Genomic DNA, 42693 nt, shown 5'->3' on the forward strand with positions numbered 1-42693 from the left:
TACCGGGGCTCCGCTTCTTACGTCCCGAGTCACCGCAGATCAGCGCGTACTTGTCAGCGCCTCCGAAGCCGTAACTTCACGGCCTTGGGCTTTGGCCCAGAGGTTGGCGAAGGCCTGCGAGCGGATCAGGTGCATCCAGTCCGGACGGTACAGCTCCCGGTTGTAGTTCGACTCCCCCATCGTGGAGACGAACTTCGAGTACATCGCCTTCACATACTCCAGCATCGCCTCGTCCCCGCCGGCGATCGCGGTGTCGCGAGCATCCTTGAGCGCGATCCGGAACTTCTCCAGCAGGCTCTCCGTCGCGCCCGAGGTGAACGACTCGTGGATCTCGGGAGGTTCACACAGGGCGTACTTCGGACCCGAGAGCCGCAGCAGCAGGCGCAGGGTCGGCTCGGTCACCCACAAGGGGCCGGGCTCGTCACGGTCGCCGATCGGGTTGGGCAGATACGCACCATGCTCCCATGCCGGCGGAGTGATCAGGTGGACCCCGGCCCGGCGCCGGTCATGCCCGCCGCCGGTGGAGTGCTCAAGCTGGCCGAGCGGCAGGTGTGTCTTGAGGGCGGAAAGGTAGGCGCCGTTGATGTCCAGGGCCGTCACCTCGTGCCAGCCTGCGGGCAGTTCGGGGCGGGTCCACCTGGGGCGGGCCTCCCAGATCTGGTCGGCACCGCGCGCGGACTGCTTGCGCAGGATGTCCGGGATCCAGGGGTGGGCAACGATGGCGTAACGGCCGCCCTTGCGGCAGTCGTCCAGCAGGGCCATCGCATCCGGGATCGCCCGCTTGACCAGGGCCGCGGTCGCCGCCTCCACATCACCCTCATGCGCCTCGAGCGCCTCGGCCACAGCCACCGCGATCGCGTCGGACGACGGGTCGGTGGTGGACGCAGCCCGCACACGCCGGCCGGTGGGCGCGGCCTGTACGGGTTTCGTCGTGCGGCTCTGCGGCCGCCGGGCGGGTGGGGGCTCTGGGGTGGCGCACTGGGCGGGGTCGAGGTGCTGGGGGAAACCGGCGACCTGGTCGCGGGCAAGCTGCCCGCACAGGACACACGGCTCGGGCACGGCCAGGGCCTCGACATCGTCGGCTTCCGGCACCGGGTACGGCTGATCAGCCGTACCCGGCCGCTCCGCAGCCGTCGCAGCACCGCCGCCCGACGTGGCGGGCCCGGCTTGAGGGAGGTCGGTGTGAGCAGCGGTTTCGGCCTGCCGGGCGGCATCAGGGTCGGCGAGCTTGGCCTGAACGCCTTTGAGGAAGTAGGCGTAGCGCTCACGGACCTCACCGGCCGGGTCGCGGCCCGCTTCCCAGCCGCCGACCGTGGAGGGACTCACTCCCAGCGCCCGGGCCACCTGCGCGCGGGAGAGGTCCAGTGCTTCACGCAGGGCGCGGCGCTGCTCGACCGGGGGCAGTTCGGCCTCTTTGCGGGCCGCGGCGAGCAGGGCGTCGATCGCCTCGAACTGCGGTTTCACCGCGCCTCTCCCTTCACGGGCGGCCGCCGCCGTCCGGCGCGGCGCGCGTCGGGCAGTGCCTCGCACGCCCGGGTCGGGCCCGCCAGGAAGTCCAGGACATCCATGCCGTAGTGCACGGCCAGCGCCTCGCAGTCGGCCAAACTCCAGGCGGCGGCCCCAGACTGACGGCGGCTCACCTGCGCCTGTGTCACCCCCAGCGCCTCAGCCAGTCTAGCCTGCGACTCGCCCGAGGCATGCATCAGTGCCGCCACCACCAGCCGCACCCGTTCCGGCAAGGGCATTCCCATGACCTCTACTCTACCAGAGTCATGCTATTAATGCATTATTTATGAGTGATTTGCATAGCTTTCTTGTGGTGGCCCGCGGTCCCGGAGGGCGGGTTACGGCTGGCGGGCGCCGCGGTGCATCGGGTCTCCGCACCCGGGCACACCGCCGCGGCGGTCGCGTCCCGCGAGGTGGTGCAAGCGATCAGGCACTTTGCCCTCCGATACCCGGACCGCGATGATCTCCGCGCCAGTGCGGCACGCGAAGTGCCCCGGTCACGCGCCGGAAAGTGCCCCGCCCGGTCGAAGTCCCCGGCGTGACCTGCGAGTTCCGGTCCGTTGATCGGCTGCACCACCCGGAGGGACGCCATCGCCGCGGCCACGTGTCCGAGAGCGAAGTCCGTCCCCACCGTGATCGCGTGGTGCGGGTCAGGGCACCAGCGGGTTGTCCCGGGTGAGCTCGATGGTGTGCATCTGGCGGCGCAGCTGCGCGGGCAGGGACGGCAGGTGCGTCGACGAGGACTAGCTGCGTCAGGTCGCGGCCGAGGCCCTGGGCGAGGTCTACTTCCGCGACAACGGCCGCCGCGCCCACGGCCTCGAAGTGAAGCTCACCGACGTCCTCGACCTCGAATTCGAGCTGTAGCCAGGCCGGCGCAGGTGGTCGGTGGTGAGGGTGAGGCGGTCACGCCCGGCAGCCGCAGCGCTCGTCAGCACCCGCCGTGGTACGGCCCTGTGCCCTGGCTGTGCAGGCGGGCGCCGGACGATGATGGGGCCCTGGCGCCGCGCGTGACTCTTGACCGTCAGGCGCGCCCGGTAAGGGCACTGAGCAGGGAACGGCATCGGGGAGAGCGGGCAGCAGGGGCGTTGCGGACCATGCCGCTGGCCGGGGAGCTGACCGCGTCGCTGATCAACCGGGTCGCGGCCCGCTACGACTCGACCCGCATGCCGTCACGCCAACGCCCCGTTCGCATGCGCCGCAGCGAGACTGTTGCCGTCCCCGGGCTGCAGGCCAGGGCACAACCGCCTGACGGCCCGGCGGGACGCTGCGGGCGCCGAGCAGACGAGATAGCGGATCTTTGCTGGGATCCAGGTCGCTGGCCGGCTGCTGCCCGGTTAACTTCTGCTCCGCCACGCGTACGCGGGGCCCGCAGTCACTCGCGTCTGCTGCCGGGGAGAGCGTGCCTGTGGCCCGCTTCCGTCTCAACACCAGCGGCGTCCTGCTCCAAGCGCGTCGGGGTCGGGGCAGCCCAGGGAAGTGAACACTCTTGCCGAGATCCTCAACGGCGTGGCTGGAACCGCAGATGTCCGCGGCAGAGGTCTGGGACAGGAAGCATGACGCTGTCCTGCCCCGGCCGAGCACCCTCAGGTAGGAGTGAGCCCGGCCGGAGAACAATGGCGCCGTGGCCGCCGAATGATGATCGGCGGCCAGCCCTTTCGTCAGCGGTTCGCGTCCGACGTGGGCGGCGCCTTCCAGATCCACGTGCAGGTACGCACTGAACCGGAAGTCTCAGAGACAGCGTCCGCCGATCGATCAGATCGACATCCGGAAATCTCGCCGATACCACACCAACGGTGATGCGGTCGCCCCGCGCCCGCGCATTCCCGTGAGTTCACCGATCAGCAGTGTGTGGTCACCGACCGGTATCCGACTGTTCGCGGTGCACCTAAACGCGACCGTCACATCAGCGAGGTACGGCACCGTCGAGTCGGGCCAGTCCGCGAGGCGCACACCGGAGAACCGGTCCACGCCACTGGTGGCGAAGGTCCGGGCCAGATCCCTGTGGTCGCTCCCGAGGATGTTGATGGAGAATTCAGCGGCTTCGGACAAGGCCGGGAAGCAGCTGGACGTATGCGACATCCCTACGAGAACAAGCGGTGGCTCCAGCGAAACCGAGGTCACTGAGCTGGCAGTGAATCCCCAGGGACGCCCCTCCGTGTCCCGCGCCGTGACAATGGTCAACGGCGCGGCGAGCAACGACATGGCCTCGCGGAACTCCTCACCGTCCAGGGCAGGCGGGCTCCCTTCGACCTGTGTGCTCACCATGCGCACCTCCCGCTGAGAGCTATCGGCTGGACGAGGACTGCTGGGCGGCCTCGCGCGCCTGGGCCGCGAAGTCGTTCCGGCGCTCCGAGACCCACTGCTGCGACGCGCGCCGACTCTCCAGAGCGCCCGTGAAGTGCGGGGCCACATAGCGGGCGAGCAGTTCGTAGCTGCGCTTGGTCTGTTCGCGCGTGGCCCAGTCCTGGGTGTTGACCAGCAGGGTGCCGAACCCGCCGCTCTCGTCGAGCATGCGCTGGATCGCTTCGATCGCGTCGTCGACCGAGCCGATGATGGCCGTGCGTGTCTCCACCGCCACCTCGGCCTCGCGCCCCTCCGGCAGCTTCGCCTGGGCTCCGACGGTGTCCCGGACGTACTCCCGGAACCACCGGGCCATCCCGTCCTGGACCTGGCTCAGGGCCTCTTCCCGGGTTTCCGCGACATGTACACAGATGGCGACCCGCCACTTCGACCGGTCGACGGTCTTGCCGTACTTGGCCGCTTCGTCCTCCGCGGCCGCCCACAGCCGGGCCAACGGCGGTTCCTCCATCCCGGGCCGCCCGGCGAAGGTGAGGGAGGTCAGGCCGTACCGGCCCGCCAAGCGCATGCCCCGCTCGGATCCGGCACTGGCCACGGCCATGTCGAAGCACGGCTTGGTGTAGGGCTTCAGGTGCAGGCGGGCTTCTCGCAGCTCGAACCAGTCCGTCTTGACGGTGACCGGTTCGTCGCCGGTCAGCAGCTGCACCAGGGCGTCGAGGGACTCGGCCATCATGCGCCGCTGGTCGCCGGCCGCGATGCCCATCATGTGGGCATCCGCAGGCGACACCCCGGCGCCCATCCCGAACATGGCCCGCCCGCCGCTCTGGTGGTCGAGCTGCACGATGCGGTTGGCGGTGGTGAGCGGGTGGTGGTACGGCAGGCTGACGACACCCGTACCCAGTTTGATCCGGCGGGTCCGCTCGGCCGCGGCGGCCAGAAACAGCTCCGGCGAACTGACGGTGGACCAGCCGCCGGAGTGGTGCTCGCCCACCCAGGCCTCGTCGATGCCGAGCACGTCCAGCCACTCGATCAGGTCCAGGTCCCGCCAGAAGGCGGTCGTGGGGTCCTCGTCGAGCGAGTGGAACGGCGGGATGAACGCGCCGAAGCGGAGGGTCATCGCTGGCTTCCTTCGTCGTCGTGTCGTGAGTGCATGAGGGAGTCGTCGAGCCAGGTGTTCAGCTCGTCCACCAGACGGCGCAGTTGCGGCTGCTGCATGACGGTGTAGTGGTCGCCGGGCAGATCCACGACGTGTGAGTCGTCCGGGAACAGCTCCTGCCAGACGGCAACCACCGCCTCGGTGGCGCCGTCCTGGGCGCGGAAGAAGCGGACCGGGCCCTCGTAGGTCCCCGGCTGGTAGCGGAGCAGGGCCCGGAAATTGCGTGCGAACCGCTCGAAGATGGCGCCCAGGGTCTCGACGTCGATGTCGGCCGACAGCACTGACAGCCGGCGCGCCTCGGCGTGCAGCACGCCCAGCGCCTGGGTGTGTCCGCCGGCCCCGCGGAAGAAGTCTGCTCCGGGCTCCCAGGGCGTGTCATTGAGACCGCCGAGATCGCGGGCGAACCAGGACAGCAGTACGGCGTCGTCGACGTGCTCGTCATCTGTCGGTCCCGGCGGTTCCATCAGGTCGATGACGGCCAGATGTTCCACTGTCCGCCCTGCCCGGGCGAGTTGCTGGGCGATCTCCAGGGCCACAACGCCTCCCATGGACCAGCCGCCCAACCGGTAGGGACCGTCGGGGTCGACCGCCGTGATGGCCTCGGCATAGTGGGCGGCCAGGTCGGCGACGGTGGTCAACTCCGGGCCGTCGGGCACCTGGAGGGCGTAGAACGGCTGCTCTTCTCCGAGGAGCGCGGCGAGTTCGGCGTAACAGAGGACATCGCCGCCCACAGGGTGCACGAAGAACAGCGGGGGCCTGCTCCCCTCGGTCCGGATCGGAACGAGGGCCGTGCGCCGCAGACCTGCCCCCGCGTCCCGGACGGCTTCCGCGAGCAGCGCGATCGTCGGGCGGGCGAACAGGGTGGACAGGGGCATCGAACAGCCCAGACGACTGTGTATGCGCGCCATGAGGCGTACGGCAAGCAACGAGTTACCGCCGAGCGCGAAGAAGTCGGCGTGCACCCCGATGGGAGCGTCGGGGAAGAACTCGCCCCAGATCGCCGCGAGTTCCGACTCGACGTCGTCCCGTGGTGCGACCGCGGCACCGTCGTCGTCCGTATGCGCGCCTGGTACGGGCAGTGCCGTCCGGTCGACCTTGCCGTTGGCAGTGAGCGGCAGCCCGTCCAGAACGAGGATGTGCTGCGGCACCATGTACACGGGCAGCGTCTTGCCCAGCGCCTCCCGCAGCCTCCCCGGCGCGTCGAGCGGGTCGTGTCCCTCGTCCAGCACGGCGTACGCGACGAGTTGCTTGGCCCCCTGCCGCTCCCCCACTGCGGATACCACCGCGGCACGCACCCCGGCGCACTGCAACAGCGCGGCCTCGATCTCGCCGAGCTCGATCCGGTAGCCCTGGACCTTCACCTGGAAGTCCTCACGGCCCAGGAACTCGATGGTCCCGTCCGGCAGATAGCGGCCGAGGTCACCGGTCCGGTAGAGCCGCTCGCCGGTGGAGGGGTGCCGCAGGAACGCGGCGCGGGTCTTGGCCTCGTCGCCCAGGTAGCCGCGCGCGAGGCCGGCCCCGGCGATGTGAAGGTGGCCGGGCACCCACACGGGGCACGGTTGCATGGCGTCGTTGAGCACATGGAACTGCTGGCTGCACATTGGTGTGCCGTACGGGATGCTCGCCCAGGTCGGGTCGACCTCGCCGATGGGGTGGAGGATCGACCAGATCGAGGCCTCGGTCGCACCGCCCAGGCTCCACACGGCCGCGTCCGGCACCAGGGCGCGGATGCGGTCGGGAAGGGTGACGGGAATCCAGTCCCCGCTCATCAACACCGTGCGCAGCGCGAGCGTCCCGCTGTACCCCTCATTGAGGGCGTGCTCGGTGAACATCTCCATCAGTGAGGGGACGCTGTTCCACAGCGTGACCCCGTGATCGGTGACGAGTTGCGCCCAACGCGCGGGCTCCCGGTGGGCCTCGGGCTCTGGCAGCACGATCGCACCGCCGGCGGCCAGGATGCCGAAGACGTCATAGACCGAGAGGTCGAAGTTGAGCGCGGACAGGGCGAGCACCCTGTCCTCCTCAGTGACGCCGAAGCGCTCGTTGATGTCGAGCACTGTGTTCAGGGCACCGGTGTGCTCGATCATCACGCCCTTCGGCGTCCCAGTGGATCCTGAGGTGAAGATGACGTATGCCAGATCGTCCGGACGCGCGGCCGACGGCTCGCAGGGCCTTGCGTCCAGTGCCTCGACCTCGGGCCCATCGACGCTCAATCGCACGGTTTCGTCCGGCCACGCTGCCCGCTCCGCCACCCGGCTCTGGGTCAGGACGAGCGTGATGCCGGCCTTCTCCAGCAGCAGTCTCAGGCGCTCCTGAGGGACAGCCGCGTCGATCGGTACGTAGGCCGCTCCGGACTTCAGCACGCCGATGGTCGAGGCGACCTGTTCCCAGCCCTTCTCCATCACGATGCCGACGAACGAGCCCGGTCCCGCTCCCTGTCCGCGCAGCCAATTGCCCAGCCGATCGGTGTGCGCGTCGAGCTCCCCGTAGGTCAGTGTGCGGTCCGCCGCGATCACGGCGGTGCGTTCCGGGTGGGCGGCGGCCCGCTCGGTGAACGGCTCGTGCAGCAGCCCGGCGGGCAGCGGCGCGGAGGTGGCGTTGACGCCCCGGCGCAGGGCCAGGTCGGTGTCCGGTACCAGGACCGGGGCGGGGCGCTGCCAGGCCTGTTCGTCGTGGCACAGGCCGTGCAGGACGTCCACGTAGGCCGCGAACATCGCGTCGACCATGCCTTCGGGGAAGATCTCCTCGATGACGTCCCAGTTCACGATCAGTGCGCCGGCGTCCTCGACGACCTGGTGGTCCAGCCACACCTGGGGCGTGCGGATGGAGCTGGAGACCTCGCGGCCTCCTTGCCCGAGCGAGGTCAGATGCTGGGCGAGGCCCGTGGCGGCCGCGGAGTCCTCCTTGGCGGCAAAGTTCACCGTGCTCGCGAAGACCACGGGCATGGCGGCCCGGCCGGCGCCACCGCGAACCCGGTGCAGTTCGCGCAGCACCTCGACCCCGCTCACATGGTTGTGCTCCAGGTCGTTCCACAGCTGCTTCTGCACGCGGTCGGCGCGCAACGCGAAGCCGTCCAGAGCCGCGCTGTCGATCTCGAGCAAGGTGGTGGCGCTGAAGTTGCCTACCACGTTGCCGACGTCCGGGTGCAGGGGCAGCCGGTTGAAGAACAGAACATTGAGGGTGAACCGGCTCGACTTGCTCCAGGCCGCCAGGACCTGGGCGTACGCGGTGCACAGGGCCGCCGAGGGCGTGACGCCGACCGCTGCCGCGTACTTCTTGAACCGGGCCCAGTCCTCCGACGCGATCCGGTCCGAGCGGTGGGTGAACACCGGTCGGTCGAGGGAGGCGGGGTCCTTGGCCAGCGGCAGTTCGGGAGCAGGCGGGAGCGACTCGACGCGACCGCGCCAGTACTCGAGCGAGGCGGTGTGCAGGGCGGTGCCCTCGATGGACCGCGCGGTCACTACGTAGTCCCGGTAGGTGAGGGGGACTTCGGGCAGTACGGCAGACCCGTCGCGGTACGCAGTCGCCCATTCACGGAAGAGGAGAGACGTGCTCCACGCGTCGATGATCAGGGCGTCGAGGCCGATGTGCAGGCGGGTACGCCGCTCGTCGACCACAGTGGCCCGGATGTCGAAGAGCGGCCAGCACGTGGTGTCGAAGACCTGGTCCCTGACGTCCTCGTGGATCTCCCGCAGCAGCCGGTTGCGCTCCTCCTCGCCGTACGGGCGCAGGTCGGTGGTGCGTATCTCGTACGGCGGCACGTCGGCGAGCACCCGCTGGTGGCCGTCCTCCGTCATGACCGCGCGCAGCATGTCGTGACGCGCGACCATCGTCCGGAATGCCTCGGTGAGTCGGACCAGATCGACGTCTTCCACGTCGACCTCGATGAAGAAGTAGGTCGAGACGTTGCCGAGCTCGAAGGCGCTCGACCGTCCTACGAGGTAAGCCTGCTGAAGGTCTGTCAGTGGGAACGGCTCATACCGCGAGCTGTCGTCCGGGACGAGCACCGGGAGCCTGACACTCTCCGGGGCCGGCGTACCAGCCGTGTCGAAGCCTTCGGCCTCCTTGATCTCACCGAACAGGCCGAGGATCTCGGTGCCGAGCGTGTGCACACTGCGGCCGTCGAGGAAGATCACGAGGGGCAGGGAGACGCCCAGTCCGGCGGAGAGGGCCTCCTTGACCTCCAGGGCCATGAGCGAGTCCAGGCCGAGGTTCTGCAGCGGCTCATGCACGTCCAGATCGGTTTCGCTGCCGCCGAGAGCCCTGGCCACCGTGCGTGCCAGGAGTTCCCGGACCGCTCCGGGGTCCCGCGGCGACGCGGGCACGGCGGCGGACGCCACGGAGGCGGGTTGTGCCGTGTTCCTTTCCAGGGGGCGTGGTTCCTGCGGCTGGGCCCGCAGCAGCCGGTCGCGCTCCGCCCGCCTGAGGCAGACGCCGTCCGCCTCGGCCAGCAGCCGTCCCCGGTCGTCGTACAGCCGGACTTCGGCGAGCAGCATCGCGGAAGGGTCGGAGGACGGCAGCAGCCTCGCCCAGCAGTACGTCGGGCCGGTGCCGACGGAGCCGTGCAGCAGGAAGCGGTCGATACCCACCAGCATGTAGGTGGCGTCCGCCGGGCTCTCCGGGGGCAGGCAGGCGAACAGCGTCTGGAACAGTGCGTCCGTCAGACCGGGATGCAGCCGGTAGGCGTCGGCCTCCCCGGGCCGCGGCGGCCGCATGCGGGCGAATGCCTCGCCCGCACCGCTGTGGATGTGTTCGACCCACTGTGCCGAGGGGCCGAGATAGAGCTTGCGCCGCCACATGCGGCGGTAGAAGTCGTCGCCGGAGATCTCGGTCGTGAGCCGGCCGCGTACGGCGTCCAAGTCCTCGTCGGCCGGCGCCACGTCCGACGCCGGCCCCATCCTGCCCTGCGCGTGCAGGACCCACCGCGCTGCGTCGTCGTCCTGGGCGCCGGCGGCGAAGTAGCGGTAGGAGACGCGCTGTCCGCCGGCGGCGTCCTGGTCGACCACGAGTTGCACGTCGGTCTGCTCGCCGGGTTCCAGAATCATGCTCTGCAGGACCAGACAGTCCTCGACCAGCAACGGACCCGTGCCGTACAGCTCCCGGCCCGCCTCGAACGCCGCCTCCAGGTAGACACCGATGTTGACCACCGGGAGTCCGTCCATCACACAGTCGCCCAGGCACGGGTGTGCCTCGGCGCCGAGCCGGGAGTGGAACTGCACGGCAGGCAGCGGGGATGGGACGCGCTCGCCGAGCAGCGTCGGTGACAACCCGTCCGCGGGCACCCGCGCCGTCCCGGCCGCGGGCTGGGGACGGGTACTCGGCCGGAACCAGTGGCGGCCACGCTGGAAGGCGTACGTGGGCAGCTCGGTACGGCGTCGGCCGCGCCCGGCGTCGTACTGCTCCCAGTCGACGACGGCACCCAGCGTGTACAGGGCACCCAGGCTGTCCAGCGCGACCCGCCAGTCGTCGTGGCGGGGGCGCAGGGACGGCAGGAACACCGGCCGGCGGTCGTCCTGCTCCGGGTCCGCCGCGCCGGCCGCCTCGGCCGTCAGGAAGCGCTTGGCCATGCCGGTCAGCGTGGGGGCGGGCCCCATCTCCAGGAAGATTCGGTAGCCCTGCCGGTACAGGGTGGTCATGCCCTCGTGGAACCGCACGGCCTGGCGTGCGTGCTCGCGGAGATAGCAGGCCGTGAAGGCCTGCTCCCCCGTCAGGGGCTGTCCGGTGACGTTGGAGATGACCGGGATCCGGGGCGCCCGGAACGTCATCCCGGCCGCCTCCCGTTCGAAGGCGTCGAGCGCCGCCTCCATCAAGGGTGAGTGGAAGGCGCGGGTCACGGTCATCCGCTTCGCGCGCACTCCCTGGCCGGCCAGGGTGGACAGCAGGGCGTCCACTGCGGCCGCGGTGCCCGAGACGACGATGCTCTCGGGTCCGTTGACCGCCGCGATCGACAGTTCGGCCGCGAAGGGCTCCAGCGCCGTGGCCACCTGCTCCTCCGAGGCGAACACCGCGGCCATGGCGCCTTCGCCGGCGAGCTCGTGCATGAGCTGTCCGCGGCGCGTGGCGAGCCGCAGGGCGTCGTCGAGTTCCAGGACGCCGGCAACACAGGCCGCCACCAGTTCGCCGATGCTGTGGCCCAGGACGGCCGAAGGCTCAACGCCCCAGGAACGCCACAGCTCGGCGAGGGCGTACTCGACGGTGAACAGCGCCGGCTGCGTCCAGCACGTGTCGTGGATGAGGTCGGCATCCTCGGGCGCGGGATCGAGTACGGACAGCAGAGGGCGGTCCGTCAGCGGGCGCAGCACCTCGGCGCAGTGGTCGACGACCCGTCGGAAGACGGGTTCCGTCGTGTAGAGGGTGCGGGCCATGCCCGCGTACTGCGCGCCCTGCCCGGTGAAGAGGAAGACGACCTGGGGCCGGGACCCCGCCTGGACGTGCCCGCGGCGGATGCCTGCGGGCTGCTCGCCCGCGGCGGACGCGGCGAGCCGCTGCCCCATCTCCTCGGCGGAGGCGGCGGTCACCGCCAGCCGGTGTGGGAAGTGGGACCGGCCCGTGGCGGCGGTGAAGCAGAGGTCGCCCAGTTCGGCGTCCGTCGCGGCAGCAAGCCGGTCGCTGTACCGACCGGCGAGGGCGGTGAGCGCGGCCGGGCTCTTCGCGGAGAGCGTGAGGAGCTGCGCGGTGCGCTCCGGGACGACCGCTGCCGCCACCGGGACGTCGTCCGCGGGCGCCTCCTCGATGATCAAGTGGGCGTTCGTGCCGCTTGCGCCGAACGAACTCACCCCGGCGATACGGGGGTTCTCTCCGCGGGGCCACGGCACACCGCCAGTGGGGATCTCGACGGAGAGGTCCTCGATGCCGATCTCCGGGTTGACCTCGGACAGATGCAGGTGCGGTGGTATTCGCTCGTGCCGCAGGGACTGCACGACCTTGATGAGCCCGGCTACTCCGGCGGCCGGTTCCAGGTGACCGACGTTGGTCTTGACGGACCCGACCAGCAGCGGGCCCGCCTCGCCCCGGTCGCCGAGCACGGCGTCCAGGGCACGCAGTTCCAGCGGGTCACCGAGCGGAGTCCCGGTGCCGTGCGCCTCCACGTAGCCGATCTGCGCCGGTTCTACGGACGCGGCCCGCATGGCCTGGCGGATCACCGCTTGCTGGGCGGATGAGTTCGGCACGGTGACACCACTGCTGCGCCCGTCCTGGTTGACGGCGGAACCGCGGATGACGGCGAGGATCCGGTCACCCTGGGCACGGGCATCCGAGAGCCGCTTCAGCACGACGACTCCGCAGCCCTCGCTGCGCACGTAGCCGTCGGCGCTCGCGTCGAACGTCTTACACCGGCCATCCGCCGCGAGCATGTGCGCCTTGGACGCCACGACGAACCACTCGGGTGCCAGCAACACGTTGACCCCACCTGCCAGGGCCAGGTCCGTCTCGCCGGATCGCAGGCTCTGGCAGGCCAGGTGCGCCCCGACCAGGGAGGAGGAACAGGCGGTGTCGACGGACAGGCTGGGGCCGCTGAGGCCGAGCCAGTACGACAGCCGACCGGCCGCGAAGGTGGACGCATTGCCGGTAAGGCTGTAGGCCTCCAGGTCCACCGAGTCGACCTGCTGCATCTGCGCCTGCATGTAGTCGTAGGTGGTGATCCCGAAGTAGACGCCGGTGTCCGAGCCCATGAGCCCGGCCGGCGCCTGGCCCGCGTGTTCGAGGGCCTCCCAGCTGACCTCCAGCAGCAGGCGCTGCTGGGGATCGAGAGCGGCGGCCTCGCGGGGGGATATGCCGAAGAACGCCGGGTCGAACCGGTCGACCTGGTCCAGGAACCCTCCGCGTCGGGTGGACATCTTCCCCGGTGCGTCAGGAGCGGGGTCGTAGAACCTCCCGGCGTCCCAGCGGGAGGCGGGGATCTCGCCGATGCCGTCTCCGCCGCCCTCCAGGAACTCCCAGAACGCCTCGGGGCTGTCCGCGCCCCCCGGCATACGGCAGCCCATGCCGACAATGGCGATGGGCTCCGTCCTGGCCTGCTCCACCTCGTCGAGTTCGGCACGCAGCCTGCGGATCTCCCGCACGCTCTGCGCGAGGACGGACTGCCGTTCGAGACCGTGGTCTGTCATCGGGAACCTCCTGCGGTACGGGTCGAGGCGCGGACTTCTTCGGCCAGCAGAGCGAGGAGTTCCTCTTCCGGGAGATCGTCCATGGAGCCCGGTGCGGGCAGGACGGTTCGCGTGGCCGTGGGGGCTCCGGCATCCCGGGCCGCGTTCGGCAGCGGTGGCACCGGATCGGGGTCGGGCGCGACAGCCGGTTCGCCCAGCAGCCGCTCGGCGAGTCCCAGCAGATGGACGGAGAGCGCCCCGACCGAGGGGTGCTCGAACATGACGGGTGCCGGCAGCTTGCGCCCGAACCCGGCTTCGAGCCGTACCCGGACCCGGGCGGCGAGCATCGAGTCCATGCCCATCTGGAAGAAGCCGGCGTCGGGATCGATGCGCTCCGGGGCCATCTCGAGGATGTCGGCCACGGCGTTCCGCACGAACTCCACGACCAGGTTCCGCCGTTCGGTGCCGACCGCCGGGGCCAGGCGGTCGAGCAGCTCCGCCGCCGAGCCGCTCTGCGCCGGCGCGGACTGCGGCCGTGCGGGTTCCTGCGGCCGGAGGGCGGCCCGTTCGGTGACGACGGCGATGCGTCGCTCGCCGGGGTCGCGGAACCAGAACCGTTCGTGCTGCCAGGTGTATCCGGGGAGCGGGACCGGGCGCGCTCCGGTCGGCGCCGGCTGGTCCAGCGACACCGGGATGCCGTGCGTGTGCAGTGCGCCGAGGATTTCCAGCATGCCGTGCGTCTCGGGCTCGTCCCGCCGCATGGCCGGCAGAGCGAGTCCCTCCCGTTCGCTGAACTCGAAGCACTGCTCCACCGCGGACATCAGGACGGGGTGCGGGCTCATCTCGATGAACACGCCGTTGTCCCGGGCGATGAGCGTCTGGACGGCGTCCCAGAACAGCACGGGCTCCCGGAGGTTGCGCATCCAGTAGTCGGCGTCGAAGTCCGAACCGTCGGACCACTCCCCCGTCACCGTCGACAGGATGGGAATGCGGGAGGGGCGGGGTGACAAGTCGGCGAGATCGGCGAGGAGTTCGCTTCGCAGCGGATCCACCTGGGGGCTGTGCGAGGCGACGTCGACCTTCACCGGGCGGCAGAAGACATTGCGCTCGCGCAGGTTCTCCGCCAGGTCGACCAGGGTCTGCGGATCACCCGACAGCACGGTGGAGGTCGGGCTGTTGCTGACGGCCACGGACACCTTGTCCCGGCAGTCCTCGATGAGCCGGTCCGCCTCGTCCAGCGGCAGGGCCACGACCAGCATCGCTCCCTGGCAGCTGATGCGGCGCAGCAGGGCGCTGCGTCGGCAGATGATGCGGGCGGCGTCTTCCAGGGTGAGCGCTCCGGCGATGTGCGCCGCCGCCACCTCGCCCATGCTGTGTCCGACCACGGCGTCCGGTTCGAGGCCGAAGGAGCGACATCGTGCGGCGAGTCCGACGGCGAGGGCGAACAGTGCGGGCTGGATCAGATCGATGCGGTCGAGCTTCGCCGCATCGTCGATCCGCATGACATCGTCGATGATCGAACGGCCGCCGAGCCACGGGCGCATGGCGTCGTCGCACTCGGTCACCGCGGCCCGGAACACCGGGCAGGCTTCCAGCAGCTCCCGGCCCATCCCGGCCCGCTGGGACCCCTGCCCGGGGAGGACGAAGACGACTTTGTCGGCCACAGAGCTCGTGGCACGGCCCGTGACTACTCCGGCGGGCTCCTCTCCGTCCAGCCACCGCGTCAGCCGGTCCGCCGCCTCGATGTGCGAGCCGGCCACGACGGCGAGCCGGTGCTCGTGGCGGGTCCGGCGCACCGTCGCCGTGTGGACGATGTCCGCGAACCGGTGGGACTGTCCCCCGTCCGAGAGCAGGTGGTCGCGGTAGGCCCGCGCCATGGGCGCCAGCGCGTTGTCGGCGGCCGCGGACACCGGCAACAGCCAAGGGCCGTCGACCGCTGAGGGCCGGCCGTCCCCGCCTTCGGCGGCCGCCGGGGCAGGGCCGAGGATCACGTGCGCGTTGGTGCCGCCCGCCCCGAAGGAACTGACCGCCGCGTGGCGCTGCTCGTCGGGAACGTCCCAGGGGCGCAGGGAGGTCGGTATGGACAGCCGGGTCCCGTCGAGTTCGATGTGCGGGTTGACGGTGGAGAGGTGCAGGTGCGGCGCGACGGCACGGTGGTGGATGCTCAGTACCGTCCGGATCATCCCGGCCATGCCGGCACCGGCTTCCAGGTGGCCGATGTTCGTCTTCACCGAGCCGAGCGCGCACGGGACCGCTCCGGCGCCGGGATCGCCGTAGACCGCGCTGAGGGCTTCCACCTCGATCGGGTCGCCGAGCACCGTCCCTGTGCCGTGCGCCTCCAGCAGCGTCACCTGGGAGGGCTCGATGCGGGCGTTGCGCAGTGCCTGCGTGATCACGGCGCGCTGCGACAGTCCGTTGGGTGCGGTCAGCCCGTTGGTCAGACCGTCCTGGTTGACGGCGGATCCGTGGATGACGGCCCAGATCCTATCGCCGTCGGCCTCGGCGTCGGAAAGCCGCTTCAGTACGAGGGCCCCGATGCCCTCGCCACGGGCGTAGCCGTTGGCCTGCGCGTCGAAGGTCTTGCACCGGCCGTCGGGTGCGAGCGGCAGCCCCTTGGCGTGCGCCATGGCCAGGTTGGGCGACAGGATCAGGTTCATGCCGCCGACCACCGCCGCGTCACAGTCCTGGTTGCGCAGGCTCTGGCAGGCGAGGTGCACGGCCACGAGGGAGGAGGAACAGGCGGTGTCGACCGTCAGGCTGGGCCCGCGCAGGTCGAGCAGGTACGAGAGGCGGTTGGAGATGATGCAGTTCGTTCCGCCGACCACGGTGTAGGTGTCGATCGCGTCGGCGTCCTCCAACTGGAGCTGAAGGTAGTCCGAGGCGTTGGCGCCCACGAAGACACCGGTCTGGCTGGCCCGGATCTTCTCCCGGGTCAGCCCGGCGTCCTCCAGCGCTTCCCAGGCCACTTCGAGAAAGTGCCGCTGCTGCGGATCCATACGGGCCGCCTCGCGCGGCGATATGCCGAACAAGTACGGGTCGAAGCGGTCGACGCCGTCGATGAAACCGCCGTACGCCGGAGGGGCGCCGCCGTCGGCCGGCCTGCTGCTCGTCCGGCGAAGGTCCCAGCGGTCCTGCGGGATCTCCCCGATGGTGTCGACGCCTTCCGAGACCACCTTCCAGAAGGCGTCCGGCGACGTCACGCCACCCGGGAACCGGCATCCCATGCCGACGATGGCGATGGCTTCCCGCTTCGCCCGCTCCAGCATGTCGATCTTGCCGCGCAGCTGCCGGACGGCCGCGAGGGCTTTGGCGACCGTGGTGTCCGGGGCGGCTGTGGCCGCGTTCGGAACCGTCCCTGAGTTCGGAACCGTCCCTGATGTGCCGCTCATCAGATGGTCTCCATACGCTCGTTGAGCTCGGCGAGTTCACGTTCGAGGAGTTCTTCGGGGCTCTCGGCCGATGACGGCGCCCCACCGCCGCCCGCTCCGGTCGGTGCGGCCACAGGCGACTGGACGGTTGCGGCGTCGTCGTCGAGCTCCAGTCCCAGCTTTTCGGCCAGGAACGGGACGATGTCGTGAATCGTCGGGTAGTTCCAGATCAGCGTGGCCGACAGCCGGATTTCGAATGCCCCCTCGAGCCGGTTGCGCAGCTCCAGGGACATGAGGGAGTCGATCCCGAGGGACTTCAGCGGACGGTCCAGGTCGACCCTACGTGCGGGGAGTTTCACGACTTGGGCGACGTTCTCCCGCACCGCCGATTCCAGTGCTGTGCGGCGCTCGGGGCCTCTGGGCAGTGCTGCGACGGTGGCGCGCAGGCCGCCGGCCGGGGAGGCGAGCGGACCCTGTCCGTCCGCTGCCGGTGCCCCGGGTCGTGGCGCGGCCAGGACCGGCACGGACTTCAGCCGCACGATCCGCAGCCCGAGGACCTCGACGAGCAGTGTTCCGTCCAGGCCGTACACCAGGACGTCGACCTCACGCTGACCACTGCCGCCTGCGCGAGAGGCGGCGTGCGCCCACACCTCGCCCTGGACCGTCCCGTGGACCGTCACCTGGCTCATGCCTTCGCTCAGGAATCCGCCCGCCGCCCGCCACTCGCTCCCGAGGAGTGGTGCCACGGCCGACTGCAGCGCGGAGTCGAGGAGCGCGGGGGGCACGACGTACCCAGCGCCGTGGAGCTGTGCCGGGGCATCGACGCGGACCCTCGCCAGCGCTTCGGCGTCGGTGCGCGCGATGTGGCTGATGCCCCGGAAGGCGGGGCCGTACTCGAGACCGCAGGCGGCCAGCGCCCGGTAGTAGTCGGGTCCGTCGAGCGCATCGTTCATCCGCTCGACCAGGCGGCTGATGTCGGCCGGTTCCGGGCCCTGGTCGAGGTCGGCCGCCGACAGCGAGGCCTGGGCCACGCAGACGGGACCGTTCTCCTCGGGGACGAAGAAACGTATTCGGGCTTCCCGTTCCCGCGAGCCCTCCAACACCACCTGAACTCGCGCGAGTCCGCTCTCGGGAAGGATCATCGGCTGCTGGAAGAGCACGTCAGACAGCGCGTGCCCGTCGCCCTCCAACACCTGGCGGGCCGCCGCGAGGGCCATCTCCACGAACCCCGCCCCAGGTACCACCGCGGCCCCACCGATCCGGTGGTCTCCCATGGCCGCTGTCTCGGTGCCGAAGTCCATCTGCCAGTAGTGGGTGCCCGGTTGAACGGCAGAGTCGATCCGCTCGCCGAGCAGTCCCCGGCGCGGCCCGAGTTCGGCGGCCGCGCGGGGCACCTGTCCGGATGCCTCGTGCCAGAAGCGCTCTCTCTGCCAGGGGTAGTGCGGCAGCTTCCGCCGGCGCCGAGCGGGAGTCAGCGCCCGGTCGACGCGCGTCGCGGCACCCAGCACATGCAGCCGTCCGAGAGACGCGAGCAGCGTGTCCCGCTCATTCTCGTTCCGGCGCAGCGAGGGGAGCACCGTTGCCCCGCCGCCGATCTCCGCGGCGACCTGCTCCACTGCGGGGAGCAGAATGGGGTGCGGGCTCATCTCGACGAAGGCGTGCACCCCTTCCTGTACGAGACGGGCGACCTGGTCACCGAAGAGCACGGGTTCGCGCAGGTTGTCGACCCAATAGCTCTCGGTCATCCGCATGCCGTCCGTGACGGCACCGGTGACGGTCGAATAGACCGGTACGGTCCCCGGGCTGGGGGCCAGCCCCTCCAGAGCCGCCAGGAGATCCGGTCGCAGCGGGTCCATCTGTGGGCTGTGCGAGGCGACGTCTACCTTGACCCAGCGGCAGAACACCTCTCTGCCCTCAAGTTGCCCGGCGATCTCGGTCAGGACCTCCCGGTCACCGGAGAGCACCGTGGAGCGTGGGCTGTTGTTGACGGCGACGGAGACTGCGCTCTCCCGGCCGACGAGGATCTCCCGCGCCTCCTCCATAGTGAGCTCGACGGCGAGCATCGCGCCCTGCCCGCTGGTACGGCGCAGCAGGCGGCTGCGCAGGCAGATGATCCGCGCCGCATCCTCGATACTCAGCACTCCGGCGACGTGGGCGGCCGCGACCTCCCCCATGCTGTGACCGACCACCGCGTCCGGCTCCACACCCCAGGAACGCCACAGGGCGGCCAGTGCGACCTCGACGGCGAACAGCACGGGCTGGACAACGTCGATCCGGTCGACCGTCAGTTCCGTGTCGGCGGACGCCAGTTCGGCTTCGATCGACCAGTCCACGAAGGCGCGGGCCGCCACGTCGCACGCGCGGATGGCGGCGTGGAACACCGGCTCTTGGCGCATGAGTTCCCTGCCCATGCCGATCCACTGGGAGCCCTGGCCGGGGAAGACGAAAGCGACCTTGGGTCTGTCTTCCGCCGCGCGGTCGGAGGCGTACAGCCCAGCCGGGTTCTCGCCGCGTGCGTAGGCCGACAGTGCCTCGGTGAGCTCTGCCTCGCTCCGCGCCGGGAGCGCGAGCCGGTAGGGGTGGTGGGCCCTGCGCAGGGCCGCCTGTGCCAGGGCCGGCAGGCCACCGGTCCTGTCGCTCGCCTCCGGACCGGGAGCGCCGAGGGTGTCGGCCACACTGCCGGCGAGCTCGCGCAAGGCCTCGGGGGACTTGGCGGACAGGGTGAACAACTCGCTGACCGACTCGTCCCACACGCCCGGCAGCCGTACCTTCGTTCCGAGTCGCGCGAGCGCTTCCAGGGTCTCGGCCAGTCCCGTGCGGTCGTCCTCGTCGCGGCGCATCGTGGTCATGACGGTGGCGGTACGGCCGAAGTCGTCGACGCTCTGCTGCAGAGCAGGGGCGAGCACCGGGTTGGCACTGATCTCCACCAGGACGTCGAACTTCTCGCTCAGCAGATGTGCCGTAGCGTCGGCGAGCCGGACCTGTTCCCGCAGGTTCCGCACGAAGTAGGTCGGGCCGACGTCCCGCCAGTCCAGGGGACGTCCTGTCACCGAGGAGATGACGGGGATGCGGCCGGGCCTCGCCGTCAAACCTGCGAGAGCCTGCTCCAGGTCCGCCATGATGGGGTCGATCGCGGGGCTGTGAGCCGGCAGGTCAACGCGGATCATGGCGCACAGCACCCCCTCCGTCTTCAGCCGGGCGACGAGTGCCTCCAGCTCCGTGCGGTTGCCCGCCAGTGCCGTGGTGCGCGGGCCGTTGCGAGTCGCGATGCACACCGAGGAGTTCAGCCCGGCCAGGCGCTCCTCCAGTTCGGTCGCCGAGAGCTCGACCACGGCCATGCCGCTGTCCGGGCCGGCCACGCGGCGCTGCTGGTCGCTGTAGTGGTGAACGAGCCGTACGGCATCGGGCAGGTCGAGCACACCGGCGATGACGCACGCGGCGATCTCGCCGAGGCTGTGGCCGACCACGGCGCCGGGCCGTACGCCCGCGGCCTCCAGCCATGCGGCAATGCCCACCTGGATCGCGAAGACAACGGGCTGCATAACCCCGACGTCACCCGTGCGGGCCCGCTCCTCGTCCAGGAACAGCTCTTCCACGAGCGACCACCCCGTGTACCGCGCGAGTTCCCGGTCGCACTCATCGAGGACCGACCGGAAGACCGGCTCGGTACGGAAGAGGTTCCGCGCCATGCCGATCCACTGCTGCCCATACGGCGAGCAGACGAACGCAATCCGGGGACGCCCTGGAATGCCACGTGCGGCGACTTCGGGCAGAGTGGCCGGGGCCGGCTCCTGATGGCCCTCGACCACCACGTGGACGTTGGTGCCGCCCCAGCCGAAGGCGCTCACCCCGGCGTACATCCCGCCTTCGGCAGGCCATGACTCGGCCTCCGTCGGCACCTTGAGCCGCAGTTCGTCGAAGGGAATGTGCGGGTTCGGGGACTCGAAGTGCAGGTTCCGCGGCACACGTCGGTGCCTGAGCGCCAGGGCGGCCTTGATGAAGCCTGCGATTCCCGCTGCGGCTTCGAGGTGACCCACGTTGGTCTTCACGGAACCGATGCGAAGCGGCCGGTCCTCCGGTCGGCCCCTCCCGAGCACCGCTCCGAGGGCCATGGCCTCGATCGGGTCGCCTAGCGCGGTGCCGGTGCCATGCGTCTCAACGTAGTGCACCTGTTCCGGATCTACCCCAGCGCGGCGATAGGCAGCTCGCAGCACGTCTTCCTGCGCTGCAGGGTTGGGGGCGGTGAGCCCGTTGCTCAAGCCGTCGTTGTTGGCGGCGGTGCCGCGAATCGTGCACCAGATGTCGTCCCCGTCCGCCAGGGCCCGGGACAGCGGCTTGAGGACGACGACTCCACAGCCCTCACCACGACCGAAGCCGTCGGCCCGAGCGTCGAACGCCTTGCACCGGCCGTCCGGGGACAGTCCGCCGAACTTGCTGAGGGACACCATGGTCTCGGGGCTCAGCAGCAAGTTGACCCCGCCCGCGATAGCCATCGACGACTCGCCGCTCCAGATGCTCTGGCAGGCGAGGTGCAGAGCCAGCAGGGAGGACGAGCAGGCGGAGTCGAGTACGACGCTGGGGCCGCGGAGCCCGAGAACGTACGACAGCCGGTTGGCGACCATGTTCAGGGCACGCCCTGTGGCGGAGTGCGAAGACAGACTTCCCGGATCGCCGCAGGCGAGGTCGGCGTAGTCGTGCCAGATCGCCCCGGCGAACACTCCGGTGTCGCTGCCGGTGAGACTGCTCTCCGTGATCGACGCGTCCTCGAGTGCTTCCCAGGCGACTTCGAGGAAAAGCCGCTGTTGCGGATCCATTTCTTGGGCTTCCCTTGGGGAAATCCCGAAGAAAAGCGGATCGAATTCGTCCAACCGCCCGTCCAGAAATCCGGCTTCGGTGGTCGTCATGCCATCCCGGAGAACTGGATCACCAGCACCCGGCGAATTGAACCCCCACCTCCCCTCGGGAACATCCCTGACCGCGTCCTCACCGGCTTCCAGTAGCCGCCAGAACGCTTCAAGACTATTCGCACCGGGGAATCGGCACGCCATACCGACGACTGCGACGGGCTCCTCCGTACGGCGATCGGTCCGGGTCGGCAGCCGCCTCGCAGCCTCGGATTGCAGGGTCGCCGCTTCTCCGGCGGCCACCCTGTCGGCCAGTGCCTCAATGGTCGGATGAGCCCACAGGAGTGCAGGTGACCACTGCTTTCCCGTTGCTCGGGAGAGCGCTGCCATGAGGCTCGTGGCACGCATCGAGTCCATCCCCGCACTGGAGAAGAGCTCGTCGTCGCGGACTTCGTCGATGGCCCGGCCCACCAGTGCGGCAACCTCGGCACGAAGCCATGCGGAGACACCCTCGGGTGTCTCCAGGTCAACACCGATCGCTGCTCCATCGGCATCACGTAATGACACCGCTTACCCCCGTCCTAACGACGCCGGATGCCCAGCACCCACATTAGGAAATAGACAGTGAAGAATCTTCAATCCTCGGACTGAACCCGGACCATTGCCCACGGTTACCAGATCGGGCCGCCCGACGATGAAGACCCTACGTATCAGCAACAGGGCAAGTCAAGCACCTTTACTCTTCGTCATGTTAACTAATCCGGAGTATTCAGTTCCGCCGGAATCGACACGATTCGCCCCACACCACAACCACCCCATAAAGCGAGAGCGCTACGCGCGGTGATACGGAATCGTGAAATCCGTGTGCCGATTTCACCGGTGGGCGAGACACGAGGGCGCCCGCCGGTGTACGTCCCGGCGGGCGCCCTCGTGTCGTGCTGCGGGCCTATCGTCGTCAGGCTCGCGCCCCCGGAGTGTCGGCAGCCTCCGCAGCGGGCTTAGGCGCTGGCGGCATGGGCGGTTTCGGGGCGGTCTTCGGCAGCCAGCGCATGGCCACGGCTGCGGATAGCAGGGCGACGCCGGCGGCCACGAGCATGGTGACCTGCATGCCCGACAGATAGGTGTCGACGGCTTTGTCGATCAGTGCGGGAGCCTGATCTCCAAGCTTCGCGGCGTCGATCGCCCGCAGCGTGCCGCCGATCGACCCGGCCGCCTCCTCGCGCAGGGCTTCCGGAAGCACGTTCACCGAGTCCTCCATCCCCGAGCGGTACACCACACCGAGGATGCTGCCGATGACCGCGACGCCCAAGGCTCCGGCGACCTGACGCATCGTCTGCGACACCGCCTGCCCGGCGCCCGCCTTGACCGGGGGCACCACGGACATCAGCGAGGCGGTGGCCGGCGCCATAATGCAACCCCAGCCCAGACCGAAGATCAGCTGCGCCACGACCAGCAGCCAGGTCGGCGTGTCCGCGGTCAGTTGGCTCGTGATCAGGAAGGAGAGCGCCATGACGACCGACCCCGCGGCCACCACCGCACGCGGACCGAACCGCATCACGAGCTTGGGGCAGCGAGCCGACATCACCATGGAGCCCACACCCATGGGGAGCATCAACAGGCCGGCCTCCATCGGGGAGAAGCCGAGCACAGCCTGATAGTAGAACTGCGTGATGAAGATGGCTCCGATGAGGGCGAAGAAGCAGAGCGCAATGGCGCCCGAACCGGCCGAGAACCGGGAGTTACGCAGCAGGCTGACGTCCAGGGACGGCGCCGCCATCCGCGCCTCGACCACGACGAGCAGCGCAACCAGCACCACGCCGCCGACGATGGCGCCGAGCGTGTCCGCGCTCAGCCACTCGTTGTCCTCGCCGCCCGTCACAATGCCGTAAACCAACAGACCGACCGCGACCACGGAGAGCAGCACACCGGCGGGGTCGAACTTGGCAGGAGCGGGGTTCTTGGACTCGGGGACGAGCCACACCATGAGGGCAAGGCCTACGACGATCAACGGGGCGTTGATGAGGAAGATCGACCCCCACCAGAACTGTTCGAGCAGGACACCGCCGAGCACCGGCCCCACGGCGAAGGCCACTCCGGCAGCCGACGCCCAGGCCGCGATGGCCTTCGGGCGCTCCATGGGCGGGAAGACGTTCATGATGATCGCCAGTGTGACGGTCGGCACGACAGCGGCTCCCACCCCCATGACGCTGCGCCACACGATGAGTTCCGTGATGCTGCCGGCGTACGCGCCCAGCACCGAGCTGATGCCGAACACCGCCAGTCCGACGATGAGGGTCTTCTTCCGCCCGAAACGGTCTGCGCACACACCGCCGGTGAACAGGAAGGCCGCGAAGGTGATCAAGTAGGAGTCGAGGGACCACTGGAGCTCGGCGTTGGTCGCATCAAGGCTCTGCTGAATCGGATTGAGCGCCACGTTGATGATCGTGAGGTCCATGACCACGATCAGTACGGTGATGGCGAGCAGAGCCAGGATCGCCCGGCGGCGCCCGCTGCTGACTTCGGGGTTCATAACTGTCCTCGGTGGAGTTGCGGTTGATGTCTGACGTCTCCGGCTGCGCGCTCACGCCGGGGCAGCGGGACAAGGCCCGGAGCGGCGAACAGCCCGACCAGATCCATCGGGGGTTGGCCTGGTCGGGCTGTTCAGGGCAGGAATGTCACTCCGCCCAGGGAAGGGGGATCTTGTTGTCACTGCCCGGCATCATGGCCTTGCCCCCGACGACCATGGCGACCAGCGCCTCGGCGGGGCCGCCGACGGCCTTGAGCTGCCGCACCGCACCCGCGGAAAGGATGAGCGCCTGGCCGGCCTTGACCTGTTCGGTCTTGCCGTCCACCTCGACCTCGAACTCGCCTGACAGGGGCATCCACACCTGCTCGCGGTCGATGATGTGCACCGGGGTGGACGCATCCGCGCCGAGCTCCACACGCCAGGTGCTGACCTCGGCACTGCCCTGGCTGGGACCTGCCAGGCCGAACATCGAGCCGGCGGGCGTGGTGGTCGTCCGCTGCTCGCTCTCGCTGACCACGTACATGGATCCTCCTGTGTAAAGCTTCTTTACTTGCTGACCAAGTAAAGCTACTTTATAGGCGTGTGTCAAGATGAACCGATGGAGACCCACGACCCACTCGAGCGCACCGAGCTCACCTTCCTGCTCGGGATGGCCTTCCAACTGGTCCTCTCCGCGTTCGTGAGCCGCCTGGACGCCGTCGGCTACGCCGAACTCCGCCCCGTGCACGGCCTGGTCTTCCAGGTGCTCCACGGCGCCGGCGCTACGAGCAGCGAACTCGCCGAGCAACTCGGGGTCACCAAGCAAGCCGCTGGCCAGATCATCGACGACCTGGAGAAGCGGGGATACGTCGAGCGTCAGCCGCACCCCGCCGGTGGTCGGCGCAAGCTCGTCGTACTGACGGCGAAGGCGCTGGAGCACCTGGCCGTAGCCGGAAGGATCCTGCACGAGCTGGAAGCACAGCTGACCAAGCAACTCCATGAGGTGGGTCTGCAGGTTCCACGAGCTGAGCTCGCGGCCATCATCCGCACCTTGACAGGCGACTCGATTCCCCCATTGCGTCCCGTCTGGTGATGGCGAGCGCGCGGTGCACGCTCCCGGTCGCGAAGGGCCCAGGTGCCTCGCTGACCGTCGAGGCGCCGCCCAATGGCCGAACCGGGCGGCGTGGAGCCGGACATGCAGGACGGCTCGGCGACTGCGCCGGGAGACTTCACCGGCACCCAAGATGCCAACGAGGCGCTGTTCAACACGACGATGCGTGTTTCCGAGTACCGATGCGGACCCATCACAGGTCGCGGTGGTGACCGCCGGGCAGAAGGCGCGGATCCTCTTCGACGCCGAGCGGGGCGGCGCGATCGGGTTCGGCCTGGAGGGAGCGTCCTTCCAAAATGGCGTAGACGCTGGAGCTTCCGCCGTTCCCAACTTGCTTTTCCCATCCGCCGCTCGGCGCGGGCGGCACCATGCGAAGGCGGCCACGTACAACCGGTCGCGGTGGCTGGTCTGCGGCAACCTCTATCGGTTCTCCGGAGAGTGGGCATACCTCGTCGTCCGGCATGCGGTGCTCATACGCGTCGAAGAGTTCGCAGCCCGGCTCGGTCATCGTCTGCTGCCTGGTCTCGGTCATCGGGTGGTCGGGGTGGTGGTACGGCCCTGCCGCACGCTGCCCGGCCGCCCGCGGGCGCGCCCTGGCCGTGGGCCGGGCGCCGGCGGCTCGTGCAGCGCGCAGGTGTGGGCTGCTTCGGTTACCGCCTCCTGGTCCCAGCCGGTCAGCCGCAGCGGTCCTTCGCCGCGAAGGGGCCGGTCCAGGTTCCCGAAGCAGTCTCCTGCCCCGATGAGGTCCACGGCCCACGACGGGGTCGGCCGCTGGCGGTCGCCGTTGGCCCGGGCCGACGGTGCGGTCGGGTCGGGCAGCTGGGTTGCCGGGCGGCCGGTGAGGATGCGCAGGGCCAGTGCCGCGGCGTGGACGGGGTGGGCGATGCGCGCATGCAGCCGGTGCGCGAGGAGCATGGTGTGCTCATCGGCCTGAGGTGGAAAGCGGCCGGCCGCGGGCAGCGGGAGCACGGTGCGGCCCAGACGGCGGGAGACCGCCTCGATATCGGCGCGGGACGGCGTGCGCCGCACCGGCAGCAAGAAGCACGGCTCGCCCGGGTGGGGCGGGAACTGCGCGGCCGCCTCCCACCACGCGAACCGGGCGGCCGTGGGCGGGTCGGCCGGCTCGGTGGCAGCCAGGGCGCGGCGGGCAGCGGCCAGGGTGTGCACCTGCTCGTGCGCCAGCACCGGCAGGGCGGCGGCCAGCGCGGGCGGCACAGGGCCGTGGCACAGCAGGGTCAGGCGCATCCCGGTCAACTCCCGCAGGGCGAAGAGGTGCTCGAAGTGCCGGGAGCTGATGCGGTGGGTCCGGGTGACGACGACGTGGCCGATGCGCAGCGCGGACATCCAGGCGGCCGCCGCGCGCCAGGCGATCTCGGCCTGTGCGGCCCAGCCGACGGCCTCTGGGCTGCCGTCGTGCGGGAGGTGTTTGCCCATGCTGCGCAGCAGGTCGTGGGCGAGGGAGGCGGGGGCGCCGGCCACCGGGGTGGGATGGACGGTGATGCGGCCGCTCGCGGGGGTGTGGGCGGCCAGGGCGGCGGCCATGAAGGCGTAGTCGTCGCCGGGGTCGTGGACCACGGTGAGCGGAGGCAGACCGGGGCGGGTGCGGTTCGGTGACCATGCCGGGCGCCACGGGCCGGTGGTCTGCTCTGGCCCAGCCGTCTCGCGCGGCGTCATCGCCCGGCCCCTCCCCCTGGTGGTGGCGTACCGGCCGCCGCGGTGGCGGGCAGGGGGCGTGCGGCCAGGCCGAGGGCGAACAACACGTCGGGGTGCGGGGCCGGCCCGCCGCCGAAGGGGGCAAGCAGCCGGCGCCCCTGAAGGCGCGGGACCTGTCCGGCGGGCACGGTAGCGGGAAGACCATGTGCGGCGGAGTACAGCAGGCGTGTTAGGGCGGTGGCCTCGCCCGGGCTGAGGCTGGCAGCGGTGTGACCGCCCTCGTGCAGGTTCTGCTGCTGCTCGGCGGTGAGCAGGCCGGGCTGTGCGGCCAGGTGGAGGGTGGTGTCGGTGTGGACGAGCCGGTGCGGGCCCGCTTGCTGCTCGAGTCGGACGGCCAGGGTCTGGGCGGCCCGCTGCAGACGGTGCGCCGGCCATTGAAGGGCCGAGGCCAGGTCGTCGGGGTGGATACGGCCGGTTTGCAGCAGGGCAGCGTGCAGCACGGTGGCATGCGCGGCCGCCCCCGCCGCCGCACTGCTTGGGCGACGTCGCGGGCGCCGGGCTTGTCCAGAGGTGCGCAGCAGGGCTTCGGGGGCGGTGTCCAGGGCGCGGGCCAGGGCGAACAGTGCTGCGGCCGTCAGGGTGTGCGGGGTGAAACGCCTGTCCCAGTCGGCGGTGGGGATGCCGGTCAGTTGGGCCAGGTCCTCGTCGGTGAGAGCGCGTGCACAGGCGCGCTCGCGGCAGAACGTCAGGTCGAAGGCGGTCATGTCCCGCTCGTCGGACGGCAGTTGGCCCCTCATGGGCGCACCCGGTCCAGGCGCGGCAGGACATCCGGGGCGGGCAGGGTGGGGGTGTGCAGGTGCCAGCCGCGGGCGGCGGTGTGCCAGTCGTCGTCGGTGTGCGGGTGGTTCAGGGCGGGGACGGGCAGGCCGGCGTCGGCGATCAGGGCCTCGAAGCGGGGCGTGGTGCCGAAGCAGTTCGCGAACAGGCCGTGGGCGGCGGCGGTGCGCGGGGTGCGGCGGCGGAATTCGAGCGCGGCGGCAAGCAGCGGGCGGGCGCGGTGCGGGACGGCGTACAGGTGCCGCGGCGTGGGCGGCACGCCGATGTTGATCCGTGCGTCGCGGTCGATGGTGATGTGGGTGGCCTGATCGCCGACGCCGACGCCGGCGATCTGCGTCATCGCCAGCAGCGGAGCAGCGGTGCCGGTGAACAGCAGGGCCGCGATCGCGGCGGCGCGCAGCGGATTGGGCAGATGCGTGGTGATCGTGTGCACGGTGCGCGGGGTCAGGGGCACGGTGGTGATCCCGGGCCCCGCGCGGCGGGTGAGGTCGTCGGGCACATTCAGCAGCACCGAGCGGGTCAGCAGGCCGGCCTGGGCGCCGCGTACGCGGGCCACGGTGTGCTCCAGGCTGGGGCTTGAGACGGTCAGCCGGGACAGGAACAGTCTCAGCGCCTCGATCTCATGCAGGCTGAAGGCGGTGGGCTCGGCCCGGTGGCCGGTGTCTTCGCTGCTGCTGGCGGGTGGCGGGTTCGGTGGCAGGGTGCGGGCCAGCCAGGTACGGGCGGCGCCGTAGCCGGCGCGGTACTGGCCGTCAGTGCGAGCGAAGTCGGCCCCGTTCTGGCGGCGCCAGCACTGCGCGCGGAAGGCGGCAACCGAGGCACGCGGTACGGCGGGAAAGGGGTGCGCGTGATCGAGCGGGGGCGGGCCGGTGCGCCGGTCGGCGGCGGCCGGGCCGATCGCGCCGAGGATCGCCGCCGTGCCCTTCACGTGCACCACGTCCGTCAGACGGGCGGCGGCCAGGTGCTCCGTCAGGCGCCGGATGTCGGCCAGCTGAGGGGCGTGGGCGAGAAGGGCGAGGCGGATGCCGGTCTCGGCGCGCCAGGCGGCCAGGCGGCGCAGCCGCTCGACGGTGAGGCGGTGGGCGCGCAGCACGATCACCTCACGTACATCGGCGGCCAGGCTCCAGCAGGTCACCGCCCGCCAGGCCGGGTCGGTGGACATCCGCTCCGCGCCCTCGCGGGAGAACCCGAGGCGGCCCATCGCGCGCAGCACATCCAGCGCGAGGTAGGCGGGGCTGGTGGTGTGCGGGGTGGGATCGGCGGTGATACGGCCGCGGGCCGCATCCGCCCACTGGCAGGCGGCCCGGTGCACCGCGGACGCGTCCTCGCCGTCCAGCAGCAGCCGCACCGGCCCCGCCGCCTTGGCCGCTGGCGGAGGCGGCGTCGATGCTGGGTGGGCCGGTACACCGCCGGCGGCGGGCGCCGTCATGTTCACCGACCGCCGTCGATCCGGTCGGCGACCGCCTTGAGCAGCCGCCCATCGGGCACGTCGTCCTGGGTGCGGGCCATCACCTGTCGGGTGTGATGGGTGATCACGGCCCAGCGGCGCAGTGCGCCGCCGGCCAGCCGGGCGTCCAGTGCCATCAGGTCGCCGGCATCGACGCCCTCCCACACCGGATGCAGCGCGGGCACCGCGAGCGGGATCTGATCGCGCGTGAGCGGCTGAAGGCAAAGCCAGCCGGCGGTGCGGGTGGCGAGCATCCGCTGGGCGCGCAGGCGCCGTTCGCCGCGGCGGGCGGCGGTGAGGACCACGCACAGCCCGCCCGGAACACCGTCGTGCAGGAAACGCAGGTACTCCATGCAGGATGCCGACAGCCGGTGGGCGTCCTCGACCACAACGATCCGCGGTCGGCCTGCCAGGGCATGACGGATCAGCGTGTCCGCGGCCCCCGGATCGGCAGGCGCCTCACCGGGCAGCGCCAGTGCCCGGTGCAGAGCCGTACGCAGGTCCGCCGGCACCGGCTGCGCCCTGAACCACAGAGGCACCAGCTGACCGCCTTCCCCGAGACGGCGCGAGGCGGCATGGACTGCGAACGTCTTGCCGATCCCGGCATCCCCCAGCACGCACAGGAACCGTCGCTTGGCCGCGGCGTCGGCGAGCGCGCCACCGACCGCGAGCATCGCCGGGGTGAGCAGCGTCCGCATCCCCTCAACGCGCAGAAAATGCAGGCCAGGTGAGGCAGCGTCGTCGCCCAGGACGGCGAACGGTCCGGCCGCAGACGCCTCGCCCCACACGGGGTGCGCGGCCAACTCGGTGGACTCGGTGGTGGACTTGCCGGTCAGCATCGGCCCAACGCCCAATCCACGACACGGTCGTCGACCTGGTCGGCCTGGAAGTACTCCATGCCCTTGAGCACATGCTTGGTGACCTTGACCCACTCACGGAACGAGCCGAGCGCGTACTGGGTGTCGATCCGCTTCAGCACTGCCTCGTCAACGCCCCGCCACACGGGGTGGGAGCCGGGGACTGTTTTGAGGATCTCGTCCTCGGTCATCGCGAGGATCTCCAGGCGGATGTAGATGCGGGAGGCGAGCGCCGGATCGCTCTGCAGCGTCTCGTAGGCCTCCCGGCCACCGACGAACACGATGGCAGGCTTGGGATCGCAGTTGTCCCACAGCTTGCGCAGGAACTCGAAATTCTCCCGCCGGTACTGCTGCGCCTCGTCACACACGATCACATACGGGCGGCGCGGCAGGCTTTCGCGCAGCAGCTTGTCGAACGCGGTCGGCGTGCCGGGCATCTTGCAGTTGAGCCGCATCTGGTGGAACAGCTCCTCGCGCAGGTCCTTCGGCCCGGGGCGGGAGCGGGCGAAGTCGAGCGGGAGGATCAGGTCCGGGTTCATCTCCTGGATCGTGGCCCGGGTGGAGAAACTCTTGCCGAGCCCCGGGTCACCGTAGATCACGGACATCGCCTGCGACTCGACGGTGTCGATGACGGTGTCCTTGATCTGCAGCAGGGTATCCGTGGCGACCAGCGTGGAGTCCTTGAGGCCGAGAAAGTGCTGCGGGCGCAGATCGGGGCGGCGCCTTGAGGTCTCGCTCGGGGCCGCGGCGGCCGGCTGGCGGCGCTGGCCAAGGTGCTTGCGCTTGGGGGCAGTTGTCACGAGGCGTCGTCCTTGGATGCGGTGTTGGTGGATGTGGTGTCGTCGAGGTCTTGGCCGGGGCGTTTCCACGCAGCCGGGATGGGGGTCAGGGGCCGGTACGGCTGGGTGCGACGCCGCGGCGCGGCGGGCTCCTTCGTACCGTCGAGTTCGGCGCGGGCCTCGGCCTCGGTCATGCGCAGGGCACGGACGGGCAGTTCGGGCTGGGTAGAGGCCAGGTGGCGCTCGTGGCGGCGCTCGCCGGAGCGCTTCAGGGCCGCTCGCAGCTCTCTGCTGTGCTCGTCGCGTTCGAGGAGCACCTTGGCGCGCAGGTCCTCGCTGGCCTCGTTACTGAGGAAGGCCCGGCCCAGGTAGCGGTTGCCGCGGAAGGTGTACAGGTCGATCTCGTGCGTGTGGTGTGGCATCCACCGCACACGGACCTCGAGCCCGATCCGGCCCACCCCGTTCTCCGGCATGTAGCAGCGGCGGTTGAACTCCACCCCGTGACTGGTGATCTTGTGGACCCTGTGGTCGCTCTCCAGCATGAAGGCGCGCAGCTCGGACGCGCTCGGCTCGGGCCGGATCTCGGTGGGATCCGCCTGCCAGGCCTCAAGCGGCGTCATCCCGGTGCGCTCGATGATGTGCTCGGTGTTGTGCTTGTGAACCCACTCCCCCAGCAGGCCCACGAACGCCTCGAAGGTCAGCGGCGGGTCCTGGTCTCCGACGCGGCGGCGGTGGTCGAGCCGGGGCGCCTTCGTGTAACGGGGCAGATCGGCGAAGAACCGGGTCATGCTCGTATGGTTCAACCGCTCGATGCCACCCTTGTGCCGGGCACTGCGCACCCGGTGGACCGGAACGCCGAGGAGCCCGAAGGCTCGCAGCACCGTCTTGGACAGGAAGTCCGCGCCGCCGTCCACCCGCACCAGGCGCGGCAGCCCTCCCGCCGGCCCGTACGGGGCCTCCCGCAACACCGACATCCGCACGGCGGCCAGGACCGAACCGCGGTGCGCCGAGCCGGCGGTGACGGCCCAGCCCATCACATGGCTGGTGCCGCGATCCTCAAACCACGTCACCCACACCCTCGACGGCTTCTTATCCGGCATCATCACCACGGTCTCGGCCTGCTTGTGATCGCCCTCCCACACCTCGTTCCGGGCCACCGCCGGCCGCTGAAAGCACGGATCGAAGCCGCGGGCCGCCGGAATCCCCTCGCGCAGGCCCGCCATGAAACCCGGATCGAGGTCCCGGGCGATCGCATCGTGCAGCGTCGTCAGCCCCGGCGGCTTCTCCCCTACCGCCACCGCCACCTCGACCAGACGCTCGTGAGCGCGCTTCACGTTGCCCTGATAGTCGGCGAGGACCTCGATGATCTCCTCGGTGACACGGAACCGGCGGCGCTCCGGCTTCTCCGCACTCCCGGTCTCCTCCGCCTGCCCCAGCCAGGTCCACACCGTCCTGATGTGCACACCCACCGCCTCGGCAACCAGCCGCACATGCGCCGTCGTCAACTCCCCCGCCGCGCGCAGCCGCAGCAACTGGGCCACCGCCGCAGGCCGCAACTCATCCCGATGCCGCCCCAAACCGTCATCCACGGCCTGCGAGGCGTCGCCGCCCGCGGTCACCGGAACCGACCGGCACGCACAGAGCGAACCGGTAACCAAGCAGTGATCACAGCGTCAGCCTCCGGGACGTCAACTACCGCCCCACACAGGGCAGTTCATGATGTCGCCCGTGACAAGCGCGACGGATGAGACGCTAAACCCGACACCCCGACAAGAGTCCCGTCGATCACTTGGACGGGTGACAACAACTCCGTTCCACCTCTGCCCCGCACCCTCATGCGCTATAGAGCACGCCACGAAGGAGGTTCGACGAACGCAGCACCGGGTGATCCGGAATCACACCACCATGAATGCGGAACACCACCACCAAGATCAACTGCCTCAGAGGCCCGCCGACCAGCACAAAAACAACCCCGCATCAATGGCGAGGAAGCCCGAACATCCCGGTCACACCTTCCCCGAACCTCACACCGGCACCCAGTACACGCGCCGCACCCTGCCCGGCGGTCAACTGGCCCAGATGGGTGCTCCCTTCCACGCCATGACCCGCACCGAATACGTCATCGCCCGCCGCGGCGGCTGGCGCGAGGAGCAGCTGGCAGGTCTTGCCGCGCGGATCTCGGAGCAGGCCGCCATGTGGGACGGGCGCACCAATCTGCCCGCGCCGCTGCACCTGGCGAAGAGCGCTGATGAAAAGCATCCCGGCTTCGTCGACCAGGAAGGGCTGAGCGCGTAGGTGCGGTGACGGCGGGCACGGCGGCTTCCAGGACCGGTGCCGGCGCAGCCGATGGGCTGTTGGCTGCTGCCGTGCCCCGCCCGAGCCCAGGGCGAGGCGGGGCCGGGTGCACTGTGCTGCCCCCTCACCTGTCACAAACCGAGCAGACCGTCCTACTGGAGGGTGCGGCTGGTTACTTGGAGTACGTCTGTTTCCAGCGTGCTCGGTGGCGGGCTTCTCCCTGTCCGCGTCCGTTGACTTCGGACAGAGACAGCAACGGTGTCCCGTTGTTCCACAGACCGAAGAAGTCACGGTGCAGGGTGAGGATGTGGTGCTTGACCGCGAACGCCTCGGCTTGGGGGCTGAAGCGGGTGGTGGCGACGAAGATGGCCACATCCGCAGCGAAATGCACCTTGGCTCCCAGCAGATCGCGCACTTCGCGACTGGCGATCGTCCGGTGGGGTGCGTACCGTTTGCATTGGATCACCATGGTTCGGCCATCAGGCAGCCGGCCGAGCACGTCGGCTCCGTTGTCCCCGGTCCCGCCCACTCGGCGCACCTGTGTGCAGCCGTCACGGCGACATAACTCGGCAACCACTTCCTCGAACTCGGTGCCGGACATCGCGTCGATGGCAGCCAGCGTCCGCTGTCCGGCTGCGATCTCCTCCTGTCGTCTCCAAGCGTCGTCCTTGCTTCGCAGCAGCCGGTCGGTACGCCAGAGCCGCCACACCATCCAGCCGATTCCCGCGGCGGCAAGCAGGGCGCCGAGGTACAGCAACAACATCGGCTGCAGCAGACCTAGCAGGACCAGCGCGGCAAGCGCTCCTGCTGCTGCTTTGTTCCGGGCGGCGCGTCGTCTGCGCATCGCCTTGCCCTTGCGTTTGGCCGCCATTTCTGCCCCCTCTTGCACCAGCCGGGATGGATTCCTCCCTGCTGTGCAGTGTGGGCATGCCGAGCGGCCCCGCCAGGGCGCAGTCAGGCCATTGGCTTGAACCTCCCGCCCTTCTGCCGGCTGGCGTCTGACCGTTCTCCTCGAGGAGGGGCGTTCGCCTGCTTACAGGCCGAGTTCGGCCAGGGCTGCTTGCCTCTGCGGGCTGAGGCCGGGGCGTCGGCGGCGCAGGTTGCTCAACCACTGGCCCAGGCGCACGGGGTCGCCTTCGACCTTCTCGATATGCCGCTGGGGGACGTTGAGATGGCCTTCGCGCGCGCGGAAGGCCCGTGCGGCGGCCAGCCCGCGCTGGAAGGCACGCTCGCGCGCCGGCAGGCGGCTGTCCGTCGCCCGGCAGGTGGATGTGTCGGGCAGTTCGACCAGCCCCAACTCCGCGAGCAGTGACCTCTGTTCAGGGTGCAGGCGGCCGGAACGGGCGCGCTGTGACTCAAGCCAGCTCTCTGCCTCGGCGGCAGTCTTGTTGACTGCCAGGCTCTGACGAGCGGCGTGGTAGGCCCGTTGCCAGGTGATCGGCCAGGGCGGGTTCCACCACCGGTCCAGCGCGGTGAGCGCGGTGGCGCGCTGGTCGGTGAGGGTCTCGGCGCGGGTGCGCTGGGTGGCCAGCCAGCGGCCGAGGGGGAAGCCGTCATGGATCTCGTCGACGGGGGCGGCGAGGTGGCCGTGGCAGGCGGCGTAGGCGGCGGCGTGGGCCAGTGCGCGGTCGAAGGCCTGCTGGCGGGGGTCCCAGATGATGCCGAGGCGTTCGAGGGCCTGCACGCGTACGGCGTCGAGCGTGCCCTTGGTGTGCAGGTGGCGTTGCCAGGTCAGCCAGCGTCCCAGGGGATAGCCGGTGGGGTCTTCGTAGGTCTGGGGGACGTCGAGGTGGTGGTGGGTGTGGCGGAAGCGGCGGGCCGCGGCGAGGCCGCGGCGCCATTCGGCACTTTTGGGGGCCAGGACGCGCAGGGACAGGGCGAGGGCGATCTCGTCGGCCTGGGTGGGGCGGTCGAAGCGCAGCCAGGCTTCGGGATCTTCGGAGGGCATGGTGGGGCGCTGGGTGCGCGGGTCGGACAAGCGGGCGTCGAGGCGGTCGTCGTGGGAGCGCAGGGCCTGGATGGTGCGCCACAGCGGGGTGTAGGCGTCGGCGCCGAGGAGGTCGTCGGGGTCTTCGTCGGGGGTGAGGTAGACGGGGACGACGAGGGTGGCCTTCTTGCCGGCGCCGGGGTGCTGGCGCAGGGCGCGGCCGACGGCCTGGACGGTGTCGACGGGGCTGTTCTTGGGGTCGACGAAGACCACCGCGTCGATGTCGGGCACGTCGATGCCCTCCCCCAGCACGCGGGCGTTGGACAGGACGGCCGGTGTGTCGGGGCTGGTGTGGGAGGTGAATTCGAGCAGGAGGCGGCGGCGGATCTGCGGGGTGTGGCTGCCGCTGACCCAGTCCGCCCACAGCCCCTGGGGGCGCAGTGGTGCGGGAAGGGCGGCGGCCGTCTCGGTCAGGGTGGTGGCGAAGGCGCGGGCGTCGGCGACACGGTGATGGAAGGTCAGGATGCGGCGCAGCTTGTGGTCGTGGATGGCGCGCAGGGCGGCGACCTGGCGGCCGGCCAGGCGCAGTCCGTCGACACCCGCGCCGGCTCCGGTGGCCAGCCAGTCACGCAGGTCCGCGTCGGTGACGACGGGAACGAGGATCTGGTAGTCGGCGAGCAGCCCGAGATCGATGGCGTCGGAGAGGTTGAGGTGATAGGCGACGGGACCGAAGAGGGTCTCGTCGTCCATGGAGGCCACCGTCTCTGCTTCGTCGCCGTCCGGGGCGTCGTCGGGGTCCCAGATGCGGGGGGTGGCGGTCAGGTAGAGGCGGCGGGCGGCTGGGACCTGGTCGTCGTGGTGGATGGCGGCCCAGGCCTTGCCGAGGCGGCCCGCGGTGCGGTGGGCCTCGTCGACGACCACCAGGTCCCAGGAAGGCAGGTGGTAGTCGCGGTGGGCGGCGGTGACGGCGGACAGGGAGGCGTAGGTGGCGTAGACGGTGACCGGCCCGGGGCGAGGTGTGGTGGTGAGGGCGGTCAGTTCGGCGGGGTCGGTGGTCAACCGAATGTCGGTGCCGACCGGTTCGTGATCGAGGGCCTGGCGGGCCGAGCACACCGCCACGGTGGTGCCCTGGCGTCCGGCCAGACGCCAGGAACGGATCGTCTGCGACAGCAGGTCCAGTGTCGGCAGCAGCACCAGCACACGGCCCCGGGGGGCAATGCGGGCGGTGGTACGGGCGGCAATGAGGGTCTTGCCGGTGCCGCAGGCCGCGATCACGCTCGCGCGGGCGTGATCGCGGAGCGTGGCGGTCGCGGCGGCGACGGCTTCCTTCTGGTGGGGCCGCAGATCGATTTCGGAAGCCATGAAGGTGTGCTGCTCCGTGGGGGTCGGCTGGACATTGGGGGACGGGGCAAGGCGCCCCGCCCTGTCAGGGTGCAGGCTATTCGGCTGCTTCGGTCAGGTGGGCGAGGGTGGATCCGGCGGGGCTTTTACGGACGTGCAGGCGGTGGGTGATGCGGCGGCGCAGTTCGGGGACGTGGCTGATGACGCTGACGGTACGGTCGTGGGCACGCAGGGAGTCCAGGACGTCGAGGACCTTGTGGAGGGTGTCTTCGTCGAGAGTGCCGAAGCCTTCATCGATGAAGAGAGTGTCCAGGGGGTTGCCGCCGGCTTCGTGGGTGACGACGTCGGCCAGGCCGAGGGCCAGGGACAGGGAGGCGAAGAAGGATTCGCCGCCAGAGAGGGTGTCGGTCTTGCGGGGGCGGCCGGTCCAGGAGTCGGTGATCTCCAGGCCGAGGCCGGAGCGGGCGCCACGGGCGGCTTGGTGGTCGGAGTGGGAGAGGGTGTAGCGGCCTTCGGACATGATGTGCAGGCGGGTGTTGGCGGCGGTGACGACTTCTTCGAGGCGGGCTGCCAGGACGTAGGCCTCCAGTTGCATGCGCACCCGGGCGCTGGGTGAGTTGCCGGTGACGAGTTCGGCTAGGTGGCGGGCGGTGAGGTGAGCCTGCTCGAGCGGTTGCAGGTGCTGGATGGCGGCGCCGAGGTCGGCGGCAAGGGCAGTGAGGGCCTGGCTGCGGGTGTGGGCGGCATTGGCGGCGGCGGCGGCCTCGGCGTGCTGGTCATCCGCGGCGGCCCTTGCAGCCGTGGCGGCGTCGAGGTCGGCGGAAGGCTGCGCGGCGGCCTGCTGCAGTGCCGGGTTGTCCAGGACTGCGGTGTGCGCGGCGCAGGCCTCGCGCCACTGAGTGATCTCTTCTTCGATGGCGCGGAGGTCTTCGTCGCTGAGCAGGGCCTGCTGGGCGAGTGCCAGGGTGTCGAAGCCTTGGTCTTTGGCGGCGAGGGCGGCCTGGTCGGTGCGGTGCGTGAGGGTCTGGACGACGGCGGCGAGGCTGCGGGAGGCCTCGGCGGTCTCTTTGAGGCGGTCGGCGGTGCGGGTGAGGTCGTCGGCGTGGGCGGCGACGGTGGGATAGGTGCCGCGGGCTGCGGTGAGCTTGGCGGTCAGCTCGGTGAGCTGCTGGGTGAGGGTGTCGTAGTGGGCGTTGCGGGCGGACAGGCCGGCCGTGGCGGTGCTGTGCTGCTTGGTCTGGGCCGTGTGCTCGCCGTCGAGTGTGAGGAGTTCCTCTTGGACGGTGCCCTGGTCTGCAGCGCGGTCCAGGGCGCCGGTCAGCTCCGTGGTGAGCGTGGTGTGCTGGGTCTGGAGGTCGGTCAGGGGGGTGTCGCCGGCTTCACCGGTGGCGGTAGCAGCCTGTTCGCGGAGCCCGTGCAGCACAGCCGCGGCGGCTTTCTGGGTGGCCTTGGCCTGCTCGTGGAGGGCTTCCGTGTCCTGCTCGTCCTGGCGTGTGGGCTGCCCGTCCTGGGGAGCGGCGGGCGCCGGGTGGGTGCAAGATCCGCAGACCGGGCAGGGGGTGCCGTCGGTGAGGGTGGCGGCGAGTTCGGCGGCCATGCCTTCGGTGCGTCGGCGGCGGATGGTCAGGTAGTCCTGGCCGGTCTGGCCGGTGACCGCTTCTGCATCGGCCAGCTGCTGTTCGGCCTTGGTGACCTTGGCGAGATGGGTGTCGCGGCGCCTGGCGGCTTCGAGGCGGGTTTTGAGGCCGTCCAGGGCGGTCTGGTGGCGGCGGCTTTCTTCTTCGGCCTGGCGGGCGGCTTCTCGCCGGGCTTCGAGGGTGTCGCGCCGGGCGGGCTCGGCTTCGAGCCAGTCCTGGGCTGTGCGTTGCTGGGTGGCGAAGTCCTGCCGTTCGGCGTCGGTGCGCTCCAGCTCCGCGGTCAGCCGGCGGATGGTGTCTTCCTCGGGGATGAGGACGGTCAGGACGGCAGCTTCAGCACGAAGACGCTGCTCGGCGGTTTCCAGCCGGCTGGCATCCAGGTCCTTGTGTTCGGGCAACAGGCGCTCGCGAGCGCTGCGTTCAACGCTCTGGGCACGGGTGTGGTCGTCTGCGGCGGTGTCCGCGGCGTGCAGCAGCGGTGCTGCCTGTTGGGCGCGGCGGGCCTGGTCGCGGCGCTGGATGAGTGTGTCCTGGTGCGGTGTCTGTTCCTGGAGCAGGTCGAGTTGCTGCCGGGCGCTGGTGTAGGTGGTTTGCTGCTGGTGGAGTTCGCGGGCCGCGGCTTCGAAGGTCTGCTGTCTGACCAGGTTCTCCTTGGCCGTTGTGGCTGCTTGGAGTGTCCTGGCGTGGTCGGTGTGGCTGGCGCGGAGGAGATCCTGGGCCCAGGCGCGGGCGGGTTCGGTGAGCGTGTGCGGATCGTCGGGGGTGGGCGCCGTGTACTTGGTTGTCAGGTCGGGTCCGGCGGCCTGGTGGATGCGTTCGGCCAGGCGCAGCACGTCGGCGCGGGCGGCGTCGCGGTTCTTCTCGGTGGTGCGGCTGTGGTCGTTCAGCCAGCGCTCGATGAAGGAGAAGCGGCCGGTGCGGAAGAGTTTGCCGAGGAGTTCTCGTCGGCCGTGGGCGTCGGCGTGGAGGAACTTGGTGAATTCGTTCTGCGGCAGCAGGACGACCTGGCAGAACTGGTCCCGGCTCATGCCCAGCAGGTCGGTGACCTCGACGGCTGCCTCCTGGTGGGACTTACTGGAAGGTTCCCAGCAGCCCTGGCCGTCGGCGTCGACGGCCCATTCGCTGAGCCGGGTTTCTGCCTTCTGGGAGGTCTCGCCTTCACCGGATCGCTTGGGGCGCATCTGGGCGGGGATCCGGTCGATGCGCAGGCGGCGCCCTGCAAGAGTGACCTCGAGGGTGACTTCGGTCAGGAGGCCGGCGGGAGCGTGGTGGCTGCGCAGCAGCAGGTCGCGGTCACCCGGTGGTTTGCCGTAGAGAGCGAAACAGATGGCCGCGAAGATGGTGCTTTTGCCTGCTCCGGTATCGCCGTGCAGGAGGAACAGGCCGTCGGCGGACAGGGCGTCGAAGTCGATGGTGTGGGTGCCGGCGAAGGGTCCGAATGCCTGCAGGCGCAGGGTGTGCAGGCGCATGTCAGACGGTTTCCTTCTGCTGCTCGTTCAGGCGGGAGGCTTCGACGGCCTGCTGCAGCAGGGCGTGTTCGTCCGGGGTGGGGTCGGTGCCGCGCATGCTGCTGATGAAATCGCCGGCGATGTCGAGGTCGCCGCGGCCGCGGATGCGCTGGCTGTAGGTGGGGGTGTTTGTGGCCTGGGCGGGGATGAGGGCGGGCTTGTGCTTGAGGCTGGCGGTGTGGGGGAAGCGGCGGCGCAGGCGGGCCATGGCCTCGAAGGGCAGGGCCGTGTCGGTGAGGGTGACCTCGAGCCAGGCATCCTTCAGCGGCTCGTGGTCGGGGTTGTTCAACAGGTCTTCCATGAAGCCGGTCACGCGTTCCAGGCGGAGAGGCACGGGGCAGGACCGGCGGGTGAGAGCGGGAACGGCATTGGGGGTGAGGTCGACCAGGGTGATCGACTTGGTGTGGCGGGCTTCGGAGAAGGAGTAGGCCAGCGGGGAGCCGCTGTAGTGAATGCGGTCGGTCACGCGCTGGGGGCCGTGGAGGTGGCCCAGGGCCACGTAGTCGATCCCGTGGAAGACGTCGGCACCCACGTGGGCGACACCGCCCACGGCGATTTCGCGTTCGCTGGTGGACTCCTCGCTCTCATCGCGTTCCTCGGGCTGCCCGGTGCCGGAGGTGACGAAGGCGTGCGCGAGGACCACGGACCGGGTGCCGGTCGGCTGGTTGTTGGTGAGGTCGGCGTGGATGCGGTCCAGGGCTGCGGTCAGTACTGCGCGGTGGGAGACGGCTTCGGCTTCCAGGCGGTCGCGGACCATCGACGGCTCGAGGTAGGGGATGCCGTACACGGCGACGGGGCCGTCGGCGTCTTCGAGGAGGACCGGGATGTCGCAGGTGCCGGGGTCGGTCCTCAAGTGGATCCCGGCACGGGCGAGGAGGCCGGATCCGACGCCGAGTCGGTGCGCGGAGTCGTGGTTTCCGCTGATCATGATGATCGGCACATCGAGGTCGGCGAGCTGGTGCAGAGCGCGATTGAACAGGCGCACGGCGTCCAGGCTGGGGATGGCCCGGTCGTAGATATCTCCTGCCACGAGGATCGCGTCGACGTCCTCAGTTCGGGCGGTGTCGACCAGGTGGTCGAGGAAGGCACGCTGGGCGGGAATCAAGTCTTCTGTGTGGAACCGGCGGCCCAGGTGCCAGTCCGAAGTGTGCAGAAACCGCATGAGCATAGACCGTAACCACAGAGACGGTAGCTACGAGTGGTTTTCCCGATAAACAGGATCATTGACGGGAGTCTGGAGGCATGTGGTGAATGGCTTCTTCGCCGGCCCCGCCCGGGATGCGGGCAAGATTGGCCCCGCCCACGGTCGCATCTTCCTCTCCGGCCGGAGGCCGTGTGACGTGTTAATCGCGCGGCGGGCGAATTCCTGGGAGATCCGCGCCCGCATCGGCCGGGCGCGTTGAAGCCGCCGGTCTGAGCGGAGCCGTAGAGAGTTCTTCGGCGTGGTCGGCGCGCTGGATGACCTCGCGGCGGATGCCGGGTGAGTCGGTTCGACTGCCCGAGGGGTGCACGGTATGCGGTCTTGGCCAGGCAGAAGGTGAAGGTCAGGCGCAGCCCTGGTCGGGCGGCTCAGGACAGAGCGGACGGCCGACGAGGCGGGGGAAGCTTCTGCAGCAGACCCCACAGCGGCCGCGAGCCCGCCGCCCACTCGCTGAGCAGGTGACGATCCACCAGGTGCAGCCCCAACTGCTTCGCGAGCGGCGCGCACTTGGAGGAAAAGCGACCGTTCGTCACGAGCACCACGACGTCCCCGCCGTGCAGCTGCCGACCGGTGCCGCTGAGCACATGCAGGTCAGGGGTGCCGACCGCCGAGCCCGCCCATCCGTCCCGGCGGTGCTTGCACTGGATCACCCAGCGCCGCCCGAACGGATCCGTGGCCTTCACGTCCGCGCCGTTGTCCCCCGCGCCACCGACCTGCACCGCGTTCCGGAACGGGATCCTGTACCGGAACCGGACCGGGGTGCCGTGGCGGGATCTGCCTACGCGTTTCGGCAAGTGGAAGACCGTGTACGAGCGGCATCGGCGATGGTCAGCGGATGGCACATGGGACAGGCTCTTCGCGGCTGTCCTGGCCGATGCTGACGCGGAAGGCCGCATCGACTGGTCGATGGTGAGCGTGGACTCCACCTCCTGCCGGGCCCATCAGCACGCCGCCGGAGCACGCAGAAAGCCTCCGAGACTGCCGGGAAAAGACGCGCGCTTCGGCAGCACCGCCCTGATGAGGGAATCGGACGCTCCCGGGGCGGCCTGACCTGCAAGATCCACCTCGCCGGTGAGGGCGGACGCCGCCCACTGGCCCTGCTGATCACCCCGGGCCAGTGGGGTGATGCGCCGCAGCTCATCCCGGTCATGGAGCGTGTTCGTGTCGCCCGGCTGGACGGCGGGCGTCCCCGGACTCGGCCTGACCATCTCGGCGGTGAGGCGTACTCTTCCCGATGCAACCGCCGCTACCTGCGACGTCGCCAGATCAGGCACACGATCCCCGAGCCGAAGAACCAGCGGGCCAACTGTCGGCGTACAACCTCACGTGACCAGCCGCGTACAAGCTAACGTGTCCAGCTCGTAGCGTGTCGGGGGCTGGTTCGTGCCGTTGATCGGCAGGCTGTCGTGCGACCGGTTGGGGTTGCACGGAGGCACTGCTCGTGATCTTGAATGAGGAACGCTGGGCGGAGTTGCGGCGTTTCCGTGCTCTGCATGCGTCTGGTGCGATGAGCGTCTCGGAGATCGCCCGGGAGACCGGTCTGCACCGGCAGACCGTGCGTAAGTACCTCTCCTCGCAGGCTCCGCCGGGCCCGCCGCGGGGCAGCAGCCGCCGGGGAACGCAGGCGCGGGTGGTGACCGAGGTGGCGCCGCTGATCGACGCGATGCTGCGGGCGGAACTGCTGATCAAGGGCACCGTGGTGCATGAGCGTCTGGTCGAGCAGTACGGCTTCACCGGCAACTACCAGCGCGTCAAGCTCTATCTGCAAGAAGCCCGGCCCCGTATCGCGGCCGAGCTGGGGGTGAGCACGGACGAACTGCGCCGACTGCACCGCCGCTTCGAGGTCATCCCCGGGGCTCAGGCCCAGGTCGACTGGGGCGGTGCGACACGAGGTCGCGTATATGAGTGAACTCGCAGATTGGAGGCCAGTTATGCCGGTTGCGTAGTTCTCGGTCAGTGTTCGAGACCGATCTCCGCTCTGACGTGCGTTCGCGGGTCCTGCCCGTCGAAGGTGCGAAGCTCAGGGAAGACGCCCAAGGGCACTCGATCCGTCAGGGGGAGCAACCGGGCAAGGAGAAGGCCGGACGGACGAACGTGAGTGAACCCCCTGTGATGCCTCGTTATCGACAAACCCGGGAGACGGGATGAATACCGGGTTATAGGGCCTGGCCGCTGGAAGAAGCGGCGAGCGACGACCGGAGCCTGCCCCGTCGGTCGTGTGAACACCGCTGGTCCCGGGGTTTAGGGCAAGGCCGTGAAGTTACGGGCTGATCGTCGGCGTCAAGATGTTGATGCTGAGGGTGGCTTTGTAGGTGCGTCGGTCGACCTTGAGGCTTTT

Annotated in this window: 23 protein-coding genes and 3 pseudogenes; 5 read left to right on the forward strand and 21 right to left on the reverse strand. The window is 70.0% G+C overall.

Translation table 11 applies throughout. From position 1 onward, the window contains the following. Positions 1-39: 39 nt before the first annotated feature. Complete coding sequence (locus tag ACWD3C_RS39740; protein ID WP_451152074.1) at positions 40-1464, reverse strand: helix-turn-helix domain-containing protein; 1425 nt, start codon at positions 1462-1464, stop codon at positions 40-42. Further along, the gene (locus ACWD3C_RS39745) at positions 1461-1751 is read right to left on the reverse strand and encodes an XRE family transcriptional regulator (RefSeq protein ID WP_451152076.1); all 291 of its coding nucleotides are present in this window, start codon (positions 1749-1751) and stop codon (positions 1461-1463) included. The genes ACWD3C_RS39740 and ACWD3C_RS39745 overlap by 4 nt, the downstream gene beginning before the upstream one ends. A gap of 502 nt (positions 1752-2253) precedes the next feature. Between ACWD3C_RS39745 and ACWD3C_RS39750 the strand changes: the two are divergent. Then, positions 2254-2370, forward strand: a pseudogene (locus ACWD3C_RS39750) (telomere-protecting terminal protein Tpg); the annotation flags it as partial. 888 nt (positions 2371-3258) lie between these two features. On the opposite strand, the gene ACWD3C_RS39755 reads toward ACWD3C_RS39750, so the two are convergent. The 7 genes from ACWD3C_RS39755 to ACWD3C_RS39785 form a co-directional block, all read right to left on the reverse strand. Continuing rightward, positions 3259-3771, reverse strand: coding sequence for a flavin reductase family protein (locus ACWD3C_RS39755; RefSeq protein WP_451152078.1), 513 nt, complete (start codon positions 3769-3771; stop codon positions 3259-3261). A gap of 19 nt (positions 3772-3790) precedes the next feature. After that, positions 3791-4921 (reverse strand): LLM class flavin-dependent oxidoreductase, encoded by a 1131-nt coding sequence (locus ACWD3C_RS39760; RefSeq protein WP_451152080.1) that lies wholly within the window; start codon positions 4919-4921, stop codon positions 3791-3793. After that, on the reverse strand, positions 4918-13065 hold the full coding sequence (locus tag ACWD3C_RS39765) for a hybrid non-ribosomal peptide synthetase/type I polyketide synthase (RefSeq protein ID WP_451152082.1): 8148 nt from the start codon (positions 13063-13065) through the stop codon (positions 4918-4920). Before ACWD3C_RS39765 ends, ACWD3C_RS39760 begins: the two co-directional genes overlap by 4 nt. Continuing rightward, positions 13062-16433, reverse strand: a complete 3372-nt coding sequence (locus ACWD3C_RS39770) for a type I polyketide synthase (protein ID WP_451152084.1) — start codon at positions 16431-16433, stop codon at positions 13062-13064. The genes ACWD3C_RS39765 and ACWD3C_RS39770 overlap by 4 nt, the downstream gene beginning before the upstream one ends. Then, on the reverse strand, positions 16433-21823 hold the full coding sequence (locus ACWD3C_RS39775) for an acyltransferase domain-containing protein (protein WP_451152086.1): 5391 nt from the start codon (positions 21821-21823) through the stop codon (positions 16433-16435). The genes ACWD3C_RS39770 and ACWD3C_RS39775 overlap by 1 nt, the downstream gene beginning before the upstream one ends. Before the next feature lie 388 nt (positions 21824-22211). Further along, on the reverse strand, positions 22212-23786 hold the full coding sequence (locus ACWD3C_RS39780; protein WP_451152088.1) for an MFS transporter: 1575 nt from the start codon (positions 23784-23786) through the stop codon (positions 22212-22214). A 145-nt stretch (positions 23787-23931) separates the two neighbouring features. Beyond that, complete coding sequence (locus tag ACWD3C_RS39785) at positions 23932-24306, reverse strand: cupin domain-containing protein (RefSeq protein ID WP_451152090.1); 375 nt, start codon at positions 24304-24306, stop codon at positions 23932-23934. A gap of 75 nt (positions 24307-24381) precedes the next feature. Here ACWD3C_RS39785 and ACWD3C_RS39790 point away from each other — a divergent pair, with 75 nt between their 5' ends. Beyond that, positions 24382-24855 (forward strand): MarR family winged helix-turn-helix transcriptional regulator, encoded by a 474-nt coding sequence (locus tag ACWD3C_RS39790; protein WP_451152092.1) that lies wholly within the window; start codon positions 24382-24384, stop codon positions 24853-24855. Positions 24856-25066: 211 nt separating this feature from the next. Here ACWD3C_RS39790 and ACWD3C_RS39795 read toward each other — a convergent pair whose 3' ends face one another. The 7 genes from ACWD3C_RS39795 to ACWD3C_RS39825 all read right to left on the reverse strand — a co-directional run bounded on the left by ACWD3C_RS39795 (position 25067) and on the right by ACWD3C_RS39825 (position 32065). Next, the gene (locus tag ACWD3C_RS39795; protein WP_451152094.1) at positions 25067-25405 is read right to left on the reverse strand and encodes a hypothetical protein; all 339 of its coding nucleotides are present in this window, start codon (positions 25403-25405) and stop codon (positions 25067-25069) included. Continuing rightward, the gene (locus ACWD3C_RS39800) at positions 25402-26547 is read right to left on the reverse strand and encodes a hypothetical protein (RefSeq protein ID WP_451152096.1); all 1146 of its coding nucleotides are present in this window, start codon (positions 26545-26547) and stop codon (positions 25402-25404) included. Before ACWD3C_RS39800 ends, ACWD3C_RS39795 begins: the two co-directional genes overlap by 4 nt. Continuing rightward, entirely contained in the window at positions 26544-27323 is a 780-nt protein-coding gene (locus ACWD3C_RS39805; protein ID WP_451152098.1) for a hypothetical protein, read from the reverse strand. The genes ACWD3C_RS39800 and ACWD3C_RS39805 overlap by 4 nt, the downstream gene beginning before the upstream one ends. Beyond that, positions 27320-28711 carry a hypothetical protein gene (locus tag ACWD3C_RS39810; RefSeq protein WP_451152100.1) on the reverse strand — a complete coding sequence of 464 codons (1392 nt, stop codon included), beginning with the start codon at positions 28709-28711 and terminating at the stop codon, positions 27320-27322. Before ACWD3C_RS39810 ends, ACWD3C_RS39805 begins: the two co-directional genes overlap by 4 nt. 83 nt (positions 28712-28794) lie before the next feature. Continuing rightward, the gene (locus ACWD3C_RS39815; RefSeq protein ID WP_451152102.1) at positions 28795-29649 is read right to left on the reverse strand and encodes an AAA family ATPase; all 855 of its coding nucleotides are present in this window, start codon (positions 29647-29649) and stop codon (positions 28795-28797) included. Then, positions 29643-30467: an AAA family ATPase gene (locus tag ACWD3C_RS39820; RefSeq protein ID WP_451152104.1), complete on the reverse strand. Its 825-nt coding sequence runs from the start codon at positions 30465-30467 to the stop codon at positions 29643-29645. The genes ACWD3C_RS39815 and ACWD3C_RS39820 overlap by 7 nt, the downstream gene beginning before the upstream one ends. Then, positions 30464-32065, reverse strand: a complete 1602-nt coding sequence (locus ACWD3C_RS39825) for a Mu transposase C-terminal domain-containing protein (protein ID WP_451152106.1) — start codon at positions 32063-32065, stop codon at positions 30464-30466. Before ACWD3C_RS39825 ends, ACWD3C_RS39820 begins: the two co-directional genes overlap by 4 nt. A gap of 286 nt (positions 32066-32351) precedes the next feature. Between ACWD3C_RS39825 and ACWD3C_RS39830 the strand changes: the two genes are divergently transcribed. Beyond that, on the forward strand, positions 32352-32741 hold the full coding sequence (locus tag ACWD3C_RS39830) for an RNaseH domain-containing protein (RefSeq protein WP_451152108.1): 390 nt from the start codon (positions 32352-32354) through the stop codon (positions 32739-32741). Between the two features lie 172 nt (positions 32742-32913). Here ACWD3C_RS39830 and ACWD3C_RS39835 read toward each other — a convergent pair whose 3' ends face one another. The 5 genes and pseudogenes from ACWD3C_RS39835 to ACWD3C_RS39855 all read right to left on the reverse strand — a co-directional run. Beyond that, positions 32914-33612: a restriction endonuclease gene (locus ACWD3C_RS39835; protein WP_451152110.1), complete on the reverse strand. Its 699-nt coding sequence runs from the start codon at positions 33610-33612 to the stop codon at positions 32914-32916. A 162-nt stretch (positions 33613-33774) separates the two neighbouring features. Next, the gene (locus ACWD3C_RS39840) at positions 33775-36030 is read right to left on the reverse strand and encodes a Helicase associated domain protein (RefSeq protein ID WP_451152112.1); all 2256 of its coding nucleotides are present in this window, start codon (positions 36028-36030) and stop codon (positions 33775-33777) included. 76 nt (positions 36031-36106) lie between these two features. Next, positions 36107-39115 carry an AAA family ATPase gene (locus ACWD3C_RS39845; protein ID WP_451152114.1) on the reverse strand — a complete coding sequence of 1003 codons (3009 nt, stop codon included), beginning with the start codon at positions 39113-39115 and terminating at the stop codon, positions 36107-36109. 1 nt (position 39116) lies between these two features. Beyond that, a complete protein-coding gene (locus ACWD3C_RS39850) occupies positions 39117-40316 on the reverse strand; it encodes an exonuclease SbcCD subunit D (protein WP_451152116.1) in 1200 nt (399 codons plus the stop codon). 407 nt (positions 40317-40723) lie between these two features. Then, positions 40724-41080 (reverse strand): annotated as a pseudogene (locus ACWD3C_RS39855) (restriction endonuclease); the annotation flags it as partial. A gap of 4 nt (positions 41081-41084) precedes the next feature. Here ACWD3C_RS39855 and ACWD3C_RS39860 point away from each other — a divergent pair. Together ACWD3C_RS39860 and ACWD3C_RS39865 are read left to right on the forward strand one after the other, a co-directional pair. Then, positions 41085-41680 (forward strand): annotated as a pseudogene (locus ACWD3C_RS39860) (IS5 family transposase); the annotation flags it as partial. A 116-nt stretch (positions 41681-41796) separates the two neighbouring features. Further along, positions 41797-42264, forward strand: a complete 468-nt coding sequence (locus ACWD3C_RS39865) for a helix-turn-helix domain-containing protein (protein ID WP_451152118.1) — start codon at positions 41797-41799, stop codon at positions 42262-42264. Positions 42265-42693: the final 429 nt, after the last annotated feature.

Source organism: Streptomyces sp. NPDC002845, from assembly GCF_053591955.1.

What these genes read in the sequence shown, in the direction of transcription:
- ACWD3C_RS39745 (WP_451152076.1), bottom strand. Translation starts at nt 1,751, where the DNA reads ATGGGAATGCCCTTGCCGGAACGGGTGCGGCTGGTGGTGGCGGCACTG.
- ACWD3C_RS39755 (WP_451152078.1), bottom strand. Translation starts at nt 3,771, where the DNA reads ATGGTGAGCACACAGGTCGAAGGGAGCCCGCCTGCCCTGGACGGTGAG.
- ACWD3C_RS39760 (WP_451152080.1), bottom strand. Translation starts at nt 4,921, where the DNA reads ATGACCCTCCGCTTCGGCGCGTTCATCCCGCCGTTCCACTCGCTCGAC.
- ACWD3C_RS39765 (WP_451152082.1), bottom strand. Translation starts at nt 13,065, where the DNA reads ATGACAGACCACGGTCTCGAACGGCAGTCCGTCCTCGCGCAGAGCGTG.
- ACWD3C_RS39770 (WP_451152084.1), bottom strand. Translation starts at nt 16,433, where the DNA reads ATGAGCGGCACATCAGGGACGGTTCCGAACTCAGGGACGGTTCCGAAC.
- ACWD3C_RS39780 (WP_451152088.1), bottom strand. Translation starts at nt 23,786, where the DNA reads ATGAACCCCGAAGTCAGCAGCGGGCGCCGCCGGGCGATCCTGGCTCTG.
- ACWD3C_RS39785 (WP_451152090.1), bottom strand. Translation starts at nt 24,306, where the DNA reads ATGTACGTGGTCAGCGAGAGCGAGCAGCGGACGACCACCACGCCCGCC.
- ACWD3C_RS39790 (WP_451152092.1), top strand. Translation starts at nt 24,382, where the DNA reads ATGGAGACCCACGACCCACTCGAGCGCACCGAGCTCACCTTCCTGCTC.
- ACWD3C_RS39795 (WP_451152094.1), bottom strand. Translation starts at nt 25,405, where the DNA reads ATGACCGAGACCAGGCAGCAGACGATGACCGAGCCGGGCTGCGAACTC.
- ACWD3C_RS39800 (WP_451152096.1), bottom strand. Translation starts at nt 26,547, where the DNA reads ATGACGCCGCGCGAGACGGCTGGGCCAGAGCAGACCACCGGCCCGTGG.
- ACWD3C_RS39805 (WP_451152098.1), bottom strand. Translation starts at nt 27,323, where the DNA reads ATGAGGGGCCAACTGCCGTCCGACGAGCGGGACATGACCGCCTTCGAC.
- ACWD3C_RS39815 (WP_451152102.1), bottom strand. Translation starts at nt 29,649, where the DNA reads ATGCTGACCGGCAAGTCCACCACCGAGTCCACCGAGTTGGCCGCGCAC.
- ACWD3C_RS39830 (WP_451152108.1), top strand. Translation starts at nt 32,352, where the DNA reads ATGAATGCGGAACACCACCACCAAGATCAACTGCCTCAGAGGCCCGCC.
- ACWD3C_RS39835 (WP_451152110.1), bottom strand. Translation starts at nt 33,612, where the DNA reads ATGGCGGCCAAACGCAAGGGCAAGGCGATGCGCAGACGACGCGCCGCC.
- ACWD3C_RS39840 (WP_451152112.1), bottom strand. Translation starts at nt 36,030, where the DNA reads ATGGCTTCCGAAATCGATCTGCGGCCCCACCAGAAGGAAGCCGTCGCC.
- ACWD3C_RS39845 (WP_451152114.1), bottom strand. Translation starts at nt 39,115, where the DNA reads ATGCGCCTGCACACCCTGCGCCTGCAGGCATTCGGACCCTTCGCCGGC.
- ACWD3C_RS39850 (WP_451152116.1), bottom strand. Translation starts at nt 40,316, where the DNA reads ATGCGGTTTCTGCACACTTCGGACTGGCACCTGGGCCGCCGGTTCCAC.